At 38.7% G+C, this 50,193-nt stretch carries 26 protein-coding genes and 1 pseudogene; 25 read left to right on the plus strand and 2 right to left on the minus strand.

Translation table 11 applies throughout. From position 1 onward, the window contains the following. From HN459_06210 to HN459_06300, 19 genes are all read left to right on the plus strand, one after another. On the plus strand, positions 1-1,659 hold a 1,659-nt coding region (locus tag HN459_06210; GenBank protein ID MBT3479042.1), incomplete at its 5' end, for a glycoside hydrolase family 92 protein. A 57-nt stretch (positions 1,660-1,716) separates the two neighbouring features. Beyond that, complete coding sequence (locus HN459_06215) at positions 1,717-3,219, plus strand: arylsulfatase (GenBank protein MBT3479043.1); 1,503 nt, start codon at positions 1,717-1,719, stop codon at positions 3,217-3,219. A 10-nt stretch (positions 3,220-3,229) separates the two neighbouring features. Next, positions 3,230-5,170: a sulfatase-like hydrolase/transferase gene (locus HN459_06220; GenBank protein MBT3479044.1), complete on the plus strand. Its 1,941-nt coding sequence runs from the start codon at positions 3,230-3,232 to the stop codon at positions 5,168-5,170. Between the two features lie 10 nt (positions 5,171-5,180). Next, the gene (locus HN459_06225; GenBank protein MBT3479045.1) at positions 5,181-7,451 is read left to right on the plus strand and encodes a family 20 glycosylhydrolase; all 2,271 of its coding nucleotides are present in this window, start codon (positions 5,181-5,183) and stop codon (positions 7,449-7,451) included. A gap of 1 nt (position 7,452) precedes the next feature. Next, positions 7,453-8,754, plus strand: a complete 1,302-nt coding sequence (locus tag HN459_06230) for a sugar MFS transporter (GenBank protein MBT3479046.1) — start codon at positions 7,453-7,455, stop codon at positions 8,752-8,754. 268 nt (positions 8,755-9,022) lie between these two features. Further along, positions 9,023-9,421 carry an LUD domain-containing protein gene (locus HN459_06235; GenBank protein MBT3479047.1) on the plus strand — a complete coding sequence of 133 codons (399 nt, stop codon included), beginning with the start codon at positions 9,023-9,025 and terminating at the stop codon, positions 9,419-9,421. 8 nt (positions 9,422-9,429) lie between these two features. Next, complete coding sequence (locus tag HN459_06240; GenBank protein ID MBT3479048.1) at positions 9,430-10,977, plus strand: sulfatase; 1,548 nt, start codon at positions 9,430-9,432, stop codon at positions 10,975-10,977. Continuing rightward, entirely contained in the window at positions 10,974-12,695 is a 1,722-nt protein-coding gene (locus tag HN459_06245; protein MBT3479049.1) for a hypothetical protein, read from the plus strand. Before HN459_06240 ends, HN459_06245 begins: the two co-directional genes overlap by 4 nt. A gap of 12 nt (positions 12,696-12,707) precedes the next feature. Then, a complete protein-coding gene (locus HN459_06250) occupies positions 12,708-14,165 on the plus strand; it encodes an alpha-L-fucosidase (GenBank protein MBT3479050.1) in 1,458 nt (485 codons plus the stop codon). Further along, on the plus strand, positions 14,158-15,693 hold the full coding sequence (locus HN459_06255; GenBank protein ID MBT3479051.1) for a sulfatase: 1,536 nt from the start codon (positions 14,158-14,160) through the stop codon (positions 15,691-15,693). The genes HN459_06250 and HN459_06255 overlap by 8 nt, the downstream gene beginning before the upstream one ends. Before the next feature lie 11 nt (positions 15,694-15,704). Further along, on the plus strand, positions 15,705-17,087 hold the full coding sequence (locus tag HN459_06260) for a DUF1080 domain-containing protein (GenBank protein MBT3479052.1): 1,383 nt from the start codon (positions 15,705-15,707) through the stop codon (positions 17,085-17,087). Position 17,088: 1 nt separating this feature from the next. After that, positions 17,089-18,450, plus strand: coding sequence for a Gfo/Idh/MocA family oxidoreductase (locus HN459_06265; GenBank protein MBT3479053.1), 1,362 nt, complete (start codon positions 17,089-17,091; stop codon positions 18,448-18,450). A gap of 17 nt (positions 18,451-18,467) precedes the next feature. Further along, positions 18,468-19,658 carry a Gfo/Idh/MocA family oxidoreductase gene (locus HN459_06270; GenBank protein MBT3479054.1) on the plus strand — a complete coding sequence of 397 codons (1,191 nt, stop codon included), beginning with the start codon at positions 18,468-18,470 and terminating at the stop codon, positions 19,656-19,658. Between the two features lie 50 nt (positions 19,659-19,708). Beyond that, positions 19,709-20,635, plus strand: a complete 927-nt coding sequence (locus HN459_06275) for an N-acetylneuraminate lyase (protein ID MBT3479055.1) — start codon at positions 19,709-19,711, stop codon at positions 20,633-20,635. Next, complete coding sequence (locus HN459_06280; protein MBT3479056.1) at positions 20,619-21,797, plus strand: N-acylglucosamine 2-epimerase; 1,179 nt, start codon at positions 20,619-20,621, stop codon at positions 21,795-21,797. Before HN459_06275 ends, HN459_06280 begins: the two co-directional genes overlap by 17 nt. Continuing rightward, a complete protein-coding gene (locus HN459_06285) occupies positions 21,770-23,332 on the plus strand; it encodes a sialate O-acetylesterase (GenBank protein ID MBT3479057.1) in 1,563 nt (520 codons plus the stop codon). Before HN459_06280 ends, HN459_06285 begins: the two co-directional genes overlap by 28 nt. Next, the gene (locus tag HN459_06290) at positions 23,325-26,057 is read left to right on the plus strand and encodes a sodium/solute symporter (GenBank protein MBT3479058.1); all 2,733 of its coding nucleotides are present in this window, start codon (positions 23,325-23,327) and stop codon (positions 26,055-26,057) included. Before HN459_06285 ends, HN459_06290 begins: the two co-directional genes overlap by 8 nt. A gap of 1 nt (position 26,058) precedes the next feature. Next, positions 26,059-27,111, plus strand: a complete 1,053-nt coding sequence (locus HN459_06295; protein ID MBT3479059.1) for a hypothetical protein — start codon at positions 26,059-26,061, stop codon at positions 27,109-27,111. 85 nt (positions 27,112-27,196) lie between these two features. After that, positions 27,197-29,923: a CehA/McbA family metallohydrolase gene (locus HN459_06300; GenBank protein ID MBT3479060.1), complete on the plus strand. Its 2,727-nt coding sequence runs from the start codon at positions 27,197-27,199 to the stop codon at positions 29,921-29,923. 206 nt (positions 29,924-30,129) lie between these two features. Here the strand turns inward: HN459_06300 and HN459_06305 are convergent, their stop codons facing one another. Then, positions 30,130-31,722 (minus strand): hypothetical protein, encoded by a 1,593-nt coding sequence (locus tag HN459_06305; protein ID MBT3479061.1) that lies wholly within the window; start codon positions 31,720-31,722, stop codon positions 30,130-30,132. An 818-nt stretch (positions 31,723-32,540) separates the two neighbouring features. On the opposite strand from HN459_06305, the gene HN459_06310 reads away from it, so the two are divergent. From HN459_06310 to HN459_06330, 5 genes and pseudogenes are all read left to right on the plus strand, one after another. After that, positions 32,541-35,678 carry a SusC/RagA family TonB-linked outer membrane protein gene (locus HN459_06310; protein ID MBT3479062.1) on the plus strand — a complete coding sequence of 1,046 codons (3,138 nt, stop codon included), beginning with the start codon at positions 32,541-32,543 and terminating at the stop codon, positions 35,676-35,678. Positions 35,679-35,689: 11 nt separating this feature from the next. Further along, positions 35,690-37,159 (plus strand): SusD/RagB family nutrient-binding outer membrane lipoprotein, encoded by a 1,470-nt coding sequence (locus tag HN459_06315; GenBank protein ID MBT3479063.1) that lies wholly within the window; start codon positions 35,690-35,692, stop codon positions 37,157-37,159. A gap of 169 nt (positions 37,160-37,328) precedes the next feature. Further along, a complete protein-coding gene (locus HN459_06320; protein ID MBT3479064.1) occupies positions 37,329-40,601 on the plus strand; it encodes a VCBS repeat-containing protein in 3,273 nt (1,090 codons plus the stop codon). A gap of 9 nt (positions 40,602-40,610) precedes the next feature. Beyond that, on the plus strand, positions 40,611-41,828 hold the full coding sequence (locus HN459_06325) for a hypothetical protein (protein ID MBT3479065.1): 1,218 nt from the start codon (positions 40,611-40,613) through the stop codon (positions 41,826-41,828). A gap of 19 nt (positions 41,829-41,847) precedes the next feature. Continuing rightward, positions 41,848-44,515 (plus strand): annotated as a pseudogene (locus tag HN459_06330) (glycoside hydrolase family 2 protein). Here HN459_06330 and HN459_06335 read toward each other — a convergent pair. Further along, positions 44,512-47,478 (minus strand): glycoside hydrolase family 92 protein, encoded by a 2,967-nt coding sequence (locus HN459_06335; protein MBT3479066.1) that lies wholly within the window; start codon positions 47,476-47,478, stop codon positions 44,512-44,514. The pseudogene HN459_06330 and the gene HN459_06335 sit on opposite strands and share 4 nt — an antisense overlap. 238 nt (positions 47,479-47,716) lie before the next feature. On the opposite strand from HN459_06335, the gene HN459_06340 reads away from it, so the two are divergent. Next, positions 47,717-50,193: flagellar basal body rod modification protein (locus tag HN459_06340; GenBank protein MBT3479067.1), on the plus strand; the 2,477-nt coding region annotated here is incomplete at its 3' end.

Raw genomic sequence — 50,193 nt, forward strand, 5'->3', positions numbered from 1 at the left:
GCGATACAATTTTCAAAATCAATTGTGAATGAATCTACCATTAAAGACGAAATTAAAGTTTTGGATGGTAAAGGGATAGAGAAGCCTGTTAAAAGATCTAAAGCCAAATTTAATTTTAATCTATCGGGTGACCGAGAATTATTGGTAAAAGTTGGTATCTCATCCGCCAGCATTGAGGGTGCGATAAAGGGTATCGAGGAAGAAAACCCAAGTTGGGATTTTGATGCCATTAATAAAGACGCTTCCGAAAAGTGGGCGACTCAATTAAACAAGATTGATGTTGTTTCAGATGATAAAAATATAAAGAATATATTTTATACAGCCCTTTACCATGTGAATCTAGCGCCAATCATTTTTTCTGATCTGAATGGCCAATACAAAGGGCCTGATGGCAAAACCGCTACTGTAAAAAATAGAACGCAATATACTGTTTTTTCGCTGTGGGATACATTTCGGGCTTACCATCCATTGGTGACAATCACTCATGAGGAGATGATTCCTGATTTTATTAATTCCATGTTGGCCCATTATGATAAATATGGATTGCTTCCCGTTTGGGAATTGACAGGAAATGAAACCAATACAATGACTGGTTATCATGCTATTCCGGTTATCGCCGATGCCATAGAAAAAGGGGTTGGTGGTTTTGATTATGAACGGGCTTATGAAGCGATGAAGTCCAGCGGTATGCAGGATATTCGAGATGTAGATGCTTATAAGAAATATGGTTTTATTCCCACCAATCTTGGACGAAAGAATGGTAACCAGTCCGTAACAAACACGCTGGAATATGCTTATGATGATTGGTGCATTGCACAAGTGGCAGTAAAATTGGGGAAGCAAAAAGATTATGAATATTTCTCAAACCGTGCGAAATCGTATACCCAGTTATTCGATGCGAAGACCGGTTTCATGCGCGGAAAAAATATTGATGGTTCCTGGCGTTCTCCATTCGACCCATTTCATGTAGACCATTTTGATTCAGATTATACCGAGGGCAATGCATGGCAATACATTTGGTTTACGCCTCACGACCCCCAAGGATTGATTAATTTATTTGGCTCTAGAGAAGCTTTTATTGCAAAGTTGGATACACTGTTTACCGTTGATTCTGAATTACGTGGTAAAAATGTTTCTCCTGATGTATCGGGTTTGATTGGGCAATATGCCCATGGCAATGAACCAAGTCACCATATTGCTTATTTATATAATTATGCAGGCGTTCCATGGAAGACACAGCGTATGGTTCGAAAGATTTTATCGGAACAATACCGTGATGAGCCGGATGGCCTTAGCGGGAATGAAGATTGTGGACAAATGTCTGCTTGGTACGTTCTGAGTGCTATGGGGTTTTATCCCGTCAATCCCGCCAATGGGATTTATGTAATTGGAAGTCCATTATTTAAAAATATGGCCATTGATGTGGGGGGAGGGAAAATGTTTAGTATTATTGCTGAAAATAATAATGATAAAAACATTTATATACAATCTGCTTCCCTAAATGGTGCCCAATTAAATCATTCTTTCATCCGCCATGGTGATATAAAAGCAGGCGGTGAGTTGAAATTCATAATGGGTCCCGAACCTAATAAAACACTGTGGAATTCACATGAAAGTGTACCGCCCTCTATGTCCAGCTCAGTTCAGCTAAGTAGATGACCGTCTAGTTAATTCATGCGCCCTCAATTATTCCTTAGAAAAACTACTTATTTATTTATGATAGCAGTTTTTGGAATGATAATTATTTCTTGTAATAAATCGACAGAAAAATATCCGAATATAGTTTATATCCTAGCAGATGATATGGGCTATGGAGACGTGAGCGCCTTGAATGAGAATTCGAAAATTCAAACTAAGTATATTGATCAACTGGCAAAAGAAGGCATCTCTTTCACGGACGCTCATAGTGGATCTTCTGTGTGTACTCCTACTCGTTATGGCATTCTTACGGGAAGATACTCTTGGCGATCCATCCTAAAAAAAGGCGTCACATGGAGTTACGATAAACATGTAATCAATCCAGACCGGATGACGGTTGCATCGATGCTTAAGAGCAAGGGATATAAAACTGGCGCCGTTGGGAAATGGCATTTGGGGTTGGACTGGGACAAGGATGAGAGTGGTATTGTGAATCTAAAAGGGCCTATTAAAAATGGTCCCAACGAATTGGGATTTGAATATTTTTATGGCATCGCCGCTTCATTGGATATTCCTCCATATGTTTATATTCAAAATGACTACGCTACAGCTACTGAGATTGATACAATCGAAAAAAATGATGGTATGGGTTTTTGGCGAAGAGGACCGATTGGCAATGATTTTAAGCACGAGGACGTCTTGCCTCAATTGACAAAAAAAGCAATTTCCTTTATTAATGAAAGCGCTCCAAGTGATAATCCCTTTTTTCTATATTTTCCTCTTCCGGCGCCTCATACACCGATTCTCCCCTCCAATCAATTTGTCGGCAAAAGCGGCACCAATGCCTATGGTGATTTTGTCCTTATGGTAGATGATGTTGTGGGGCAAGTGATGGATGCCCTTAAAGATAATGGAATTGAAGACAATACACTCATTATCTTCACCAGTGATAATGGCTGTTCGCCCATGGCCAATTTTAAAGAATTGGATGAATTGGGTCATAATCCCAGCCATGTTTTTCGTGGACATAAAGCAGATATATTTGATGGGGGCCACCGGATTCCTTTTATTGTCCGTTGGCCGGAAAAGATAAATCATTCCCAACAATCAGATGAAACTATTTGCCTTGTCGATTTTATGGCAACTTGTGCTTCCATTGTTGATTATGAAATTGCTGACAATTCAGCCGAGGATAGTTATAATATAATGCCAGCTTTAATGGGTAAATTAACAAATAACTCAATTCGGGAAGCTACCGTACACCATTCCGAACATGGAGATTTTTCAATTCGACGGGATAAATGGAAATTAAACTTTTGTCCTGGTTCGGGTGGATGGAGTTTTCCTACACCAAATATGGCTAGGAATATGGATATACCACCGATCCAGCTTTATGATATGGAAAATGACCCGAAAGAATCAAATAATTTAGCGAGTAAGAATCCTGAGATTGTTAAACACTTAACAGCCCTAATGACAAAATATATTAAAGACGGCAGAAGTACACCTGGGAACGCCCAGCAGAATGAAGGTGAAACACCATTCCTGCCGGAAGGATATCACGCCTTTGTGAATCAATAATGGTTAATTAATGAATCTAAAAATAATCAATTCAATATTTCTATTGGGCCTTTTTTGGGTATCATCTTGTGCTAAGGAAACACCACCCAATATTGTGCTAATTTTTACCGATGATCAGGGATATGCGGATGTGGGTATTTACGGTGCCAAGGGATACAAAACTCCAAACCTAGATCAAATGGCAGCCGAAGGAATGCGATTTACAGATTTTCATGTATCTCAAGCTGTGTGCAGCGCGTCTCGTGCTGCCTTACTTACGGGATGTTATTCTGAACGGGTTTCTGTGCAAGGCGCATATAACCATACGTCTCGTGCTGGACTTAATCCGGATGAAGAAACGATTGCTGAAATTCTTAAAAAAGAGGGATATGCAACAGGCATTTTCGGAAAATGGCATTTGGGCCATCATGAAAAATTTCTCCCTCTCCAACAGGGATTTGATGAATATCTAGGGTTACCTTATTCCAATGATATGTGGCCGGTCCATTATGATGGAACATCCTTGATCAATGCAAAACATACTAAAAGTTTTTATCCCGTTTTGCCCCTTATAGAGGATAATAAAAAAATAGGTGAGATTCGCACTCTTGAAGATCAAGGGACTTTAACAACGCGATATACTGAACGTGCTGTATCTTTTATTAAGAAAAATAAGGATAATCCATTTTTTCTTTATTTGCCACATTCAATGCCCCATGTACCTTTGGGTGTCTCTGATAAGTTTAAAGGAAAAAGCGAACAGGGGATGTATGGCGATGTGATGATGGAAATCGATTGGTCCGTAGGCGAAATCCTAAAAGCACTCAAAGACAATGGTCTTGATGAAAATACATTGGTTGTTTTTACCAGTGATAATGGTCCATGGATGAATTATGGGAAACACGCTGGTTCAGCATTGCCGCTTCGTGAAGGTAAAGGTGCCATGTGGGAAGGGGGCGCTCGTGTCCCTGTAATAATGCGTTGGCCTGGCAAAATTCCCCAAGGTATTATTTCTGACCAACTGGCGGCAACTATTGATATTCTGCCAACAATTGCAGATATCACTGGAGCAGATCTCCCAGAGAAAAAGATTGATGGATTAAGTTTTAAATCACATTTGTTGGGTAACTCTGACAAAACACCAAGGAACAATTATAATTATTATTACGCAGGTGAATTGGTGGCGGTGCGTCAGGGAAAATGGAAATTGACTTTTCCCCATGAATATCGTTCTTATCTTGGGGTTGAACCGGGGAAAGATGGTTTTCCCGGGAAGTATGCCAAGGGTAAGGCAGGCATTGAATTATACAATCTTGAAAATGATATTAGTGAATCCAATAATGTGGCGAATCAACACCCGGATATTGTTTCGCGGTTAAAAGCATTCGGCCAAAATACTCGACAAGAATTGGGAGATCGATTGACCCAAACGAAGGGGAATGGTGTGCGTCCACCGGGACGGTTGGATCCTGAAAGACCACCGGAAGAAAGAAATGTGAAGCACAAGGGAATTGGGAAAAATATCACAATTAAAAATGCTTTCAGCACCAGATATACGGCAGGTGGAAAAAATGCTACTATAGATGGCTTAAGGGGATCACTCAATTTTCGAGATGAAATTTGGCAGGGTTATCAATCAGTTGATTTTGAAGCTATTTTAGATCTCGGAAAAATGATGCCAATCAATGAAGTGAGTATCAGTTTTCTTCAAAATCAGAGTTCATGGATATTTTTTCCGAAAGAAGTAAAAATTGAAATTTCTAAAAATGGACAATCTTTTGAAGTGATTAAAAATGAACTGCTTAGTACTGAAATCTCTCTTTCCCATGAAATCAAAGAAATCTTAGTGTCAAATTCAAGTTTGGTAAAATTTATCAAGGTAACGGCAAAAAACGTATCTATCTGTCCTGAATGGCATCCCGGGTCTGGTGGGAAGGCTTGGCTTTTTTTGGATGAAATAGTTGTTAAATAATCGAGAAAAAATGAAAAAAATATTAATAATTAGTATAGTGGTAGTGACCGCATTTGGTTTTCGTAATTCTATTGGGAAAAATATAGGGAAGGATATTTCAATTATTCCAAAGCCTCAACAAATGGTAAAGAATGCGTACTATTTTAAGCTGAATAAACAGACAAAGATTATAGTTCCAAATGATAAAGACGTATCAGATATTGGTCAAATATTATCGGATTATTTATCGCCGGCCACTGGATTTAATTTCGCAGTTGAAGTGATGAATAAAGAAAAAAATTACAATGCTATTCAATTGGCCATTGTGACAACCCCTGATACTTTAGGAAGGGAAGGATACATTCTTTCTGTGGGGAAAAATGGAATAACCCTTAAAGCGAATCAACCAACAGGGCTTTTCAGGGGTATTCAAACTATTAGGCAATTGCTGCCCACAGAAATTGAAAATATATCTTCAAGAAATTCTAGATGGAATATTCCCAGTGTGGAAATTGTAGACAAACCACGATTCCCTTGGCGTGGAATGCTGTTGGATTGCGGCCGTCATTTTATGGAAAAAGATTTCATAAAACGCTACATTGACCTTTTGGCTTATCATAAAATGAATACACTTCATTGGCATTTAACAGAAGACCAAGGATGGCGGATTGAAATAAAAAAATATCCAAAACTGACCGAAGTTGGCGCTTGGCGAACCCAGCCCGATGGCTCAAATTATGGTGGATATTATACCCAAGACGATGTGAAAGAAATTGTTGCTTACGCACAATCCCGTCACATTAATGTTATCCCCGAGATCGAACTCCCTGGTCACTCAAGAGCCGCCCTTGCAGCTTACCCTCAATTTTCATGCACAGGTGGGCCCTTCGAAGTGGCGTCCATTTGGGGTGTGCATAAGGATGTCTATTGTGCTGGGAATGATCAAACATTTTCATTTATTGAAGATATTCTCTCAGAAGTCATTGACCTATTTCCAGGAAAATATATCCATATTGGTGGTGATGAGAGCCCCAAAGATCGATGGCAAGATTGTCCTAAATGCCAAGCGCGGATAAAGAATGAAGGTCTTACAGATGAACATGAACTGCAAAGCTACTTCATTAAACGAATTGAAAAATTTTTAAATTCAAAAGGCCGACAAGTAATTGGATGGGATGAAATCCTAGAAGGTGGATTGGCTCCTGGCGCTACAGTGCAATCCTGGCGCGGTATTGAAGGGGGAATTGCGGCGGCAAAACAGGGGCATGATGTCATCATGTCGCCCACCTCCCATGCATACTTCGATTATGATGTTTCTACAACGGATTTACGCCAAGTTTATACTTTTAACCCAATCCCCAAAGAACTAACATTAGAAGAATCAAAACATGTTCTCGGTGGCGAGTGCAATATGTGGACTGAACGGGCGCCCCAAGAATTGGTAGACAGTAAAATGTTTCCACGTATGTTGGCGATGGCAGAAGTGCTATGGTCAGATCCAAATGGCCGAGATTATGAAGAATTTTATGATCGTGTAGAAACACATTATGAAAGACTAGATTATTTAGGTGTTACTTATGGTTCTGTTGCTCGACCCATTTTTATTCGGCCATCTTTTGATATTAAGACAAAACAAATATTTGTTAATATTGAAACTGGAGAGCGTGGGTTGAGTATTCGATATACAACTGATAGTAATGAACCCACAATTCTCTCCAAAAGATTTAAAAATCGGATAACAGTAAAAGAGACGACAACCCTTAAATCGGCTGCTTTTAAAAATGGTCGTCAATATGGGTCAACTGTTACACAGAAAATTGATCATCATTTGGGAGTGGGAAGCCCCATCTCACTCAAAAATATATATTCTTCAAAATATTCAGGTACCGGTGAATATGGTTCCTTGGATGGTATAAGAGGATCAACCAATTTTAGGGACGGCACCTGGCAGGGGTTTGAATATTCAGATTTTAATGCTGTAATTGACCTGGGGATTGAAAAGGAATTGAATTCTATTGAAGCACGATTCCTTCAAAATAATAATTCATGGATATTTATGCCAAAGGCAGTTGAATTTGCTCTTTCCACCGATGGTAAATATTTTGATACAGTCTATATTGATCATAATGATATTTCACCAAAAACAACAGAAGCAGTGTTAAAAGACTTCAAAACAAAAATGAATGGCCGAAAAGCTCGTTACGTTAGGGTCCATGCCAAAAATCGTGGCACTTGCCCAGAGTGGCATCCCGGAGCGGGTGGTAAAGCTTGGCTTTTTGTGGATGAGATTGTAATTAGATAAAATGACAAAAAACAAATACCTTTTTCCATTTATAGCACTTACTTCACTCTTCTTTTTGTGGGGTTTTATAACTGTTTTAGTAGATTTTTTAATCCCCAGATTAAAAGAGATTTTTACCCTTACTTATTTTCAAGCTGGGCTAGTGCAGTTCGCTTTTTTTATGGCTTACTTTTTACTCTCTATTCCGGCAGGGTTTATCCTTTCCAAAATTGGGTATAAAAAAGGAATCATTTTAGGCTTACTTACCATGGCCTTGGGGTGTTTCTTATTTTATCCTGCTGCTGAATTCCGAACATTCAGTATTTTTTTAATGGCTTATTTTATTTTGGCTGGAGGAATGACTATTTTACAAGTGGCTGCCAATCCTTTTGTAGCAGTTTTAGGAGATGCTAATGGAGCATCAAGCCGACTGAATTTAGCACAAGCATTCAATTCCTTAGGAACAGCAATTGCTCCTGCAATTGGAGCTTCCTTTTTATTGAGCGATACCATTAAATCATCAACAGAAATTAACCTGCTAAGCGAGTTAGAAAAAACCGCCTACTATTTATCAGAAGCAGTGGCAGTACAATCTCCATTTGTATTACTTTCAATGTCCATTCTTGCTTTAGCGGTACTCTTTGCATTTGTAAAGTTACCAACCGTAATAAAAGCGGTAAGCAATAGTGGCTACCGAGAGGTACTCAAAAACAAAGTATTAGTAATGGGCGCTTTTGCTATTTTGGTATATGTTGGTGCAGAAGTTGCGATAGGCAGTTATTTGGTAAATTATTTTATAGATATGGATATGCACACCATCATACAAAGCACGCCTTGGATGAACATTATAGCAAGCAATATCCTAAATACCAATTTAGTTTCTCTAGACAAAAGAGCTATTGTAGGAGCATTTGTCACTTTTTATTGGAGTGGTGCCATGATTGGGAGATTCATTGGAGCCTACTTAACCAAGATTTTTTCTCCATCAAAAGTACTTTCCTTTTTTGCGATTGGAGCGCTTCTACTAATTATTACCTCCATGAATACAGTTGGGATAATTTCTATGTGGAGCATTCTTGCGGTTGGTCTATTCAACTCCATTATGTTTCCAACAATTTTTACTTTGTCCATTAAAGATGTTGGAGAATTAAAACCTCAAGCATCAGGGATATTATGTACTATGATTGTTGGAGGTGCAATCATTCCTCCATTATATGGTTTTTGTACGGACTTAGCAGGATTTAAAATTGCCTTTTTATTACTGCTTATTTGTTACGGTTATATCTATTATTTTGCCAAATCCACTTCAAAAAATTTAGCCTAATATTATCATATTTATCGACGAAGTGGGGGACATAGTTATGGGTAATCAGTGCCTGAAACAATCGGTTCAATTCTATCCCGGACATGAATGCTAAATAACATGCCAGCCTCCCATTCGCATCAACCTTATGTGACTCATGTGGTGCGGTTTGTCCTGTTAAAATTGATTTGGATAAACAATTGTATAAATGGCAACAGATTATAATTCAAAAGAGATTTGCCCAAAAGAAGTTTCCGGGATTGGTTTTTGATAAATGGAAACAGAAAGAATGACTGATAGATATCCCGATATTAAAATGATTTATTCTTGTGTTGGTAGTCTTGGATCAAAAAGAATAACACCAGAAACAATATCTAATCCCCACAATCTTAATTCACCGGAATTGGCAGTTGTTGATGGATTATTCGGTGTGGCTGAAAATGTAGCAATATGGGTAACGGTAGAACAATCGGGTCATCGCGTCTTATCATTTATTGCGAAATATTTAGTCATTTTATTGGAGCGAGAATCTATCGTAACTGACATGCATGAGGCGTATGGTAATATTGATTTAAATCAAGTGCCCTATGGCACTTTTATCTCCGGCCCGTCAAAGACTGCAGACATAGAACATGAGCCAGTAATGGGCGCTCAAGGTGCAAGGTCTCACACGGAGGTATTAACCTAAGGTTTTCCATGAAAAAAGTTGTTATTATTTGGTTCAGTTTGATCCTTTATTCCTGCAATAAGGAAATTAACCCACCCAACATCGTCCTCTTCTTGGTAGATGACTTGGGTTGGCAGGATACGTCCGTTCCATTCTGGAGTGACACCACCCATTTTAACAAAAGATACAATACCCCCAATATGGAGCGGTTGGCGAAAGAAGGGATGAAATTCACCCAAGCCTATGCTACTAGTGTTTGTTCACCCACTCGCGTGAGCTTAATGACAGGCATGAATACAGCTCGGCATCGGGTGACGAATTGGACACTCCAAAAGGATAAGATTCAACCGATGGAGGTGAACCATCTAGACCTTGATTTCCCAAGGTGGAATATGAACGGGATCACGCCTGACTCTTCCATAAAAAATGCAATCCATGCAACTACATTACCCTCAATCCTTAAAGAAAATGGTTATAAAACAATCCATGTTGGTAAAGCCCATTTTGGTGCCATTGGTACACCTGCGGCAGATCCATTAAATATCGGTTTCGATGTAAATATTGCTGGCCATGCAGCAGGCGGTCCCGGGAGTTATCATGGTAAACGAAATTTCAGCGCTGAATGGCGGGGAGGCACCAACACCTGGGATGTGCCTGGACTTGAGAAATACCATGGTTCAGAAACAAACCTTACTGAAGCGTTAACAATGGAAGCCATAGATGTAATGGACAATGCTTATGAATCCAAACAACCATTCTTTTTATATATGTCCCATTATACGGTTCACACCCCAATTGAATCGGATGACCGGTTTCTTCATAAATATATTGATCAAGGACTGCACCCCACGGAAGCAAAATATGCATCCATGGTGGAAAGTATGGACCAAAGTTTAGGTGACCTCATGGATTACCTTGAGGATAAAAATCTTGTTCAAAATACGATTATTATTTTTATGTCGGATAACGGTGGCCTAAGTGCTGTCGCTCGTGGTGGGGAAAAGCATTCCCATAATTATCCACTTTCCAGTGGAAAAGGATCAGCTAGAGAAGGGGGCATCCGTGAGCCCATGATTGTGAAATGGCCTGGAGTGGTTGACGCGGGATCTACCAGTCATAATTATTTAATTATTGAAGATTTTTTTCCAACCATTTTATTTATGGCGGGGATCAAGAATTTCGAAACAGTTCAACCTATAGATGGACAAAGTTTTATACCAATGCTGAAACAAATTGTTACAACATCAACTGATCGACCTTTGGTCTGGCATTATCCAAATGAATGGGGACCCTCCGGACCAGGGATTGGTGCAACCAGCACAATTCGGAAAGGGGATTGGAAAATGATTTATTATCATTTGGATCAGAGCTTTGAATTATTCAACCTGAAAGCCGATATTAGCGAAACAGATAATTTGATGGAAAAAGAACCGGAAAAGTTGAAAGAATTGGCTAAAGAGTTAACCGATTATTTGATTAATGTAGATGCACAAATGCCATCACATAAGAAAACAGGTATACAAATTCCATTCCCATTAGAAATCCTATCAAATAATAAGAAAACAATACAATTATGAAAAAAATATTTATTCTGTTTTTGTCCATTTGTGCTTTTGCCCAAAACGAAAAGCCAAAGTTGGCAAATGGAATTACATTATACCAAGATTTATTTAATACTTCCATGGTTGAAGGTGTTGCTTGTTATCGAATTCCTGCTATTGTTACGGCACCAAATGGTGATTTGATTGTAGCCATTGATGAGCGCGTTCCATCTTGTGCAGATTTGAGGGGAAGTGACGATATCAATATCGTTGCACGAAGGAGTAGCGATAATGGAAAAACTTGGTCCAAGGTTGAAACAGTAGTTGATTTTTCTCTTGGGCTATCCGCTTCTGATCCTTCAATGATCGTTGATAAGGTTACAGGTGAAATATTTTTATTCTATAATTACATGGACTTTGAGAATGAAAAGGACATCTATTATTTGCATGTGGTAAAAAGTAAAGATAATGGAACATCCTGGGGTGAACCTGTAGATATTACATCTCAAATCACCAAGCCGGAATGGCACCACGATTTTAAGTTTATTACTTCTGGTCGCGGTATCCAAACTCGCTCGGGAAAACTGCTCCATACAATCGTAAACTTGAAAAATGGACTTCATGTTTTTGGTAGTGATGACCATGGTAAATCTTGGTATTTGATCGATACGGCGATCCTGCCAGGTGACGAATCTAAGATTGTTGAATTAGAGGATGGTCGATGGATGATTAATTCTCGTGTAAATAAATCTGGTATACGCTATTCACATATTTCCGCTGATAAAGGAAAAACTTGGACTTCAAAAGCAGAACGTGAACTTATTGATCCCGGGTGTAACGGAAGTATTATTCGTTACACTTCGATTAGTGATAGTTATAAAAAGAACCGATTATTGTTCTCCAACGCAAAAATGACAAAGGGCCGAAAAAATTTGACTGTAAGGATGAGCTATGATGAAGGAGAGACTTGGACTGAAGGAAAAACCATTTATCCAGGCGGATCGGCATATTCTTCTTTAACCGTTTTAGATAATGGTGACATAGGGCTTTTCTTTGAAAAAGATGATTATACTGAAAATGTATTTGTCAGTTTCTCATTAGAATGGCTCACCGATGGCGCGGATAAATATGTAAATCCCCAACAGCGTAAATATTCTAATCATTACTACAATCGAAAGGCGCTTTTTGAAAGTAAGCCCGATACAGAAAATGAAATCATATTTTTAGGAAACAGTATAACAGAAGGTGGGCATTGGTCGGAATTATTCCCGGATAAAAATGCAATTAACAGGGGAATTAGCGGCGATGTTACCGATGGCATTTTAAATCGACTAGAAGAAGTCACATCTTCTAACCCCCGAAAAATATTTTTAATGATTGGGACAAATGATTTAGCAAGGGGGAGAAGTGTCTCTTATGTTTCAAATCATTGTAGAAAAATCGTTGAAAATATTTTATCCGTATCAGGCGGAACAGAAATATATATCCAAAGTGTACTTCCTGTTAATCCAACAATTGGGGGAAAGTTTTCTGGACACAAGAGTAAGAAAAATGAAATTCTTGCTGTGAACAAAAATATAAAATCAATGGCCAAAGAATTGGGAGTTATATATATTAATCTTCACGGTCCATTCAGCAATTCTAGAGGATTCTTAAAACCTCAATATACCCATGATGGATTACATCTAAGTGACAAGGGATATTTGAAGTGGAAAAAAGTCATTCAAAAATATGTGAATAAGGATCAGAAGTAAGATTCAATGTTTATGAAAAAGATTATTTTACTATTATCTGTTTTTCTATTCAGCTGCCAAACTAAAATAGTTGCGCCGCCAGAACCGGTCTATCCTTTACCGTCCCAGAGGCAATTGAATTGGCAGGAATTAGAATTTTATGCATTCATCCATTTTAATATGAATACTTTTACCGATATGGAATGGGGTAGCGGTGGCGAAAGTCCTTCTCAATTTAATCCCACTAATTTGGATAGTCGTCAATGGGCAAAAACATTTAAAGATGCGGGAATGAGAGGCATCATCATTACGGCTAAACATCATGATGGTTTCTGTCTTTGGCCATCAAAATATACCGAACACTCCGTAAAAAATTCCCCATGGAGAAATGGTCAAGGTGACCTTATTCGCGAATTGGCGGATGCTTGTAAGGAATTCGGATTAAAGTTGGGCATTTATTATTCACCTTGGGACAGGAATCATGCTGACTATGGCAAACAGGAATATTTGACTTACATGCGCAATCAGTTGAATGAATTACTAACTAATTACGGTGATATTTTTGAAGTATGGTTTGACGGCGCCAATGGTGGTACAGGGTATTACGGTGGTGCTAACGAGGAGAGACGAGTAGATAAAAGGGGATATTACGATTGGGGAAAAACCTTTGCACTTGTTAGAGAACTTCAGCCTAATGCAGTCATTTTTGGTGATGCTGGACTGGATGTCCGATGGGTGGGAAATGAAAGAGGATTTGCCTATCCAACCACATGGTCCAATCTCATGCGGGATTCGGTTTATGCTGGTATGCCTGAATATTCAAAAATGTATTCGGCAGGGCAGGAGAATGGCTCCCATTGGGTACCAGCAGAGGTGGATGTATCCATCCGACCGGGATGGTATTACCACCCGGAGCAGGATGATAAAGTCAAATTATTGCCAAAGCTCATGGATATTTATTATGAATCTGTGGGACGGAATGGATCATTGTTGCTGAATTTCCCAGTAGATATACGTGGAATAGTTCATGAGAATGATGCGAAACAATTAAAGAAAATGGCTGAGCAAATTCGTAAAGATTTTGCGTTTGATTTAGTAAAAGGGAAAAATGTTTCCGCCACAAATTTTCGTGGGGATGGGTATGAACCTAAATTGGTAGTTGATGGTAAAAAAGACTCTTATTGGACAACAGAAGACAATGTTATTCAATCCAGTTTAACGATTGAATTCGAAGAAAAAACCACATTTAATCGATTTATGATTCAGGAATATATCCAACTCGGGCAGCGCGTGAAATCATTTTCAATTGAAGTCAAGAATGAAGTGGGATGGAAAGAAATCGATCGCCAGACAACGATTGGCTATAAACGAATTCTAAGATTTTCTGATGAAATAGGAACAGCTATTCGCATCAATATTTTTGATGCAAAGGCATGCCCCGCTATTTCGAATGTCGAAGTTTACCATGCGCCGGAATTAATCGATGAATAGAAAAAAAACAATATTAATCCTTTGGTCTCTTTTAGTTGCATTTTTTCACGTGTCTTGTATGAAGGGGCAAGCACCAAAACGACCCAATATCATTTTCATTATGACAGATGACCATTCCTACCAAACGTTGAGTGCGTATGATGATCGATTTATTCAAACTCCCAATCTAGATCGCATCGCCAAAGAGGGCGTTCTATTCATGAATAGTTTTGTAGCCAATTCAATCTGCGCCCCTAGTCGCGCCACCATTCTTACGGGTAAATATAGTCACAAAAATGGGCAATTGGATAACCGGACTCGTTTTGATAGTAGCCAGGTAACATTCCCAAAACTATTGCGCGACTCGGGGTATGAAACAGCTATTGTTGGGAAATGGCATTTACGCAGTGAGCCTACAGGGTTTGACCATTGGGAAGTATTGATTGGCCAAGGAGATTATTATAATTCCGATTTTATTAAGAATGGTGAACATAAAAGTTCTGAAGGTTACGTTACGGACGTTATTACTGATAAAAGTATCAATTGGCTAAAGAATCGAAATAAAGAAAAGCCATTTTCACTCCTTGTTCATCATAAGGCAACACACCGAATCTGGATGCCAGATACGGCCCTTTTTGATTTATTCAAAGGTGTTGATTTTGAAATCCCTGGAAACTTTTTTGATAATTATGAGGGTAGAGAAGCCGCCGCCGCCCATATTATGGGAATTGATAAAGACATGGATTTAGTCTATGATCTAAAAATGCTAGATGAGGGAGAGCTGCAAACCAAATATAGAAAATCCTATGAAAGGATTATTGCACAACTTTCACCAGTCCAGCGAAAAGCTTGGGATAATTATTATCAACCGATCCTTGATGAATTCAAAAATGCAGATTTAAAAGGGAAAGCGTTGGCCCTGTGGAAATACCAAAGGTATATGCAAGATTACCTTCAGTGTGTTCAATCGGTAGATAATAATGTGGGCAGATTATTGGACTATTTGGATGAAAGCGGTTTAGCTGAAAATACAATTGTTGTTTATACATCGGACCAAGGCTTTTACATGGGTGAACATGGTTGGTTCGATAAACGTTTTATGTATGAGGAATCTTTGCGAACTCCATTGCTTATGCGATTTCCCGATGAGTATGGTATCCGAGGCAGTAAGATAGCCCTAATGGTTCAAAATATTGATTATGCCCCCACCTTGCTCGATTACGCAGGCATTGAAATTCCTGAGGAGATGCAAGGCCTTTCAATGAAACCAATACTGGAGGGTGAATCAATCCAATGGCGCGATGCGATCTATTACCATTATTATGAATTTCCCAATGAGCATGGTGTTAAAATGCATTATGGGATTCGAACCGATCGATATAAACTGATTCATTTTTATGAAGATATTGACGTATGGGAGTTGTACGATTTGGAAAATGATCCAAGTGAAATGAAGAATATTTATAGTGATTCTGATTACATTGATATAATAAAAATGCTAAAAATAAAATTGAATGATTTGGAAAAAAACATTGGTGTAGATATTTAGAAGGAGAGAGAATGAAGCAGAAAATATTTTATCAATTAGCGGTGTTCCAAATTTTGTTCACTGGTTTAACCGGACAAAATAACGATGGTTGGAAACCATTATTTGACGGTGTGAGTTTGGATGGTTGGAATCAAAAAGGCGGGCAGGCTATTTATGAAGTGAATGATAAAATGATTGTGGGTAAGACTGTAGCCAATTCACCTAATAGTTTTCTCTGCTCGAATGAAACTTATTCCGATTTTATCCTGGAGTATGAGGTATTTGTGGATGCTGAACTTAATTCCGGCGTTCAGATTCGCAGCAACAGTTTTGAGAATTACCGTAATGGAAGGGTGCATGGATACCAAGTTGAGGTGGACCCAACACCAAGGGCATTTACGGGTGGGATTTATGATGAATCCCGGAGGGGATGGATATACCCCTTGTCTCGAAACGAAAAGGGACTTGCAGCTTTTAAAAATGGAATGTGGAATCATTTTCGAGTTGAAGCTGTGGGAAATACAATTCGGACGTGGGTTAATGGAATAATGTGTGTGAATTTGGTAGATGAATTGACGGATTCTGGTTTCATTGGTCTGCAAGTTCATTCTATATATTCTCCTGAATTGGTGGGGCGAATTGTCAAATGGCGAAATATTCGGATCAAAACTAAAAATCTAGGAATCGACCGTAAATCTGTTGACCCCCAAGTGGATGAAATAAGTTTTTTAAACAATAAGCTCACCGAAATAGAAAAAAGAAAAGGATGGCGTCTTCTATTTGATGGCCAATCTATGAAGGGGTGGCGCGGTGCCAAATTGAATCATTTTCCTAAAAAGGGATGGCAAGTCAAAAAAGGTGAATTAACTGTGATTGCGACAGACGGAGGTGAATCCACGGGTCCCGGCGATATTATTACCAAAGATCTATTTAGTGATTTCGAATTAGTATTGGATTTCAATATCACCGAGGGTGCTAATAGCGGAATCAAATATTTTGTGGACCCGGAGTTAAATAAAGCAGTGGGATCGGCCATTGGGTGTGAATTCCAAATTCTCGACGATAAGAAACATCCGGACGCTAAAAAAGGAATCGCCGGAAATCGAACGGTGGGATCACTCTATGATCTTATGGCGGCAGAAGGGTTAACGATTGCGGGACGGGGAAAACAATTTAAGGGTGTGGGTGCATGGAATAGGGCCCGGATCGTATCCAAAAACGGCCATGTGGAACATTGGTTAAATGGTGAAAAAGTTCTGGAATATGACCGCTTTTCACAAATGTTCAGAGCTCTTGTTTCGGGGAGTAAATATGCCAAATGGCCGGACTTTGGACAATGGCCAAAGGGGCACATCCTGTTGCAGGACCACGGCGATACAGTCCATTTTCGAAATATTAAAATCCGGGAGTTATAAAATGGGTAAAAAAATGAAAAAAGATATTTCTCGTAGATCATTTATTAAAACCACAAGCTTAGGGTCGGTTGGTTTGGCCAGTGGCGTTGTAATGCTACCATCAAGTGCGAAGTCCTATGGGAATATTATGGGCTCAAATGATAGAATCAATATTGCCATCCAAGGTTTAGGGCGACGATTAGGTGGTTACGTGGAATCAATTGAAAGAAAAGAAAGCAATGTTCGTTTATTGTATTTATGTGATGTAATGGAAAGCCAAAGAGAAAAAGCATCTAAGCGATTTGAAGGTAAAATAACCAATAAACCCATACTCGAAAATGATATTCGAATCGTATTAGAAGATAAAGACTTAGATGCTGTTTTTATGGCAACGCCAGACCATTGGCATACTCCGGGGGCCATCATGGCTATGAAGGCGGGTAAACATGTCTATTTAGAAAAACCATGCAGCCATAACCCTGAAGAGAATGAACAAGTTGTTTACTGTCAGAAAAAATACAACAAAGTTGTTCAAATGGGTAATCAACAAAGATCATCTCTGGAATCTGCAGAAATAATCAAGGAAATTCACGATGGAATCATTGGAGTAACTTATAAAGCGATTGCTTATTACACCAATAAAAGGGGTGAAGTCCCTGTGCCCGAAAAGGCACCGCCACCAACAGGATTAGATTGGGAACTTTTTCAAGGGCCATCCCCTAGAAAAAAATATATGCATGATACATGGGATTATAACTGGCATTGGTACGGTTGGGATTTTGGGACTGCGGAAATGGGAAATAATGCCACCCATGAATTAGATATTGCCCGTTGGGCTTTAGATGTAGGCTATCCGAAACAAGTTGACGTTTACTCCGGTAAATTTCAGCATGTGAATGATGGGTGGGATATGTATGACACCATGGAAGCCACATTCAAATTTTCCAATAAAAAAGTGATTCAATGGGATGGGAATAGCCGGAATGGTTTCAAAAAATATCCGAAGGGCAGGGGGACTATTATTTATGGTTCTGAAGGATCTGTATTTCTGGATCGTGGGGGATATGAATTGTTTGATTTAAAAGGTGAATTAATCAAAGAAAAAATAATAGATGGGAAAGAAAGCGGTGTTGCCCTTGGGGGTGGCGGAAGTCTTTCTACAAGGCATGCAGTTAACTTTTTTGAAACAATAAGAGGAAAAGAAAAATTGAATTCCCCAATTGATGAAGGTGCTGTTTCTCAAATGTTAACCCATTATGCCAATATTTCATCAAGAATTGGAAAGTCTATAAATATTAATCAAATCAATGGCAAAGTAGTTGATCGCGGTGCAATGAAATTATGGACGCGAGAATATGAACCGGGCTGGAAGCCAAAAGTATAATCAGAGAAAAAATCAATATGGAAAATAGAAGAAACTTTTTGAAAAAAACATCCTTTGCGATTGGAGGCCTTTCATTGGGATTAGGTCCAATGATATTAAAAGGCCGAAGTAAAAACGATATTATCAATGTGGGTGTAATTGGAACCGGGGACCGGGGAACTGGATTGATCCGCATCATGAAAAATATACCCGAATTGCGGGTATTGGGATGTTGTGATATCATCCCATTTAGACTTGAAGCTGCCCTTTCCCATGCAGACGAAAAGGCTACCGGGTACACCGATTATCGCAAGATGATTGAGAATAAGGATATTGATGCAATCATTATATCAACACCTTTCAGTCTGCACAATGACATGGCATTAGACGTATTGAATTCGGAAAAACATATTTACTGTGAAAAGACCATGGTACGAGGAATTAGAGAAACAATACAATTGGTCAAAAAGGTTCAAAGGTCTAAGCATATATTTCAAGTCGGTCATCAATACCATCATTCCCGGTTGTACTTGGAAATAATTGAGCAGATCAGAAGTGGATATATTGGCGATGTTACCACATTTGAATGCCAGTGGAATCGAAATGGTAATTGGCGTCGGCCTGTGCCTAACCCCAAATGGGAACGCATGATTAACTGGCGTATGTACCGTGAATATTCCGGCGGACTTGCGGCAGAATTATCGTCCCATCAAATAGATTTCTGTAATTGGGTCACCGGCAATCACATTGAAAGAATGACAGGATTTGGCGGGATTGATTATTGGAAAGACGGCCGGGAAACTTTTGATAATATCCATTTGACTGCAGCTTATCCAAATGGTGTGAAGGCTCGCTTCACATGTATGACCAATAACGCCCATAACGGTTATATGATTGTCGTAAAAGGAACCAAAGGAACTTTTGTTATCAAGCCGACGAGCGCAACCATTTATGTTGAATCCAATCTAGTGAAGAATTTGGGATTAGTAGATGGTGTATCAGGTGCAACAATACAGAATTTGAAAGAAGGGAAAGGCCAGAAGTTAGATACTCATCATGGAGATCCCACAAAGCAAGCACTTCTTGATTTCGCGGAAAATATCAGGGAGAATAAAAAACCACTTTCAAATGTAGAGTCCGGGGCGCTGGTTTCCATATCAGTCCAAATGGCTTTGGATGCTTTGCATAAAGGGGGGATACAAAAATGGAAAAGTGATTATGATATTTAAGTAAAAACTTGAAATACACATATTTTAATAAATTTAGTTTAAGAAGTTAAATGAAGCATAAAAAATTAACAGGACTTATCGCAGCAGTCCATACACCAGTACATGAGGATTTTTCATTAAATCTGGATTGTGTGAAAACTCAGGCACAACATTTGGCTAAGTGTGGTGTGGCCGGTATATATGTTAGCGGTACAACGGGGGAAGGGCAGTCCTTTAGTCCCCAAGAAAGATCTGATCTCTTTCAAGCATGGGGACAAGTAGCACAAGAAAACAATTTAACATTTATCGCTCATATTGGCCATAATGACCAGGATGAAGCATTGAATCTTGCGTTAGCCGCCAATGATGCCGGTGCTGATATTTTGAGCGCCATGGGGCCACCAAAACAGAAAATTAATAATGCTACAGCACTCGTTGATTGGATAAACCCAATTACAGATATTGTGTCTAATTTGCCTTTTTATTATTATGAAAGTCCTGCCATAAGTGGTGTGGCAGTTGACATGGTTGAATTTTTAGAATTAGCAGATAAAAAACTAAAAACACTTGTTGGTTTAAAATTTAATAATCCCGATTTAGATATGCTTCAACGATGCATGGCAGTCCAGAATGGAAAGTTTGATATTCTATTTGGGGTTGATGAAATGCTAATTGAAGGATTAGATCATGGCTGCAAGGGTGCCGTAGGGAGTACCTATAATTTTGCGGCACCAATTTATCATAAATTAGTTTCAGCTTATAATTCCGGGAATCATTCAGAGGCACAAAAACTCCAGAAATATTCAATTCAATTTATAGATATTATAGCCAAGTATGATTTCTTACCAACGGCAAAAGCACTCATGAAAAAGTTTGGTGTAGATTGTGGACCTGCACGACCGCCCCATCGGCAGTTATCAAAAAATGAAATTGAAACACTGTATAATGAATTAGATCAAATTAATTTTTTTGAAAGAGCAAATGAACACACAAAGTAAAAAAGAATTCTTAGAAATCTATCGAGACGATTTATTAAATAATATAGTTCCATTTTGGTTTCCCCGGGCAATCGATGAAAAGTGCGGTGGATATATTATTTCGCGTAATAGGGATGGGAGCATTCTTGATACGGATAAAAGTATGTGGACCCAAGGACGATTTTCATGGCTTTTAGCCTCCCTTTATAATACAGTTGAAAAGCGAGAAGATTGGTTAAAAGGTGCCCTCCATGGTGTAGAATTTATTACCAAACATGGTTTTGATATAGATGGGCGCATGTGGTTTCATGTAACAAGAGAAGGTAAGCCCATTCGGAAAAGACGATATGTATTTACTGAATTCTTTGCTGCTAAGGCTTATGCAGCATGTGCAAAAGCCACTGGGGATGAAAAATTGATTGAGCGGGCAAACGATACATATCATTTGGCTAAAAAGTATTTATTGAATCCTGAACTCAGTCCAAAAAAATTTACCGCCACTCGTCCCACTAGAGGATTGGCTATACCCATGATTCGATTAGGTGTTGCTCAAGAAATGCGGGAAAACTTGGAAGATGATTCCTACACTGAGGAAATTGATGCGGCAATTAATGAAATAAGAGATTATTTCGTGAAACCTGAGCTAGAATGCGTGATGGAAACGGTCGGTGAAAATGGGGAAATTCTAGACCACTTTGATGGTCGCACAGTTAATCCCGGTCATGCAATAGAAGGTGCATGGTTTATTCTTTTAGAAGCAAGAAATAGAAACAATGATCCTGAACTTGTTAAACTTGGTTGCCAGATGTTAGACTGGATGTGGAAACGGGGTTGGGATGAAGAATATGGTGGTATTTACTATTTTAGGGATGTGTATGGAAATCCCGTCCAAGAATATTGGCATGATATGAAACAGTGGTGGGTTCAAAATGAAACTCTTTTAGGAACACTTTTGGCTTTTCTCATTACCAAAGAACCGCGCTATGAAAAAATGTATCGCCAAATTCATGATTGGTCCTACGCTCATTTTCCAGATAAAAAATATGGCGAATGGTATGGATATCTTCACCGGGATGGTCGCGTATCCGTACCCTTAAAAGGAAATATGTGGAAGGGGCCATACCACTTGCCACGCATGCTTTTGAATAGTTGGAAATGGCTAGAAGCAGATTTGAAATCATGATGGGCCGATCATTCAGGATAATCTCTTTAAAGATTATTCTTACTTCTTTTTCCGTCCTTTATGGTGAGGATTTAACCATTGCAAGTGTGTTTGGTAATCATATGGTATTTCAACAGGGCGTATCAATACCAGTTTGGGGAAATGCAGAACCAAATGATTCATTAACCATTACACTGGGTTCAAGGTCAATCCAAACTATCGTAGATGAAAAGGGTAATTGGCATGTCAGTTTCCGAAAAAGAAGGGTCAGTCATAACCCTATTGAGCTTGCGGTTCGTTCAAAAACTGGCCAAATTATTATCCGCGATATTCTCGTTGGAGAAGTTTGGATTTGTACCGGCCAATCCAATATGGAATGGCCTTTATCTGCAAGTGATACGGGGCATGAAGCTATAGAGGATTCAAATAATAATAATCTTAGACTTTTAAACTTTAAAAAAGGACTATCTACATATAATGTACCTTATTTGGGTGATGACATAAATAAATTATTTCCAAATCAATTTTATAGTGGTGAATGGAAAATTAGCTCACCTGAGAGTGCAGCGCCTTTTTCTGGTGTTGGATATTTCTTTGGAGAAAAACTTCAAGATGAATTGAATGTGCCAGTGGGATTAATCAATGTATCTGTAGGTGGCTCACCTGCTGAAGCATGGATTAGAAAAGAAGCATTGGCATCTCATCCTCAACTCAAAATTATGGTTGAGGGCGATTGGTTCAAGAATAAAGCATTGGAACCATGGACTGTGGAACGCGGGAATGAAAATTTAACACAGGCCATTGAAAAAGGTTTACCTATCCCCGAGGATGAACTGGGGTACAACCATCCCTTTAAGCCCGGATTTTTGTGGGAAGCGGGAATGAAGCCAATGATCCAATTACCTGTTTCGGGTGTCGTCTGGTATCAAGGTGAATCAAATGCGGTGAGTGACTGGCGGGTTGCACAGCATGAATCATTACTAAAACTTTTAATCCAAGACTGGCGAGAACAGTTTCAGAAGGATGATATGCCATTTTTATTCGTACAATTACCCGGAATGAAAAGACCGCACTGGGTTGAGTTTCGTGTCAGCCAGCAAAAAGTTCATGATGCAGTATCCAATACGGGTATGGCAATTACCATGGATGTGGGGAATCCAACAGATGTTCATCCCAAACGAAAGCAGCCTGTGGGTGACCGTCTTGCTCGTATCGCCTTGGAGCAATTCTATGGGAAGAATATTATAAGTCATGGACCCACGCTTAAGTCTAAACGATTTAGAAAAGGAAAATTAGAACTTAGATTTGACCACATTGTTAAGGGATTAAAAACCAAAAATGGTATGCCACCAACTGGATTTGAATTAATGGATGAAGCAGGGGAATGGTACAATGCGGAAGCAAAGATTTTCGGATTAAATAAAATCCTTTTAAGCAATATGGAAATCATGAATCCGAAAGCAATTCGTTATGGTTGGTCGCCTTATCCGGAACCGGCTTTAAACCTTATTAATTCGGTGGGGTTACCTATGGCACCCTTTATTAATTATGAATAAAAAAATATTTATAGTATTTGCATCGGTGTGTTCCATGCTTTGGGCCACACAATCATTGGCATGGAATAAACTCCCTGATTTACCAAACCCATTGGGTGTTGCCGGTCCATTTGTAGGGATCCATAATGATGTTCTGATTTTGAGTGGAGGCGCCAATTTCCCAAATGGAGTACCGTGGGAAAAAACAGATGATGGATTCAATTCACCTAAGATTTATAACGATCAAATTCATGTATTAATTAAAAATGGTAATGATTATAGTTGGTATAATAGTCCGGTAACGTTACCCCGAAGTCTTGCTTATGGTGTATCTATTCCCACTATTAATGGGATAATTTGTATTGGTGGCGAATGGAAGAACCACGAGAAAAATCCAAAAACAAAATCATACAAAACGTCTTCTGGTATTTCAGATAAAATATTTGTGATTCAATGGAAGGATGAAATACAAATTTCTGATAAATGGTTTTTACCAGGTGAGGATGAAAACACTATTGTGGATATTCCAAATTTGCCTCAATCAACAACCGCAATGGCCGGGGCAATCATTGATAATAAAATTTATATTGTTGGTGGCGATAGTGAGGCAGGAGCTACACATAATTTCTGGATGTTAGATTTGAATAATCGTACATCACCGGAAAATTATAAATGGCAATCACTACAAGCTTGGAATGGGGCGCCTAGAACCCATTTGTTAGCTGTCAGCCAAAACGACGGAAGGGAAGAAAGTCTTTTTATTTTTAGCGGCCGTGCAAATATCAATGGTCAGTGGCAGATGCTCACTGACGCACATAAGTATGTTCCCAGTCGAGGCGAATGGGAATCTCTTGGGAATATCCAAGTGGAGGGTGACCTCGAACCAAGATGCGTCATGGCGGGAACAGTGGCAAAGATGGGTGTTAACCATCTTGCAGTTTTTGGCGGCGCCGACGGAAAAGGATTTTTATATTTAACAAAATTGGCTGAACAGATATCTCGAGCAGAAGTAAATGGGAATCAACAAGAAAAGGATCGAATTAAGAAAGAACAACAGCAATTTTTGAATAACCATCATGGTTTTAGTAATGATATTCTTCTTTATAATACGGTCACCAATCGTTGGTCAAAGTATGGCGATTTTCCCGGTAGCAGTCATGTAACGACATCAGCCATCCAATGGGGAGAATCCATCATTATTCCCAGCGGTGAGATCAGTCCGGGGATACGGTCACCCCAGATATGGGAAATGAAACCAATGGAATCAAAAGGTGGGTTTGGTACATTAAATTGGGTTGTATTGGGAATTTACTTAATCGTCCTGGTGGGGATAGGTTTTTGGGTGTCAAAGAGAGGAAAGACCACCGATGACTACTTTTTAGCAGGGCGACGAATTCCATGGTGGGCTGCAGGGTTAAGCATTTATTCAACCCAGCTCAGCGCTATAACTTATTTGGCAATTCCAGCCAAAACATTTGCCACGGATTGGGTTCGCTTTCTGATCCAATTGGGTATCATTGCCTGTGCCCCCATAGTGGTTTATTTCTTTTTACCATTTTTTCGTCGACTTAATGTAACCAGTGCGTATGAATATTTAGAAATGCGGTTTAGCCTTGGAATTCGATTATTAGGTAGCAGTTCATTTGTGATTTTTCAACTCGCTCGAATGGGAATTGTAATCCTGTTGCCTGCACTGGCTCTTTCTGCGGTAACAGGACTTGATGTAGTTGTTTGCATTATTATGATGGGTATCCTCAGTACTTTTTATACAGTACTCGGCGGAATCGAAGCCGTTATATGGACAGATGTATTACAAACAGGTGTGCTTCTGGGTGGTGCTATAGTTGCTTTATTTATCATAATGATGAATATAGATGGTGGCTTGGCAAGTGCATTATCTCATGCTTCTGAACAGGGAAAATTGACTTGGGTGAATTTGGATTGGAATCTAAAAGATGATACCCTTGGCGTTATTTTACTGGGAGCCATATTTACCGTATTACTGCCCTATACAACGGACCAGGCAGTTGTGCAGCGATATTTGACAACTGCGGATGAAAATCAATCGGCTAAAGCTATTTATACGAATGGAATATTAGCTATACCAGGTTCAATATTATTTTTCAGTTTAGGCACAGCCCTATTCATTTATTTTCAACAATTTCCTTCCCATTTACCACCTTTCGATAAAGCAGATCAAGTTTTCCCAATTTTTATCGTCAACGAACTGCCTGCTGGATTGGCTGGTCTGCTGATAGCCGGCGTATTTGCCGCTGCCATGAGTAGTTTGGATTCCAGTATGCATTCCATTGCCACTGTGCTAACGACTGATTTTATTCAACGCCTTCGACCAGGACAAAAGAACCTCTTATCTATTGCTAAAAAAATAACCCTAGTTTTGGGGGTGATGGGTACTGTTTCGGCAATCGTTATTGCTTCAACAGATGTGAAGCATTTATGGGATTACCTCATGGATATTATCGGCCTTTTGCTTGGAGCATTAGGCGGTCTATTTATGTTGGGCATATTCACGAAACGTGTCAATGCCATCCATGCATGGATAGGTGTTACAGCATGTGTTTTGTCCTTATGGTGGGTAAAAAATTATACCGATCTCAATGGGTTGCTTTACGGCGCTATCGGTACAGGAAGTTGTTTTTTTATGGGATATTTAGCCAGCAAACTATTACCTCAAAAAAATCGAGAGTTAAAGGGCCTTACATGGTACACGCGAGATCGTATTTAAAATGAAAAAAATCCATTATTGTTTCTTCGCTTTATTTTTGTTTTTTGGGTGCCAAAACCCAAAATCAAACTCCTCCAAATTTACCTTTGGTGTTTGGGGTAATTATCAAGATCGTTCTAATAAAGAGTGGTTTGAATATTTTGATAAATATACAGATGCAGGTATAACGGATTATTTTATCCAGGGGAGCCGGGAGAATATTCAAAAATTAGCCAATATCGTAAAAGGGAGGAATATTAATCTCCATGCCTGGGTTTGGGTCATGAATCGTCCCGGTGATATGGTAGCAGCCGAACATCCGGAATGGTATTCGGTAAATCGAAATGGTCAAAACAGTAATGATTATCGCCCTTACGTGAATTATTATCGATGGGTGAGTCCTTTTAGCGAGGGCGCTCGAACTCACATTAAGAAGGTAATGGAATCCTATGCTGAAATAGAAGGTATTGCATCAGTTCATTTGGACTATGTTCGATATTGTGATGTAATTCTACCAAAAATGTTGCAACCAAAGTACGGTTTGAATCAAACAACAGAAATGCCTGAATATGATTTTGGATATCATCCCAATGCGATAAAGGGATTCAAAGAAAAATATGGGGTGGATCCTTTTAGTCTGGATCATCCTGAGGAGAGTATGGAGTGGCGCCAATTTCGACTCGATAAACTCACATCACTGGTTAATGAAATTGCTGAAATTGTGCATTCAAAGGGGAAGAAACTATCAGCCGCCGTATTTCCATATCCTGAAATATCTCGAAAAATGGTACGTCAAGATTGGAGTGCATGGGATTTGGATATAGCTTGTCCAATGAATTACCACAATTTTTATGGTGAAGAATTAGACTGGATTAAAACAAGCGTTTCGAATGGTGTGGGTGAAACGGAGAGAAAATTGGATTACCGATCGGGTTTGTTTATAGGCTCTTTATCACCAGATGAACTAAAAATTGCCATTGGTCAATCTAGAGAAGGTGGTGCGAATGGGGTTGTATTATTTTCGGTAAATGCATTGACAGAAGAGCATTTGGACATGATAAAATTAATTCAATAAAAACGGTATGAAAGATTTCATTGTGAAAATTATATATAAAAAAAGATTACAAACTTTGTGGCTTGTTTCATTGATCATTTTGATAATGTCATGTGTTCAAGTTGACAAGACAATTCCAGAGGGAATGGGTAAGTTGGAGATTAAATTATTAGATAAGGATTCGGGGAAACCTATTCCTGGGAAATGGATGTTCTTTGATGGTGAAGAACCCGTGGATCTAGGTTTGTCCTCGACCAAAAATTTAGCTGTTAGAAATCATACCATTTATACACTTACAGGATTGGATACGATTATTATTCCAACAGGAAAATATAATGTATGGGCTGGCCGAGGTATGGAATATGATAATGCAAAAGAATCGTTAATCCTTCAAAACCAAAATTTTTCCTCTATAACTTTAAAAATAAAAAGAAGTGTTGATACATATGGATATGTATCTGGGGATATGCATCTTCATACGGTTACACATTCTGGCCATGGAGATTCAAACATGGAAGAACGTATTATTTCGTGCATTGGTGAGGGTGTAGAATGGGCAGTAGCAACTGATCATAATCACGTGGTGGACTATGACACGGTTATTACTTCTTTGGATGCTACGAAATATATCTTTGGTTCAGTAGGGAATGAGGTGAGTACTCAGTTTGGCCATTTCAATAGTTTCCCTCTGAAAAAAGGCTCAGAGCCGGTTGTTATAGACTCGGTGGATGCTAATAAATTATTTAAGCAAATAAGGTTAGAAAATAAAATGGCAGTCATTCAAGTGAATCATCCACGTTGGAATGGTATTGATTATTTTACCTTAATGGATATGGATGAATATTTAGCTGATACGGATAATAAAAATTGGAGTTGGGATTTCGATGCCATTGAAATACTTAATGAAAACTCAGGATGGGGTTGGGAAGCCACAGCAAAAAACCCTTATTCTGTTCGCCAAGATTGGTATAATATGTTAAACAGCGGTCGACGCATAACAGGTGTTGGTAATTCAGATAGTCATGCAGTCGAAAAATTATTACCAGGGGTACCACGGAATTTTATTCAAAGTTCGACAGATGACCCAAAATTAATCGATGAAAAAGAGATGAGTGATCATATTAATCGTGGAAAAGTTTCAGTTTCTCAAGGATTGTTTGTTCAAATGTGGGTCAATGGGATTCAACCGAGGAATGATACGACTTTAGTGGGAGGTCTTGTTGATATTCGGGTTAAAGTACAGGGACCCAATTGGGTTGATTGCAGGCAAGTTCAAATAATTGCAAATGGATTAATTGTGAAAAATATAAAGATATCGAAAACTGGGGCACCTGTGAGATTTGATAAAACTTTTACTATGGATTTTTCACAAGACACATGGTTAATGGCCATTGCCAGTGGAAATGAATCAATGGCGCCAATGATTCACAATGCACCAGATCCTATTACACCGTTAGGATTCACGAATCCCCTCTGGATAGATGCAAATGAAGATGGCCATTTTGAATCATTAAAATCGCGAGCAATGTATTTGGTGAATAAAAATATAAAGGATATACAGTCATTAATTTTATTATTAAAAAAAGAACCGCAAATGATTCCATTTGCGGTGGCTTCATTAATTGAAAATTCACCCAAATCTGGAATAGCATTAATTCGTGAACTTTTACCCGACATGGACAGGGATTTAACCCTTTTTATGATAAGACAATTAGGGAAATTGAATCTTGTTGAAAGCATAAATCTATTAGAAGAAATTGAAACTCAAATATTTGATCCTCTAATCCGGTCGGCTATTCTGTTGACCATGGAGAATAGTGCAGACAAAGACCTTACTCCTAGCCAAATAAAAAAGATGGTGAGCTATTTTCAGTTTCCAGAAGATGGTGATAGTAAAATAGAGAGTTATATTTTGGACTTTATTCATGAAGGGGATCAAAATTTAAAAAAGAAATTTTCGGGTGAAAGAGTAGAAGACCTCGGTTTAAAAGAAGGTTTTCTAAATATAGAAGAATATTCTTGGCGAAAAGAAACGAATATTCTTAGCGGTTATTATGAATTTTCTAATTTAGACCGACAATACATCATGGTTGAGTTTTGGTCTCAAAATTCTGGAGATATGCCTTTTATTATTGAGAGTGACACCCCTTATTATGGATGGGTAAATGGGAGTTTAAAAATTCACCGTAAAATAGGTACTGAAAATCGATTTGGAAGTGGAAAAGTTTTATTACCTATCCGAACGGGAAAAAACCAAATAATTCTCGTCCTTCACCATAACCCAAGCCATTTTTTTCTCGTACCCTTAGATTCAAATAAATGGATTAACCCACTATTAAAAGACAAGGTAAAAGAACAGCATTTAGGATTGAATAATGTTCCCGAACTATTAAATCCAAATGCAGAAAAATATCGCGGTGGAGAGAATGCTTTGACAGATGGTTATCGGGGGTCAACTCAATTTGCAGATGGCTTTTGGATGGGGTTTGAAGAAAAGGATATGGTATTAATATTAAATTTTACAAAACCAACTTTAATATCTCAAATAACTGCAAGTTTTCTGCAAGATTATAAATCATGGATTTGGTTGCCCCTTGAAATGGAGATATTAATTATGGGCGAAGGCAATACCTTCGAATCGGTTGGGAAATGGAATCATTCCATTTCAGATAATAAAGAACCGGCCTTTATAAATGAATCAATTGTAAATATTGATCCTGTATTGGTTCGTAAAGTAAAAATTGTAGCTAAAAATATGGGCACATGCCCTAGTTGGCATCAAGGGGCTGATGGAAAAGCATGGATATTTTGTGATGAAATTAAATTTAAATAAAATAAACTATATTTTTCTTTCCAACGATTAGTCATAAAAAATACGCTCATTATAAAAAATGCTCGCAATCCTCATAAAAGAGCTAAAATATCAATTGTAGTTTAACAATGGCGGTGAGCTTCCATATGTTGATATGGTAGAATCTCATTTAGAATATGAGAACCGCAATCGATGTAGCTGTAGTTTTTTTATACCTTTTTAATTTATTACTGGGGTTGATAGGTATCTTTCCCACCCGTGAGCCAATTCAAGCTAAATCTCGTGAAATATAATTGATATAGCTCATTCTCCCCATTCTCATAAAAGAGACCAATGGTGCCATCCTTCAAAATTGTAAGACTTGAGTAACCAGAAAGGCCTTCATATATTTGTTTTGAGTAATCAGTTGGCCAAGTAACGCCTTCATCTGTACTGAGATAGACATGGAGATTCCTTCTTTGAGAGGGATCTCGTGGGTTTGAAAAGAGCAGACGACTTTTGTCAAACCCATCCAATGTAGAAGTGTAGCGAATCAAATCAGCATTCACTCTTGGATCAATCAGTTGATTTTCTACTTGGCTTGGTGACCAAGATTCACCGCCGTCTGTCGAAATGGATGTTTTCCTATACCCTCCTGATGAGCGGATATTCATCAACAGGTTACCATTATCTAATTCAATTATTTTTGATTCATCCCCGCCTCCCGATGGATTTGGTGATCCTTGGGAGAATTTCCACGATTCACCACCATCGTCGCTGTAGATCATATGGTTTGTCAGGGTTCTACCTGCATCTGGTCTTACCCCAACCACTGCAACAATACGGCCTGATCGCAATTGATGTGCACTGCCTGAGGCTACCCATGCAGCGTGCCAGGATGAATATATCTGGTCTGATAGATCTTTAGGTTTGCTCCAAGTCAACCCGTTGTCCATACTTCGTGACACATTAAATCTGATTTTATTCGATGGGGTAGAGGCAAACAATCCATTGTGAGAAGCAAACATGAGAATAATATTGCCCGTTGTTCGATCCACAACCAAGGCGGGATCGGAAGCACCATTGCCTCCAAAATCTGCAGCGATTACCGGTTCTGACCAAGTGTCACCATTGTCGGTGCTTCTGCGAATTATAATGTCAATGTTTCCCGGTAAGTCACGAGGATCAATTCTCCTGTCTGCTGCTGTGATTAGTGTGCCATCCAGCCCAGTACAAATGGCTGGTATGCGATAATTTCCTGACCCATAGTCGCCACCGGAATAAAGAACCTTATTGGCCAGCAGAATCTCCCTCGATCCTGGAAATTCAGTATATTCCATCGCATGTGAATTATCATTTACTGTGATGGATTCACAGGTCGCATCAATAGTATCACCCTCTTTTGCAACTTGGGTGATATCATAAGTGACCCAAAAATAATTATGGCCGGGCTTAAGTTGTTGTTGCCCAGTAATGGTGATTGTTCCTGAGTTTGGAACAGCAGTCCCGAATAAATTGTTTATATCCAGGTTTTTTTCACCTTTTGAATAGAATATTTTTACTTTTTCTATTATAGATAATTTTGTGTCTCCCAAGGTTATAGAAATGGCATTCGCCACGCCAGGTATAGATTCATATTCAGTTTTTAGGTTTATAAGCATTATTCGCTCGTTTTTGTTTCCTCGGCCTGCAGGAAAAGTCGGTTGGCCTACAATATATGCAGATACAGTATGTCCTTTAGAATCGTTTTTTGAATCAGTTGAGCATCCATTCATTATGACAGTAATTATAATAAAGTGAATAAATGTTTTTGAAATCATCATCATTAGTTTTGTTCTCATTAATAGTTGGGCGGTCTATAACAGAATTCGGAAACACAAATGCCTGAATCTTAATCGGTAATTCAAGAGTCGATATATGTGCTGTTTAAAACGATGGGTAGATTCTATTATGAAAGGATCTGATGAAATGGTGGGTGTTTAATAAAGCAAATGAAAGGATGCTCGCGGTTCTCCTAAATGAGTCAAAATATCAATTGTCGTTTAACAACGGAGGAGAGCTTCCGTATGTTGATATGGTAGAATCTCATTTAATTTGTAAGAACCGCGAGCGATGTAGCATTAATTATTTCATACCTTATTTACTCATTGCTTTGAATTCTCTGTAAAAGCGAATTTCACTTTTATTTTGAAATGTTCTCCAACTATCTATACATTAGGATTTAACGATATTACTTTATCAGAAATTTATTCGTCATTCCCCAATTTGTGTCTTTTTAGTATTTCAAGTACGGTATCAATTTAAACAAAAATTATAACACACGTGTATTTTATTTTCATTACCCTAAATATAATTTAAAGAATTTGCATACTTTATAATAAAATATTCTTCATAGATCTATGAAATTTAATTGATTAATAATTTGATAATAATCCTCTATAAGCTATAAAAATTATACCTACCAAAATTTTACTAATGAATGGATGAATAATTTTTTAAATAGATGTTGCAACTCACGTTTCTCAGTGTTTATGTTTCTATCGTTGATTAACATACGTTTGTGCGAATAAATGGTATTGAAATCAATTAAAATAGTAGTGATTGTCTCAGGCGAATAGTGGAGAGATAAATTCTTTAATAAAACCAAAAGAGGAAATATATGAGAGCTAAACACATTTTAAAGGTTGCTGCATTTTATTTAATGCTTACAGCCGGTTTTGTGATGGCCCAGGCTACAGGTACCATTTATGGTAATGTGGCATCTAAAGATGGGGCGCCGTTACCGGGCGCGAACATTATTGTTGTTGGAACGGCATATGGTAGTACATCAGACAACAATGGGTTTTACGAAATTAAAATTGCTTCCGGTACCTATTCAGTGCGTGCTGAATATATCGGATTCGAAAGTAGCACTGTAGAAAATATTGCAGTTGCTAGTGGAAAAACAACTCAAGCTGACTTTTCATTGGCTACATCTGCTCTTGCAGGTGAAGAAGTCGTGGTCACAGCATTGGGTATTAAACAAAAAACGAAAGCATTGGGATTTTCCCTCACCGAAGTTAAAGGTGAAGAACTCTCCTTGATTAAAGAGCCCAATGCCATTGAAGCCCTTCAGGGCAAAGTGGCTGGCGTAAACGTTACGACAAATGCTACTGGTGGTGCTGGAACTAGTCGGGTGATCATCCGCGGTAACAGTTCACTAACGGGTGACAATCAGCCTTTATATATTATCGATGGGATCCCTATTGGGAATAGAAACGAAGGGTCGGCCGGTATGTGGGGTGGCGCCGATGGTGGTGATGGAATATCCAGTATTAACGCAGATGATATTGAATCTGTTAGTGTACTTAAAGGTGGTGCAGCCTCCGCACTTTATGGCTCTCGCGCAGCCAATGGTGTCATTATTATTAATACAAAGACAGGAAAAGGCCAGACTGGTTTGGGCCTTGAGTATTCCAATTCAACAACATACAGAAGCCTTGATGAGAGTCTATTGGATTACCAAAATACATATGGCTCAGGTGAAAAAGGTTTGAAGCCCTCGACTCAAGCTGAAGCACTTGACAATATCGGAGGCGCATGGGGCGCCAAAATGGATGGCTCCAGTGCTACCCAATGGGATGGATCATCCGCACCGTACAGCAGTCATAATAATCTGAGCTCATTTTACCGAACTGGTAAAACAGCAATAAATTCAGTAGCGCTATCCAATGGTGGTGACAAAATGAATTACCGTTTTTCTGCAACCAACTTGGATCATGATGACATTATGCCAGGATCAAGGATGAATCGGAAATCATTTTCTTTGAATGCTGTTTCAAATCATAGTGATAAGATTGAAGTGCAAGTCAATGTTAAATATGTAGATGAGGATGTTCATGGCCGTGTCAGTATGTCTGATTCTCCAAAAAATGCAAACTACTCTGCGGCGACATTTGCCCCAAGCGTAGATGTGACTACAATGACTGGTACCGATGGTGCAGGTATGGGTGAAGATGGCAAAGAATTGCGCATTTCTACGAGCCCATATACAACTAACCCTTATTGGGCTGCCAATCAATTTATCAATACAACAAGAAAACATCGCTTTATTAATTCGGCTTCAGTTCGATACAATGTCTTGGACTGGCTTTATCTAAAAGGCCGTGCAGGACTTGATCACTTTACTATTAATGCCCAGTGGATGACGCCTTATGGTACAGCATATGATGGTAGTGGTGGTATGGGTGAAACAGAAAAAAGACTTTCTATTTTAGACATGGATTTCATGGTTGGCGTAGAAAAAGATCTTGTTTCTGGATTATCAACCAATTCTTTTATCGGCGTTGCTAAAAATAATGTGCTTGACGAAAGTTTGGGTGTAAGTGGTAGTGGATTTGTATTGCCAGGAATTAATCATGTGAATAACCTTAAAAGTTCAAGTGGTTGGTTTGGTTATAGTGAAAAAGAAGTTGGTTCAGTAACTGGTTCACTTGGGCTATCTTATAACGATATGGTCTATGTGACATCGACAGCTCGAAAAGATTGGTTCTCAACTTTATCTTACCCAGGTAAAGAAGCACCAAACAACGATCTCTATACATCTATTAGTGCCAGTTTGATTCTTTCGGAAATGGTTAGTCTTCCATCAATGGTAGATTTTGCCAAATTACGGATTGCCGTATCGAATGTTGCTGGTGGCGCTAGTAATCCATATGCGCTCTCATTGAGTTATAAGCTTTGGGATACGCAACATCTGGGTCAGATTATGGGTGGTATTAATGGAAGTAATATTCCAAAATTAAACTTGGTGCCATTGAGCAAATCTGAGACTGAGTTTGGTGTTGATGCTAGATTATTTGAAGGCCGATTAAGATTGGATTTGGCTTACTATAAAAACGTAACGACTAATGATATTGTTGGTGTAGGAACTTCACAAACATCCGGTTTTGGAAGTGCCAGTGATAATTTGGGGCAGATTGAAAACTCAGGACTTGAGTATTTAATATCTGGAACTCCAATTCAAACTAAAGATCTCAGCTGGGATATCAGTTTGAATGGTGCCAACAATAAAGGCGTCGTTGTGAAAACAAACGATATTGATGGGAACATTGGTTTGGGAACTCCAAGGACACGGAATGTTGAAATCATTCACATGGTAGGGGAATCCTATGGATTGCTTTATGGGGAGTCATTTAAACGCGCTGATGATGGTTCCATCCTGTATGATGTCGATTCAAATGGTATTCCGAGAGCCAAAAAGGGTGGTTACAAAATTCTTGGGGAAGGTGTTCCACCTATCTCTATTGGGATTTCAAATAACATCCGATACAAGGACTTTAATGTTAGATTTCTTCTTGACGGAAAATTTGGTGCTCAGATCTTTTCTGGTACCAATACAACTGCTTATAGTAGAGGTCTGCATAAAGATACAATGGAAGGTAGAGAATCTGGTCTGAAAGTGTCTGGAACCGATGCAGCCACAGGTGCTAAAGGTGAATGGACAGTTGCTCCTGAGAACTTGAATGTTTATTACGGGCATCTCTCAGGTATTGCAGAAAAGTTTGTTTATGATGCAGATTATCTCAGATTGTCAAGCTTAAGTATTGGGTATAGATTGCCTTCTTCAATGATTGAAAAAACGCCTTTTCAAAGTGCGAGCGTTTCATTCATTGCTAGAAACTTATTCTACCTGAAGAAGTCTGTAGAAAATGTCGCACCTGAAGCAGCTTATAATGCTGGGAATGCTCAAGGCCTTGAATATTATGGCCTTCCTCAGACTAAGAGCTATGGCTTAAGCTTAAACGTGAAATTCTAGGAGAAATAATCATGAAAAAACGAATAATAATTTTGACTGCATTTACACTTTTGGCCACATCTTGTGATGATGGTTTTGCCGAAATGAATGTGAATCCTGCAGCAGCAAGTAATATTGACGTTGGATATAAATTCACATCATTGTTACTGGAAACATCCGCCAACAGGTATGTCGCCTGGCGGGCAAACTTGATCTACGGTTCAACCATGATCCAGCATTTTGCTGCGACCGCGGGCTATTGGACTGGAGATAAGTACACACTGAATGAAGGCTATTCTGCATCATTGATGGACACCTATTACCAGGGATGTGCTAAAGTGGTTCAGGATATTTTAAACCAAATAGATGCAGAAGAAAAACCGGCTGAAATGAAAGCAATTGCACGTATAATGCGTGTATTTATTTTTCATCGGTTAACTGATATGCATGGAAATATTCCTTACAGTGAAGCAGGTAAAGGATACTCAGACGGAATCCTTCAGCCTAAATATGACGCACAGAAAGATATTTATGCGGATATGTTGAAGGAATTGGATGAAGCAGCTTCAGCCCTGAGTTCCGGTACATCCGGATTTGGAAGTCAAGACTTCATGTATAATGGAGATCAAGGTAAATGGAAGAAGTTTGCTTATTCCATGATGCTACGTCTTGGCATGAGAATGTCTAAAGTGGATGCTGCTGGAGCAGAGTCATGGGTTAAAAAAGCAATCGTTGGTGGTGTTATGACTTCCAATGATGATATTGCTTACATTATTCATACCACTGAAAGTGGTCTTAATAAAAATGGCAATGGTGAGGTCTTTTCTGCTGATGGAAATATGCGAATATCTAAAACCTTCATTGATTTCTTAACAGGTGACCCAAGACTAGATGTTTATGCACAACCTGGGGCCGGTGGCCATAAAGGTTTACCGAATGGCTACAGCTCTTCAACCTTGAAAGAAGCCACTGGGGAAGCCAATTTGGACAACTACTCTCAACCAAATAGAGTATCAGGTACAGGTATCACCGGTGAAGATGATCCTATGTTCTTCCAAACATATGCAGAAGTTGAATTACTGCTTGCTGAAGCTGCTGAACGTGGCTGGGGCGATGGTGATGCTGCAGGTCATTACAATAAAGGTGTGACGGCAGCCATGAAATACTTAGCGCTCTATGGTGGTACTGAAATCACAGATGCAGCTATTACAACATACTTGACTGCAAATCCTTATAGTTCTGCCAATGGATTAGAAATGATTGGCAATCAGGTTTGGGCCGCCACATTCTTAAATGAATATGAAGGTTACGCAAACTGGAGAAGAACCGGATTCCCAACATTGACACCAGTCAATTATCCTGGAAATGTGACCAATGGTACCATTCCAAGAAGGATGATTTACGCTACGGGTGAAAAATCAAGGAATACTGCCAACTATGAAGCAGCAGTTGCTGCACAGGGAGCGGATAACCTAACGACTCGTGTATGGTGGGATAAATAGAAGGAACTTTAAAAAGCCTTTACTAAACTCACATCTCCACATATTTTAGTGAGTAAAAAATAAGGGAGGGCATATGCTCTCCCTTATTTTTTTATGAAAGGGTTCCAGCGTACATTATAGAATGATCTTTAGTACAATAATACGCCAGTCGACTTTTTATTTTTTAACTATGTCTACTCTATTTTCTCAAGAAGATAAACTATTTTCTCTTTTATTGCCAGACCGAACTGGAGTGCACTTTGAGAATACTATAGTAGATAAGAAAGAACACAATATTCTTATCTATGCCAATTATTATGGTGGCGCTGGGGTTGGTGTTGGTGATTTTAATAAGGATGGTTTAGTTGACCTTTATTTTGCCGGCAACCTCGTGTCGGACCAACTATATATCAACAAAGGAGCAATGAAGTTTGATAATATCACTCATAAAGCGGGAATCATTGATGATGGTAGTTGGTCTTCTGGTATAACAATTGCCGATGTGAATGGAGATGGATGGGATGACATTTATGTTAGCATAGAACTCTATGATAATGAGCCTGAAAAAAGACGAAACAAATTATATATCAATAATGGTGATTTAACTTTTACTGAAAAGGCGAAAAAGTATGGAATTGATAATCCTGAACGGACACGTCATTCTGTTTTTATGGATTATGATAATGACGGCCTATTGGATTTATATATTCTAAATCAACCGCCAAACCCGGGAAGTTACTCCGAACATTTCGGTACAAAACTACTCCGTCAAAAATATGCTTCTGTTCTTTATAAAAATGTGAATAATACCCATTTTATAGATGTTACTATAGAAGCCAAACTTCTCCAAACGGGATTTCCCAATGCGGTTACTGCCAGTGATCTCAATAATGATGGTTGGACCGATCTTTATGTTTCCCACGATTTCTATGCTCCAGATCAATTGTATATCAATAACAAAGATGGCAGTTTTTCTAATATTACAAATAAGGCATTAAGGCATATGTCATATTACAGTATGGGTGTGGATGCTGTTGATATTAATAATGATGGTTTTCTTGATCCGATGATCGTGGATATGGTAGCTGAAGATAACTTTAGGTTGAAATCCAACATGAGTGGTATGAATCCAAAAATATTCTGGGATGTGGTTAATAACGGTGGCCATTACCAATATATGTTCAATACTCTTCAATTAAATAATGGTGATTTGACTTTTAGTGAGATTGCACAGTTGACTGGTACTGCTTCTACAGATTGGAGTTGGTCCAACCTCATGGCCGATTTTGACAATGACGGTCAAAAGGATATTTATATTACTAATGGGTTGCTTCGGGATATCCGTAATACAGATGCATCCAAAGCTGTGGGTGAGTATATCACTAATTTTTCAAATGATTATGTAAATCAACATCCTAACCAGGGCGACATTGAACTATTTGATATACTTGATTTGGATAAAACATTATCCTTATTACCATCCCAAAAGATTGGTAACTATGCATACAAAAATAATGGAGACTTAAAATTTTCTAATGTTTCAAAATCTTGGGGATTGGATCATGAATCATTTTCAAACGGTTCTGCCTATGCGGACTTGGATAATGACGGAGATTTGGATTTAATCGTTAATAATATAAATGAAAAAGCATTTATATATGAAAATAACAGTGACCGACTTGAGAATCATTATGTGCGAATTAAGTTAAAGGATGATGGCGTTTTATTTGGAACAAAAGTTAAGATCGAAGCCAGCGGAAAAACGCAATTTGTCGAGACAACTAATGTTCGCGGTATGTATTCCACCAGTGAACAAGTGGTTCATTTTGGATTAGGAAAAACAAAAACGGTTGATCAAATAACAATCACATGGCCGGACAACAGTCTAACCATCCTTTCGAATATTAAAGGAGATCAAATACTTACCATTGATAAGAATAAATCAAATCGAATTGAAAAACCGGAAGATACCGTTTTATTAAATCCTATTTTTCGTGAAGTTGTCAATTTAGGAATTGATTTTCAACATATTGAAAATGAATTTGACGATTATAAAAAACAAATTCTTCTTCCCCATAAAATGTCTCAATTCGGTCCTGGGATGGCTGTTGGAGATGTGAATGGTGATGGGAAAGATGATGTTTATATTGGTGGTGCAATGGGAGAATCGGGAAAACTATTTTTGCAGTTTACAAATGGTAGTTTTAGAAGGTCAAACTCTAACCCATGGTCAAAGGATAAAGTGCATGAAGATATTGATGCGGCATTTTTTGATATAGATAATGACGGTGACAAAGATCTTTATGTGGTCAGCGGTGGTAATTCAAAACCTGGAATCTCAGCAATATATCAGGACCGTATTTATATAAATAACGGAAAAGGACATTTCACCAAATCATTCACTCATTTGCCTAGTATTGGTATTAGCGGATCCAAAGTGAGGGCCAGCGATTATAACGGTGATGGGGATATGGATGTATTTATCGGCGGCCGTCATTTACCTCATGAATATCCTCGTCCAACATCGAGTTTACTTCTTGAAAATAATAATGGTCAATTGGAAGATGTGACAAATCAAAAAGCAAACGGTTTAAATAATATTGGTATGGTCACAGATGCTATATGGATTGATTACGATTCAGACGGGGACGATGATCTTATTGTTGTGGGTGAATGGATGCCCATCACCGTATTCCAAAATCGAGATGGTATTTTGTTAAAACTAGATTCTCCTCCAGGATTTGAGAATTCCGATGGTTGGTGGTTCTCAATTGAAAAAGGCGATTTCGATAATGACGGAGATGATGATTTTATTGCTGGGAATCTCGGGTTGAACTATAAATACAAGACAACCGTTTCTGAACCTTTCGATGTTCATTATTATGATTTTGATGAAAATGGCAGTAAAGATGTGGTGTTGGGTTATTATAATTTTGGTGAAAAATATCCACTCCGAGGATTTTCATGTTCATCTAATCAAATCCCCCAGCTTAAAACCCAAATTGGTCAATATGACCTTTTTGCATCAATGAGTTTGAATGACGTTTATGGCACAATAAATTTAGAGCAAGCACTTCACTATGAAGCTTATACATTCGCCAGTTCCTATATTGAAAATTTAGGGAATGGTACATTTAAAATGCACGCCTTGCCAGTAGCGGCCCAGTTTTCAAATATTAATGATATTATTGTAGAAGACTTTAATCGTGACGGATTTCTGGATGCACTTATTGCAGGAAATTTATTTGTATCTGAAATTGAAACACCACGTAATGATGCAGGGAATGGATTGTTATTATTAGGAGACGGTACCGGTAAGTTCGACTCTATAAATGCAAAAGAGAGTGGTTTTTTTACACCGGGAGATGTGAAATCATTGGAATTGGCTTTAACCGGTAATAAAGCAATTATCATTGTGGGAAATAATAATGACCATCTTCAGATGTTTCATTTTAATAAATAATTGAGTATAATGAATTACAAAAGATTACTACGATTTAATATATTATTGGTATTCATATTATTTTCAGGATGTAGCGATAAAATGGAGATTACGGAAGATTTAATTGATATTTATCAGGTTGATACATCCTTTAAGCGTGTAGGATATTTGCCCCAATATCGTTTTTATTTAGCCGATAAAATTGAGTTTAAGAAGGTTAATTACCTCATGTTGGCATTTGGGAATTTTAATAAGGATGGTTCTTTTTCTTTTAACGGTAATGCAGACATTCAGTCAATCGTATCCAAAATCAAAGAATCAAATATAAAAATAATGTTATCCATCGGAGGGGGAGGTTTTTCTGATGAGAAAGAAAATATTTGGGTAGACCATCTTTCCGAAAAGAAAAGAACCGGTAGTATTAAAGCAATGATGGATTATATTGAAAAATACAATCTAGATGGAATTGATGTGGATTTGGAAGGGGCTCTCATCTCAAAACTGGGCTCCAACTACAATACCTTTGTAAGTGAATTAAAAGACCATCTTCATGCAAAAGGGAAAGCCATAACTGCAGCTTTACCATCAACACGATCACGAAATAATATTACACAGGAAACATTGGAATCATTTGATTTTATTAATGTGATGATCTACGATGAAACGGGACCATGGAATCCATCAAAACCGGGACAGCATTCTTCCTATAACCTCGCTGAAAGGTCATTGAATTTCTGGGTAAATACAAAAGGAATTCGCAAAGAAAAGATTATTCTAGGAATGCCCTTTTACGGACACAATTTTGACCCAAGTAACATTGAAAGTTTAACATTTAGTGATATAATTAAAGAGAAACCAGAGTACGCGTATTTAAACCAAAAGGACGAGATATATTATAATGGTATTCATATGGTCGCCCATAAGAGCCAATTGGCATTGAAAAAAGCAGGTGGTATTATGATCTGGGAATTGGGGCAGGATGATTTTTCTGCACTGTCTTTACTGAAATCAGTTGATCAATCCTTGGTAGCAGGAGATTGTGTAAATGATTCCGTTGGCACTTATTATCTGGATAATGATCAGGACGGGTTTGGTGATATATATAATCCATTCCAAGCGTGCAATCAGCCCTCCGGATATGAGATTAGCAGTTCAGATTGTAATGATTCTAATGCTGCCATTTATCCTGGCGCTACGGAAATAATTGACAATGCAGATAATGATTGTGATGGTGACATTGATGAATAAAATAATCTTGGGACAAGTGATGACTCGAAAAGTATTAAATATTTTTCTCTTATTTATTTGTTCCAGATTGTTGGCTGATCATCAGCCGGAATTCTCTACTGCTGGGTTTTTCCAATTAGATGATACTGGACGAGAGGTCTTTTCTATGAATGTGGCTTGGCGGTTTCACAAAGGGGAATCAGCCGGGGCAAGTAATTTGGATTTTAATGATAAGGACTGGCCGGTCATTTCTATTCCCCATGGTATAGAATATTTACCTACAGAAGCCAGTGGAAGTGTCAATTACCAGGGAGAAGTATGGTATCGAAAGCATTTTACCCCAGATATAAAATTGAAAGGAAAAAAGATATTTCTCCACTTTGAAGCGATTATGGGGAAATCCAGAATTTGGGTGAATGGCGAATTACTTAAGGAGAATTTCGGGGGTTTCCTTCCCATTGTTGTTGATGTCGGGGATTATCTGAATTGGGGAAGTGAAAATGTTATTGCGGTGTGGGCTGACAATGGTGATGATCCTCTTTACCCTCCGGGGAAGGCACAATCTGCATTGGACTTTGCGTATTTTGGTGGTATCTACCGTGACTGTTGGATGGTGACACATAATAAAGTTTATATCACAAATCCTAACTTCGAAGATGCAGTAGCAGGAGGAGGTTTATTGATTGCATATCCTCAAGTTTCCAACCAAAAATCGGAAATAATGCTACGTATTCATCTTCGAAATGAAGGTATAAAGAATTATGAAGGATCAATTCATTATGAATTATTGAGTGAAAGTGGCCAAAGTGTTTTGTCTGTGAATCAAGATATAAAACTACAAAAGCAAAATACAGGCACATTTGAAAAACATGTTTTAGTAGAAAACCCCCAATTATGGTCACCCGAATCGCCCAATCTCTACAAACTGAAGGTCATTATCAAAGATGTGAAAGGAAGAGTGGTAGATGGGTACTCTCGCCGCATAGGAATTAGAAGTTTTGAATTTAAAGGAAAAGATGGTTTTTGGCTGAATGGTAAACCTTATAAAAAACCGTTGATTGGTGCCAATCGTCATCAAGATTTCGCCCTTGTAGGAAACGCTGTTCCAAACAATACCCATTGGCGTGATGCTAAAAAACTTAGAGATGTAGGATTAAAAGTAATACGAAATGCACATTATCCGCAGGATCCGGCTTTCATGGATGCCTGTGATGAATTGGGATTGTTTGTTATTGTTAATACACCAGGATGGCAGTTTTGGAATGAAGCACCGATCTTTGAGAAGCGGGTGTACAATGATATCCGCAATATGGTTCGAAGAGATCGAAACCACCCTTCTGTATGGTTATGGGAACCAATTTTAAATGAAACTTGGTATCCGGATCATTTTGCTAAAAATGCCCGAAAAATTATTGATGAAGAATTTCCCTATCCCAATTCTTATGCTGCTTGTGATGCAGAGGCTAAAGGGAATGAATATTTTCAAATATTATTTGGTCATCCATCCATTGGTGAGGATCGTTGGGCCTTAAAACATTTGGACCCCCAAAAGACTTATTTTACCAGGGAATGGGGGGATAATGTTGATGACTGGAATTCACATAATTCACCTAGTAGGGTAAACATAGAGTGGGGTGAAACACCTATGCTAATTCAAGCCCAGCACTATGCCAAACCAAATTATAAATATACTAGTTATGATGGACTATTTCGTACAACTCCCCAGCATATTGGCGGATCTTTTTGGCATTCATTCGACCACCAAAGAGGATATCATCCCGATCCATTTTACGGCGGAATTATGGATGTATTCCGTCAGCCTAAATATGCCTATTATATGTTCATGTCCCAACGTAATCCCCAAAAAAGTAATGTCTTAGCGGAAACTGGGCCGATGATATTTATTGCCCATGAAATGACACCTTTCTCAGGGAAGGATGTTGTTGTTTATTCTAATTGTGATGAAGTAAAACTCACAGTCTTTAAAAATGGGAATGAGTATATCTATAAGAAAAAAGGATCTCCAATTGGAATGCCAAGTCCTATTATTGTCTTTAAAAACGTTTATGATTTTATGGCCGATAAAGAAAAATCCAGAGCCGGAAAACAGACAGAAGTATTCATGCGGGCAGATGGTTTTATAAATGGTGAAATAGTCGTATCTCATAAGGTATCTCCGGCTAGAAGAGCTGAAAAACTAATCATGTGGATTGATAATGAAAATGTGGATCTCTCCGCTAATGGATCTGATCTAATTGTAATAATTGCCGCCATAGCAGATAAGAATGGAAACATTAAAAGGTTAAATAATTCCTCTATTGAATTTGAGACTGAAGGGGAGGGGAATATTATCGGGGGGGAAATGTTTCTGTCAAATCCCAGCCCTATTCGATGGGGCACTGCACCAGTGTTAATTCAGTCAACGACAAAAGCCGGGAAAATCAAGGTTAAAGCTTCAGTCGTACTTGAAGGAATAAATACACCCACCAGCACTGAACTCGTTTTTGAAAGTATCCCGGCCAAAATTGATATGGTTTTTAGTGATACAGAGTCAAAGGCAAGTTCTGTAATTTCTATAAAACAAGCAGTCTCGCCTAGTGTGTCCGATGGCAAGTTGAGGCAGGAAATTGAAAAAAGAACTCAACGCTATAAAATTGAAAGAAGTTGAACGGCAACAGAAGGCTTTTGGTGAGAAAAAGAAAAATTAATCGATTATTATTTCGTCAATAAATATCCAAGCTGGTCCACCGGCACCGTGGTGCCAATCGGGACATGTTTCAATATTTATGGCTTTTATTTTTATATAACGAATATTCTTGTCAACAGTTTGTCTGAATTCATGAATCACTGGATCGTCCGTTCTTAAAGGAATTTCATGAGAGACATTTCCTAAGTCCTCATAAGTATCGCCATCATTCGATACGGCGAAAGTCACATGGTTAGGGAGCCAAATCCAACTTCCCACATTTTGAAGAAAACTAGTAGATATGGAATTAATTGGGCGAACTTGTCCCAAATCAATAACGGCTTCAAAATTATCCTTTTCCCATCCTTGCCATGCACCCCATGAATGCTTCTGCCCTCGAATTGTATCAAACAATCCCGTGTGTCCGCCGGCGGTGTACTGTTTGTTATATGGGATTTTATATTTTATAGAGGGTTTGTAAGGAATTTTCCTGAATGAGACTGCCTCTACATTACTATTAATACCATTGGAATTCACGGCCACAGTTTTGATTACAGTACTATTTATTAACTTAATCGGAGAAATGTATAGTTGTGAATTCTCAGTAGGATTAATTCCATCTAAAGTGAAATGAATTTGATTATTATTAATGGTAGATAATGTAACTGTCAATGAATCAATAAACGCCCGGGCTGCGGCTACGATGACAGGATTTTGAGGTAGCTCCTTTTTAACTGATGAGGACGGACGGTCGCTTATATTCGACGCCCATTCTTTATTCGGTTCATTCCCCATTATGAATTTCAATTCATCACCGGAAGTAATTTGGCCATGGGTGATATATGATTTAGAAAAAGCCTTCCCATTTATAGCGGCTGATTGAACATACCGATTATCCGAAGACGTATTTGGTGCTTTAATGGTGAAGGTTTTCCCATTTTCCTGATAAATGGATATTTCATCAAAAATAGGTGTACCAAGAGCATAAATATCTTGCCCTGGTGTAACGGGATAAAAGCCCATGGCTGAGAATACGTACCAAGCTGACATTTGTCCGCAATCCTCATTTCCGCAAAGACCCACGCGGTTGGGAAGGTACATTTCATCCATGATCTGTCTCGTTCGATTTTGGGTTTTCCATGGTTGGCCAACATAATTGTAAAGATAAGCGAAATTATGGCTGGGTTCGTTCCCGTGGGCATATTGGCCAATTAGCCCAGTAATATCTGGAATATCTCGTCCAGTTAGGTCCGATTCGGTGGTGAATAAATCATCGAGGCGTGAGGCGAAAATAGATGCGCCACCCATGGTATTAATCATACCATTAATATCCTGAGGGACAAAAAATGAATATTGCCAACTGTTGGCTTCTGTATAATTTGCCGTAACCTCTTTGGGATCAAAAGGGGTAAGCCATTGACTGAATTTCCTACCTCGCATAAAACCTGTGTCCTGATTGAACAGGTTCAGATAATTTTTACTGCGGCGGTAAAATTGATCGGCAATTTCTTTTTGGTTCAAGGAATCGGCAAGGACAGCAATGCACCAGTCATCATATGCGTATTCAAGGGTAATTGACACCGATTCATTTTCTTTTTCGATGGGGATATATCCTTTTTCTTTATAACTATCCAATCCCTCGTGGTTACCCATGGCACTTTCCACCATAGCCTTGAGGGCATAATCCACATCAAAATCCCGTAATCCTTTTACATATGCATCGGTAATAACAGGAATGGAATGGTAGCCGATCATTGTACCCGTTTCATTACCGGCCAATTCCCAAACGGGCAGGAGGTCACCTTCTTTTTCTTTGGAAATCAATGTTCGTATAAGATCCTGGGCCAAAGTTGGTTTTAACAGAGTAAACAGGGGATGGGCGGCGCGAAATGTATCCCAGAGGGAAAAGACTGTGTACATATTTGAACCGGATTCTGTTGTGTGAATATTTAGATCTGCGCCGCGGTAGCGGCCGTCCACATCAGAAAAAATATTAGGTGCTATGAAGGCATGGTAAATGGCTGTATAAAAATTGGTTTTCTCAGCTTCAGTACCGCCTTTTACTGTAACGAGAGAGAGTTCTTTTTCCCAAGCATCTGAAGCTTTTTGGCGGATGGCATCAAAATTCCAACTTGTTGATTCAGATTCAAGGTTCTGACGGGCCCCATTTTCATCCACTGCTGAAATTCCTACTTTTACAAGGATAGTTTCGTCCGTTGCTGTCCCAAAAGTAAATACTCCTTTTACATTTTTACCATTAATCATTTTCTTATCGATGAAGCTATCATTTAATGCCAATTGACTGCTTTGAAATGGTTTTGAAAATTGTGCTACAAAATATAAATGTTGATCCCTAGCCCAGCCATTGGATCTGCGGTAGCCGGTAATCTCATTATCCCCTATTATCTTAAGATATGAATCGGTGACGCGGTCTCCCAAGCCATGTTTCAAATCGAAAATAATATGGGATGCGTTGGATTTAGGAAAGGTATAACGATGGAATCCTGTGCGAGTGGTAGCTGTTAATTCAGCGCGAATTTTATAGTCATCCAATGTTACGGCGTAATATCCCGGTTCAGCTTCTTCAGTCTCATGGCGAAATGCTGACCGGTATCCCGTGGTGGAATTTGCCTCATCACCAGGATTAATCTGGATATCACCTATTGTAGGCATGACAAGGATATCTCCATAATCAATGGCGCCGGTTCCGCTCAAATGGGTATGGCTGAAGCCAAGAATGGTTGGGTTATCCGTATGGTAACCGGAGCAGTTGGCCCAGCCTCTATCTCGAGTGTCAGGACTAAGTTGAACCATTCCAAAAGGTAGCGTTGCCCCGGGAAAGGTGTGTCCTGTTCCCGCCGTCCCAATAAAGGGATCTACAAATTTTGTGAGATTTTCAGACGAATTTTGACAGGAAATAAAAAACAAAAGTGATAAAGAAACGAGTATGTTTTTTAACCATTTATGGCAGAGAATTGATTTCATTTTTAAATACTTTAATGGAAGGTTAATGAGGCGCATGAGTTTACTAAATAATACACGTGTACATCCTCGAGAAAAATGCTTCATAACTTATGAAAAATGTGGGAATTATCCCACGATTTAGTGTTTAAAATTTCCCATGGTTTGTGTGCCAATTCACCTCAATAAACAAATTTGAATAATTATTATGGTTAATGGTAAACTCTAGGCGTCTTTTCTGACTAATATTTCGGAGTAACTATTGAAAAAATTTGATTTTAGTGGGATTGTTTTTCTTACACTATTCGCGTGTGCATTTTTGTTGGGAGATATATTCCAAACACCTCAAAATGTGGGGCGTCCTCTCAATCAACCGATGGAAGAAGGTGGCGAAGGTGGCCCCAATGCTCGTCTACAATTTGAATGGTTGAGACTTAAAAGTCCAATTACCAATGAAATCCCAGATGGAATCGAGCAGCGAGCTCTAACATTTGCAAAATCTTTACCGAAAGGTAATAGTTTACCCGGACGCCTTATGCGATCCTCGGCTGGACAAGCCGATCTCGAGTGGATTTTACGTGGTCCTTACAACGTTGGTGGTCGCACTCGCGGTGTAGTTATTGATAAAATGGATCCAAATACAATTTTGGCCGGGGGTATTTCCGGCGGAATATGGCGATCGGAAGATGGTGGTCAAACATGGAAGAAAATGACCAAACATCACCAACTTCATAGTATTTCCTCCATCACCCAGGATCCCAGAGATGGGAAAACCAATATCTGGTATGCTACGACTGGAGAATTAAGAGGAAACTCAGCCGGTGCTCGTGGTGCACCATTTCGGGGAGATGGCATTTATAAATCAATTGATAACGGATATAATTGGGAATTGATTTCCTCAACCTCAACCAGTACGCCTGAATCATTCGATAATAATCTCAATTATTCCTGGCGGATAAAAGTGCATCCTACCACTGGTTATGTATTTACTGCATCTTTTGGAACTATTTATAAAAGTAAAGATGAAGGGGTAACATGGTCTGTAATCCTCGGTGGTGGCGAAGATCGCTATACTGATTTAACGATGACGAGTAAAGGCTTGATAATTGCAGTATTGGGAGATGAAGAGTCAGATGGCCCAATCATGCGATCAGAAGATGGGGAAACTTGGACCAATATTACGCCGACTAATTTCCCAGCTTCTTTTAATCGAATGGTTGTAGATATATCTGAGTCGAATGATTCGATCGCTTATTTTGTCGCCAATACCAATGATAGCCATGTCTTTTGGAAGTACAAATTTATTTCTGGGGATGGTTCTGGTACCGGTGGCAGTTGGGAAGATCGTAGCCAGAATCTTCCCAGTGATTATGATTCTCAATCGGGATATGATATTCATGTACGTGTAAGCCCGGATGATTCAAGTATGGTTTATTTTGGTGGTACAAATTTATACTACACAACGGATGGGTTAGAAACTTCCGGGAAAAAATATAAATTTGGTGGTTATAGTACAGAAAATCATCACCCGGACCAACATGATGTCATTTTATTTAAAGATGATCCTTATAAAGTATTATCGGCTAGTGATGGTGGGTTACATCTAATGGACGATCATACAGCGTGGGATAAAAATTGGGTATCTTTAAATAATGGGTATGTCACAACACAATTTTATACCATTGGAATTGATCGCTCTGGACGATATCCCGCATTAGTAATGGGTGGTACTCAAGATAATGGTACTTGGGAGACGACGAGCTCAGATTCTGTGAAGGCTTGGAATGATGTGAGTGGAGGCGATGGTGCTTATTGTTCAGTTATTGATTATGGGAGTGCCTATATAATGTCATCCCAAAGAGGGCATACTCTGATAAAGGATTGGTCTAATCCATTTGATTGGTCTTTTGGTGAAGGAAAATATAACAATTATTCTTGGGCCTATTTAAATCCTCCCGGTTTTGATAGAGAAAATGATGCGCTTTTCATTAATCCATTTTATTCCGATCCTTTAAATGATCATATCTTATATTATTCTGGCGGAAAATATGTATACCGTAATAACGATGTTTATTTCAATGAAACAAACTATAAACGTCCTGAAGGCGGCGGAAGTTATGAAGGCGTGAATTGGGAAAAATTGAACGGAACATCTGCTATAGGGAGTATCAGTGCATTCGGCGCCAGCGTAAATCAGCCTGCCCACCGATTATACTATGGTACATCCTCGGGCTATCTATATAAACTTGAAGATGCTCATGAGAAAGAAAAAGTGGTCGAGATTCAAAATAATATTAGTGGTTCTGGCTATGTGAGCGGAATTTCGGTTGACCCATATAATGGCAATAAGGTCATGGTCAGTTTTTCAAGTTATGAAACAAGAAGTATCCATTATTCAAATAATGGCGGCGAATCCTGGACAGATGTAAGTGGAAACTTAGAAGAGAATACCAGTGGAGGTGGGGATGGGCCATCTGTTCGATCCGTGTTAATCTTTCCTATTAAAGGTGGGTATAAATATTTTGCTGCAACCAGTACGGGACTTTATTCTACATCTAATTTGGATGGAACCAGTACGGTCTGGAAACAGGAAGGTGCTGAAAGTATTGGGAATGTAGTTGTTGATAAAGTAATTGGTCGTGCTGTCGATGGATATTTAGCAATTGCCACACATGGAAACGGGATATATACAGCTTGGGTTGATCGTGATCAATTGGCAGTGGATGATTCTAATCTTCC

Source organism: Candidatus Neomarinimicrobiota bacterium (assembly GCA_018647265.1).
In the GTDB taxonomy this organism is placed as follows: domain Bacteria; phylum Fidelibacterota; class Marinisomatia; order Marinisomatales; family TCS55; genus TCS55.

Excerpts from the sequence above, each read along its gene's own strand:
- HN459_06215 (MBT3479043.1), top strand. The coding sequence starts at position 1,717 with ATGATAGCAGTTTTTGGAATGATAATTATTTCTTGTAATAAATCGACA.
- HN459_06305 (MBT3479061.1), bottom strand. The coding sequence starts at position 31,722 with ATGAGAACAAAACTAATGATGATGATTTCAAAAACATTTATTCACTTT.
- HN459_06275 (MBT3479055.1), top strand. The coding sequence starts at position 19,709 with ATGAAGCATAAAAAATTAACAGGACTTATCGCAGCAGTCCATACACCA.
- HN459_06250 (MBT3479050.1), top strand. The coding sequence starts at position 12,708 with ATGAAAAAGATTATTTTACTATTATCTGTTTTTCTATTCAGCTGCCAA.
- HN459_06295 (MBT3479059.1), top strand. The coding sequence starts at position 26,059 with ATGAAAAAAATCCATTATTGTTTCTTCGCTTTATTTTTGTTTTTTGGG.
- HN459_06235 (MBT3479047.1), top strand. The coding sequence starts at position 9,023 with ATGACTGATAGATATCCCGATATTAAAATGATTTATTCTTGTGTTGGT.
- HN459_06230 (MBT3479046.1), top strand. The coding sequence starts at position 7,453 with ATGACAAAAAACAAATACCTTTTTCCATTTATAGCACTTACTTCACTC.
- HN459_06255 (MBT3479051.1), top strand. The coding sequence starts at position 14,158 with ATGAATAGAAAAAAAACAATATTAATCCTTTGGTCTCTTTTAGTTGCA.
- HN459_06240 (MBT3479048.1), top strand. The coding sequence starts at position 9,430 with ATGAAAAAAGTTGTTATTATTTGGTTCAGTTTGATCCTTTATTCCTGC.
- HN459_06290 (MBT3479058.1), top strand. The coding sequence starts at position 23,325 with ATGAATAAAAAAATATTTATAGTATTTGCATCGGTGTGTTCCATGCTT.
- HN459_06315 (MBT3479063.1), top strand. The coding sequence starts at position 35,690 with ATGAAAAAACGAATAATAATTTTGACTGCATTTACACTTTTGGCCACA.
- HN459_06245 (MBT3479049.1), top strand. The coding sequence starts at position 10,974 with ATGAAAAAAATATTTATTCTGTTTTTGTCCATTTGTGCTTTTGCCCAA.
- HN459_06265 (MBT3479053.1), top strand. The coding sequence starts at position 17,089 with ATGGGTAAAAAAATGAAAAAAGATATTTCTCGTAGATCATTTATTAAA.
- HN459_06270 (MBT3479054.1), top strand. The coding sequence starts at position 18,468 with ATGGAAAATAGAAGAAACTTTTTGAAAAAAACATCCTTTGCGATTGGA.
- HN459_06225 (MBT3479045.1), top strand. The coding sequence starts at position 5,181 with ATGAAAAAAATATTAATAATTAGTATAGTGGTAGTGACCGCATTTGGT.
- HN459_06280 (MBT3479056.1), top strand. The coding sequence starts at position 20,619 with ATGAACACACAAAGTAAAAAAGAATTCTTAGAAATCTATCGAGACGAT.
- HN459_06220 (MBT3479044.1), top strand. The coding sequence starts at position 3,230 with ATGAATCTAAAAATAATCAATTCAATATTTCTATTGGGCCTTTTTTGG.
- HN459_06310 (MBT3479062.1), top strand. The coding sequence starts at position 32,541 with ATGAGAGCTAAACACATTTTAAAGGTTGCTGCATTTTATTTAATGCTT.
- HN459_06285 (MBT3479057.1), top strand. The coding sequence starts at position 21,770 with ATGGCTAGAAGCAGATTTGAAATCATGATGGGCCGATCATTCAGGATA.
- HN459_06335 (MBT3479066.1), bottom strand. The coding sequence starts at position 47,478 with ATGAAATCAATTCTCTGCCATAAATGGTTAAAAAACATACTCGTTTCT.
- HN459_06300 (MBT3479060.1), top strand. The coding sequence starts at position 27,197 with ATGTCATGTGTTCAAGTTGACAAGACAATTCCAGAGGGAATGGGTAAG.
- HN459_06260 (MBT3479052.1), top strand. The coding sequence starts at position 15,705 with ATGAAGCAGAAAATATTTTATCAATTAGCGGTGTTCCAAATTTTGTTC.
- HN459_06325 (MBT3479065.1), top strand. The coding sequence starts at position 40,611 with ATGAATTACAAAAGATTACTACGATTTAATATATTATTGGTATTCATA.
- HN459_06320 (MBT3479064.1), top strand. The coding sequence starts at position 37,329 with ATGTCTACTCTATTTTCTCAAGAAGATAAACTATTTTCTCTTTTATTG.